Here is a 40,496-nt window from a genome sequence, read left to right on the forward strand (position 1 = left end):
AACTAGATGATGCCTTAGCGGACCTAATTCGTTCGACGCTCAAACGTCAGTGCTCGCCAAGGCATGTCCCGAGCGAGATTTACCCCATCAGTGAGATACCAAAAACAAAATCCGGCAAATTGGTTGAGTTAGCGGTCAAGCAAGTTTTACACGGACAAGAAGTGAAAAATAAAGGGGCAATAGCCAATCCGGCCGTACTCGAAGAAATCGTTCAGTATAGTCACCTTTAATACGGCGCCTTCCTAAAACAACAAAGCCCGGCAGATGCCGGGCTTTTAGTATCTGTTCCCCAAATAGGGTTTATTTTTTAGCGACTGCCATCAACACAGTTTGCTTGCCATTTGGGGTATCGATGGCGAATGGAGTTGTCACAACCACATCTTCAAAGCCAACACTGGTTAAGACTTGCTGAACATGACGCCTAGTCATACCACCCATTTCATCCTTTTCTGACAACCAATCCCAATGAACAAAATAGCTGCCTTCATCAATTAGGCTATAAACAATGTCTGCTACATCCGAGTAGTTTGGAAGAAAACTACACACCGATGAAGCCACAACAACGTCAAACTGGTCACGAAACGCAGGGTGCATTGCCACTAAACCACGAGTTAAAAAATCAACCACAGGCTCGACGTTTACCAGCTCTTTCTTGTCCAGTTGTTCAATCATCGCCTCTGAGCTATCTAGGGCAACAATCTCTTTTACCAACGGCGATAAACGCTCACTCAGTAATCCAGTACCACAGCCAAAATCTAAAACTCGGGCACCTTGAACATCAATGATATTTTGCAGTGACTCAAACGCTTTGGAAGCATAAACCCCCGTCGATTTTTCATTGTCCCAATCTGCCGCAACATCATCCCAACTAGTAGCCATCATGATCTCCCTATTACTTCATTCACTTGGCGTCCCCCAAGAGTATCAAAACTGCATGAAATTCATAGCGTTTCGAACAGTTAAAGGGACAATCTGCGATTATTATTATACTATCGAACAAAAGATCTCTGATTGCGACTTAACAATGAACTTATCTCAAATCGAAGCTTTCTGTAGCGTAGCGGACACGGGTTCCGTTTCTGAAGCCGCACGTCAACTTGAGTGTAATCGCACAAAATTAAGTATGGCAATCAAAGCGCTAGAAAAAGATCTTGGCATAGAGTTGTTCATGCGAAGTGGCAATCAGTTGACACTTTCTGAAGCGGGAAAAGCCATCTACAAAGATAGCCAAAACTTATTGGTTACTGCCTCACGCATTCGCCAGACTTGTGCCCAAGTCTCCGGAGATTTCAATGCGGAAGTCTGGATTGCGCGTGACGACTCACTCCCTGATGAAATGTGGCATGAGCTCTCCCACAAGCTTAATAACCGCTTCCCAGCAACCTCTTTTAATATCGTTTTAGCATCCAGTGGCGACTTAACCAATTTAGTTGCAACGCAGCAAGTCGACTTCGCGTTTGGTGTTGATTATGAACGTATTGATGACCCTCATATTACTTTTCAGCCGCTAGGCAAAATTCGTATGATGTCAGTGTGTAAGGCAGCCCACCCGCTGAGTAAATTACGCCGAGTCTCAGACGATGAACTGCGAAATGCGATGCAAGCGGTGATGGTCTATCTAAACGAAAAAGACAACCCTGAGCTTCAACCCTTCTCGCTCCGCCACATTGGTTTTTCGAGCTTCGACTACATGTTGAATACCATATTGGAAGAAGAAGCATGGGGGGTATTACCAGAGCCTCTTATTCGCCATTTACTCCGAAAACAAAAGCTCGCGGTCATTAAACATACTTACGGTTTGACCCAAGAAGATTACTGTATGTTCACTGCAGCAGGTATGGCAGAACATCCTGGAATGTCTTGGCTTGCTGATAAATTGAACGAGTTTTTATTCGATTTTTAAGCTTAGCGGCACCCTTTCTCATAAAAATCGAACAGTGGATATCACTGAGCGTCAAATATAATGACAGCAAGAATGGTCATTAAGTCATTGTTTTAAATAGCCATTAAATTAATCCAACATTATACCGTTAGTTTTTGTACAGAAGTTGTTTGTAAAATCAGCCTATTTTGAGAAAACTAGTAGTGTGTTTTCCAAAGAGATTATTTTATGTGTGCTAGGACAAGCTTAAACGAAAAACGAATACTAACTTTCTCAGCCCTTTTAGCTTCTGGCTTTGCAGGTGGCGGATTGGTACTCGGTTTGCTTGTTGGCTCACTAGTCATCGTGTTTGATGGCGTATATTCTCTTGTCAGCCTACTGTTAACTTTATTGTCACTGGCTGTATCTCGCTACATCGAACGTCCATCTAAACGTGAGTTTCCTTTTGGTAAAGCCGTATTAGAGCCAGTCGTTATCGCTATCAAAGGTAGTGTGATTTTGCTAGTGGTTGGTTATTCACTCTACTCAGCCGTTACAGCAATGTTTTCTGGCGGTCGCGAAGTGGATGCATCTATTGCAACCCTATTTGGTATCGTAAACGTGATTGGTTGTGGTTACGCTTGGTGGCATATTGCTAAAAAATCGAAGCAGTTCTCTTCAGGTTTAATCGAAGCTGAAGCGACACAATGGCAAATGGACACCTTACTAAGTGTTGCCGTAACACTAGGCTTCATCGCTGCTTGGTTTGTTTCCATCTCTCCGTTTGCAGAATATGCAGTTTACGCTGACCCGATGATGATGATTCTGATGTCTTTCTACTTTATCAAAGTACCATTTGAAATGCTGAAAGACGCGGTACGTGAATTACTGATGATGAAACCAAGTGATGAAATCATCACAGCGGTAGATAAAGAAGTCTTGGCACTGGATAAACAAGTAACACAGCATATAGAAGTCGCTGGCGTGACAAAAGTAGGCCGCGAATTACGTGTTAACCTCGATGTACACTCGAAAGGTCAACAAGTCCAAGTCGCAGAGTTAGAGAAAACGCGTCGAGTACTGAAAGACAAACTCTCTAAGCTATCACTCGACCTTAACCTCACAATGCATATTGCCAGTTAATATTTGAAGAGCCACATCATGTGGCTCTTTTGCTATCTTCACTTAAGTAACAAAGTTAATGAGTGAAAATGCTCATCACTTTCAGTAATTTGATAGCCAATGCTTTGATAAAAAGCTATAGCTCGCGAGTTACAGATAAAGCTAGATAAGGTTAACTTCTCCAGTTCTTTGTGGCGCGCTTGTTTTTCTAGCTGTGTCATTAATGTCTTACCCAACCCTTGGTTCTGATACTGCTCTTCCAGAATCAAAAAATGGACATGCAGAGCGTTGTCATACTCTTTGAAGCAAACCATCCCGACTCTGTCATCATCTCGATAGACCCAGTGAAACCAAGCTAAGTCGTAGTTGTTCATTATTCTTTCACGCTGGAAGATGTCGTCCCATCCAAAAACCGCTTCAACATAAGGATAAATACCTTGCTTCAAACAAGAAAACATCGCTTCAAATTCTTGTTGTTTTACTTGTTCTAACTTTAATGTCACACGCTGCTCCTTTGCTTCCACCAAGTAAGATTAAGAAAGCTTAATGTTTCATAAATACTGGCTGAATAACAGAGCAAGTAGACTGAAACCCTATAATAAATAAAGATTTTATCGGTTTACCCCCTAAACCGTTATGGCTCGCATTAGTCACGCGAGCCTTCTTTTTTTTGCCCTAAGGTTGCACTTATCAGATAAGATATGGAAGTTCTAAAAAGGAGCCATTGTGAAAATACTGATCATTGAAGACGACACAACCACAAGAGAATTTATCGCCAAAGGGCTACAAGAGCACGGCTATGTCGTAGACCAAGCAGAGGATGGTAAAAAAGGGCTTATGATGGCACTCAGCAGCGAGTACCAATTAGTCATTCTTGATCGTATGCTTCCCTACCTTGACGGAATGAAAGTACTCTCTGCTATCAAGGCAACAGAAGAACAGCTTCCTGTTTTAATCTTAAGTGCCATGGATAGCGTCGAAGACAGAGTGAATGGCCTGCAAGCTGGCAGTGATGACTACCTAATCAAACCTTTTGCATTAGCGGAACTGATCGCGCGAGTAGATATTATTATTAATCGGACTCAGCGTAACGCGACACCACAAACGTCACTCAGTTACGACTGCCTCCACATTGACTTACGCGCACATAAAGTGGTCTGCAACAACATAGAATTGCAGCTTCAACCTAAAGAGTTTCAACTAATTCAACACTTCATTGAGCACAGCGAGCAAGTTGTCTCCAGAATGCGTCTTTTTGAAAGTATTTGGAGTTATCACTTCGACCCTAAGACCAATGTCATTGATGTTCACGTCGCCAATTTGCGGCGAAAGCTTGAAGATGCAGGTTGCAACGACCTTCTCCATACCGTAAGAGGCGCTGGTTATGTCCTTCGTCGATGACTACACCCTAACTCGCTCTTCCGTATTCAAAACACTGGTTGGATTATTTGTTGTTATCGCAATTATCAACATTATGATCATAAGACAGCTTTATATCGATTCAGATACCTTCCATCGCCAGCAACTCACTAAGCAGCTCAATGAAGAAATTCTCGAATTGAGTTACTTAGCCAAACAGAGCCGCGATGAGGTTGAAAAGCTATTACTAGCCAAGCAAGGAACAAACACACCCTTTTACTATCGGCTAGTTGAACATGTCGAACCTGTCTACACCCAATACTACCCAATCAGCAGCTTACCCAGTGATAAAACAAATATAATGATTGGTGACAACGTTAGGCTAGAGATTGGCGTAAACCCTATCAGCGTCGAAGCTTATCGAAAGTCTCTTATTCCAATGGTTCTGTCTGGCATTGTTCTCCCCATCGCGGTAATGCTAATCGCAGCACTGTTTTTTACGATAGTGATACTTCGTCGTCTTGAAAGCGTTAACCGAGCGATGAACCGTGTTCTTTGTGGCGAGCGAGATGTAAAACTGGCGGTTTCACGTCATGATGATGAGTTTGACATTCTTGCGATTCATCTCAATTACATGATTGAACAGATGGCTAAAAAGGAACAAACACTTAAGTCACTTACCGTTGGCATGGCTCATGATATGCGGACACCAATGGCAAGACTAAAACTTAGGCTCGAAGATGTGTTGTCCCATAATGACCTTACGCCCAATCAACAAGAGCAGTTCTCTGCCTGCCACGATGAACTGGAATTAATACTCTCGTTATTTAATAGCATGTTGGAGATCGCCAAAATAAACAGCGGCCAAGTCAACGTTGAACGCCAACGTGTCGATATTGGGACTATTGGCCGAGATGCACTGGAGTTTATTTCTCCAATCGCTGAACAAAAGAACCTCCACCTATCTATTCGAGAAGATCAAACCTGTCATGTGCTCGGTGACCGCTCTCTATTATTTCGTGCGGTTTTCAATCTAGTAGAGAATGCGGTTAAGTACACGCCTGATAATGGGCGTATCGAGATAGTTATTGATCACTTTGGCATCGTCGTCGCCGACAGTGGCATCGGGATTTCAGACCACGATAAGTTAAATGTTTGCAGACCAATGTACAGAGCCGATCAGAGTAGAAGCGAACATGGTAACGGCCTCGGGCTCTCTCTCGTTGATGCCGTGGTTAATCAACATAATGCTCGACTGATTCTACGAGACAACAACCCAGGTTTAAGAGCGAGAATCTATTTCAGTTAACGGCGCAACCTCCCCCTTATCTGTAAATAATTTAAGGTAATTAATACTCAAAGTGGAAATTTTCTCGCCTAGGGTTAAGACTTGAATTAACTGGGGGGTGAATATGCAAAAATTCAACAACATTCTTTATTTAAGCCAAGGGATTACCGACACCAGAGACTCTCTAGGTCAGGCCATTCGCCTATCATGGAGCAACAAGGCATTAGTTCGAGGCCTCATTGTTTGTCCTGCATTGCCATCTAACATGCAGGCGTACGAAGAGACCTATAAGCACTCATTACTTGAAACTCTCAACACCAGTGTTCAAGACAGTCTATCAGAGCACGATATCTCAGGCCTCGATATCCAGTTTCCAATAGAACTAGCCACTAGTGATAAACCCGATTTAACCGCAATCAGCTATCTGCAACAGCATAAGATTGATTTGTTGATTAAAGACGCTGAGCCAAGCAAGTCGGAGTCTATTGGTCTTAGAGCGATTGATATGAACTTGCTCAGAAAGTGCCCTTGCCCAGTATGGCTAAATCGTCCCTGTGAAAGACCACGAAACCACCGCCGAGTCGCGGTTGCCGTTAACCCGAACTCAAGCAGTGATGAAGAGAAAGATCTTTCCGTTCGTCTTCTCAAGTTTGCCCGATCTATTGCTGACAGCTGTGATAGTAAGCTTCACATTGTCTCTTGCTGGGAGTATCCCCTTGAACGCTATTTAGACGACCACATTTGGATAAAAGTCTCAGACGAAGAGATGCAAACTCAGGTTGATCATAGCTATGAACTACACCAAGCCCAACTGGATACTCTCATTGCTACCGCCGAATTGGATGGCGAAACGGTTATTCACCATCTGCACGGTACTGCTGATGAAGAGATCCCACACTGTGTTAACAGTAACGAAGTTGATGTGTTAGTGATGGGGACAGTTGCTAGAACGGGGATTCCCGGTGTGGTTATTGGTAATACAGCTGAAAACATCTTACAAAATGTAAACTGCTCTCTTGTTGCCCTAAAACCAAAGGGATTTAAAGCAGAGTAATTAACAATGTCATAGCCGATATACTAAAGGCCAAGCGCAATGCTTGGCCTTTTTTCGAGTAAAGAACTGTTTGCGGTTAATCTCTATTACGAAGCGGTCACCGCCGCAGAGTTAACAGGCTCAGAACTAGGAAGCTGCTTCATTGCATGAGCAATTTCTTCCGCTTCTGTTCCGACAATAACTTGCAGGTTATTTTCACCCATTCGAACGACACCCAAAGCGCCAAGACTCTTCAAGGTTGCGTCGCTAACGACAGAGGTATCTTTTAAAGTCAGACGTAAACGCGTGATACAAGAATCAATCGTCGTCAAGTTTGCATGGCCACCCAATGCTGTAAGATATTTTGCCGCCTTCTCATGAGTCCCAATCAGTTCCACTTGTTCTGCCTCTGCATCTTCACGACCCGGAGTCTTCAAATCAAATTTTAGAATGGCGAAACGGAATACAAAATAATAGACCGCACTAAAGCAAAGCCCTTGGACTATCAGCATATAAGGTTTGTTTGCCAACGGAAGATTGAATGACAACACAAAGTCAATCAAACCACCACTGAAGGTAAAGCCCGCTATCCACTGCATACTTGCGGCAATATATAGAGACAATGCAGCCAACAATGCATGAATCACATAGAGCACAGGAGCAACAAACATAAACGCGAATTCTATCGGTTCAGTCACACCCGTTAAGATGGCCGTTAACGCAGACGCACCTAAGATACCGCCCACTTTCTTTTTGTTTTCTGGTTTCGCGCAGTGGTACATTGCCAAACACGCCGCTGGCAAACCGTAACCCATTACAGGGAAGAATCCACCCTGATAAATACCCGTCACACCAAGCTCGCCCGTTCCTGACCAGAATTTAGAAATGTCGTTGATGCCCACTAAGTCGAATATGAACACTTGGTTAAGTGCATGATGAAGACCAATCGGAATTAACAATCGATTAAAGAAGCCGTATATGCCCGCTCCTGTTGCGCCCAACTCAGAAATTGCCACGCCAAAGTCCACCAGCGAACCATAGACGACAGGCCAAACATAAACCATGACCAAACTAATGGAGATCGCCGCAAGAGAGGTAATAATAGGAACAAAACGGCGACCACCAAAGAAGCCTAACGCTGCCGGAAGTTTAATGGTGTGGAAACGATTATAGAGCGTTGCCGCGACAATCCCCATAACAATACCAGTAAACGCACTCACCGCGGCCTTAGAGGCAACCACTTCTGAGCTCGACATTTGATCGACAGGAACACCGGTAATTTGAGAGATTACAGCCACGTTGCCCACGATCATTTCAATGATCAATAGACCAAGTAAGCCTGAAAGAGCCGCGGCCCCGTTGTTATCTTTCGCTAAACCATACGCCACGCCCACCGCAAATAACCAAGCTTGGTTATCCATGATGCCTTTGCCGCCATACACCAATATGGTTGCTAATGCGCTGTTTGCGCCCCATCCCGCCGGGTCAATTGCGTAACCCAAACCGAGCATCAAACCACCCGCAGGCAGCACGGCAATTGGCACCATGAGTGCTTTACCGATTTTTTGTAAGTAGCCTAAAATATTCACCTTTTGTCCTCTTAGGTTCGTTGTTATAGCCTAAGAGTAATCAAGGTCGGATTAAGCACTCGTTGAGACAAGATTAAGCTTTATTAATGTTGTTTGAGCCAAGCAAATTCAACTTACGTAAGTCTCGCTCTGCTAAACAACACCAGGTTAAAAACAGCTCATCACCCCAGTGCTCATAGTACACTGTTATGTCGTGATTAAATGTCTGCTTCAGCTCGAAACAAAACTCAAAAACCAACTCTCCTTTTTCGGCATTAACCTTAACAAGCTCGACGCTTTCAAATCCCAAAATCCGGTTTACAGTAGGAAAAATTGCCTTGTAGATCGACTCTTTTGCAGAAAAAACAACAGTAACCAATTGTTGATAATTAAATACTGTTTGAGCGATGTTCTGCTCTGGTTTAGACAATAAATGATCGCCAATTTGTTGAGCGAGATCAGCAGAAACGACCCGCTCAATATCGATACCAACACCAAGCAAATCAACAGACTCGCGCCCAACAACAGCCACGGCATGACCCACACAATGAGAAATCGATCCAACAATACCTTCAGGCCATAAAGGTTGATTATGCTCCCCTACCTTTAGCTCCAAAGCAGGTAAATGATTTAACGCCAAAAGCCCTCGTTTTGAGCACGCCCTACCAGCGAGAAATTCACATCTACGTTTCAATACCGCACGATGCAAAAACTCGGGAAATGGAATCCCTTCACTGAGCCTCTGCTCGACAAACTGGGGACAATATTCGACGTTCAAATGATGAAATTTGAGAGTATCTGGCAACTTTTGTATGAGCATAGATAATGTTTAACCACAATAGTCCTAACGTTACTCACTGCTGACTAAATCAATAGAAAGCAAATAAGGCATTGGCATATAAGGATATTTAATACTGTTCTGAATAAAAAACACGATGTCGCAATGCTTTTATTGACAAGTTTCAAAATGTTTCACACTATAGCCACGCTATTGATGATAATGATTATCATTTAAAAGATAAAGTCATAAAGATAACCTGAAATTTTGTTTTATATGGATAAGCCCATGCCACATTTAAGTAAAGTCATCAACGCAACATCAGTAAAAGCTTTGCCTGACCTACGCGCTGCTCAAGAAATATCGCAAGTAGAAGAATCCGTTTACCGATTCATTAATGAGCAACGTAATGAGATCAAACAAATTCTCTCAGGAGAAGATTCTCGTTTACTTGTGATTATCGGCCCGTGTTCGATTCATGACCTTGAAGCGGCAATGGAATACGCCTCTCGATTGGCGAAAGTTCAAAACCAATATCAGAACAGTCTAAAAATCGTGATGAGAACTTACTTCGAGAAACCAAGAACTCGTAACGGCTGGAAAGGATATATTGTCGACCCGGACCTGAATGGCGAGTTCGATTTTGAACAAGGATTATCACGTAGTCGCGCGCTACTTAAATCCGTACTCCAACTTGGCATCCCGACCGCTACCGAGTTTTTAGACACGAATATTGCGCCCTACATTGCCGACTTAGTCTGTTGGGGAGCGATTGGCGCGAGAACCACAGAATCTCAACCTCATCGCCAACTCGCTTCCGCGTTGGATTGCCCGGTCGGTTTTAAAAATGGTACCGACGGGAACACCGCTATTGCGATCGACGCGATACATGCCGCGCGCGACTCTCACCTCTTCATCGTTCCTGGAACTCATGGTTCACCAACCGCCGTACAAACACGCGGAAACCAACACTGCCATATCATTCTTCGCGGTGGTCTTGCACCTAACTACTCTAGCCCACACGTAAGAAGCTCCGCCTACCACTTAGAACATGCGAAGCTAAGCCCTCGTTTGGTGGTGGATTGTAGCCATGGCAACAGCGGTAAGATTGCCAAAAATCAACTCAATGTCGTCAAGAGCATTTCTGATCAGCTTATTGCTGGTGAAGAGAATATCGCAGGGGTGATGTGTGAAAGCTTTCTTGAAGGTGGCAGTCAAAAGTTAGGGCGACAACCTTTAACTTATGGACGCTCTATCACAGACGAATGTTTAAACTGGCAGGATACAATCCAGTTCTTAGATACGCTTGCAGAGGCCGTTGAGTATTGCCATCAAGCTCGCTATCCAAAAACAGAAATCGCATAATAAAACAGGCTCTTCGGAGCCTGTTTTATTTAACTAATTATCTAACGTTGCGCCGCCATCAACGCGCAAGTCATGCATGGTAATCTGTCGCGCGGAATCCGACATCAAGAAAAGAACCGCATCTGCAATGTCGTTCGGCTCAGCCATTCTTCCTAGTGGAATACCTAACCTATATTGCTCTAAGTTACCTTGAACCACCTCTTTCTCACCGTAACTCTCGTTCCAAAGCTGAGTCTGCATATCCGTTCTCGTCGAGCCTGGACTGATCAAATTACATCGAATACCAAATTCAGCCAATTCCATTGCCGTACATTTAACCAGCATATGCAGTGCCGATTTAGATGCCGCATAAGCACCAATATTCAATCTTGGTGTATTCGCAGAGTTGGAACCAATCACAACGATGCTACCAGAGCGACGCTCAATCATGCCTTTCGCTACACCTTGAATAACCGCCAAGGCGCCAAATGTATTCACATCGAACATGTTTTTGATCTCATCTAATGGCATCTGACTGACACGACCGAGATTCAAAACACCGGCACAACTGACCAAATGATCAAAGCAATAGGCATTACATAAATGTGCTATCGACTTTTCAACACTCGAATGGTCTAAAAGATCCACTTGATAGAAACTGAGTTGTTGATCATAGCGTTCAAGCAATGGGTGAAGTTTAAGGCTTAACTGCTCAGCACATCGATCTGTCGCTACAACTCGGTACCCTTGTTCCAACAAACGCTCAAGTACTGCGTATCCAATCCCTTGATTGGCTCCGGTCATTAACACGGTTTGTTCTGTTTGATTCAATCTTTGGTTCCCCATTCATTCCAAGAAAACATCCCGTCATCCATACCAAATATAATCAAATTTATCGTTTGATATCGATAATCATTCTCATTTATACTCTATTCGCTTTCGAAACAATTGGCAAATATACGTAACAAGGTTTGTATGAGGTATTTATGAAACGTGAAGTTGTCGGATTCTCCAAAATGGCGGACGAAATCCTAAAGAAGCAGCTCGCAGAAGCCCCGTTCTTTTTCGCTTCTCCTAACACTTCTATGCTAGGCGTCGGTATCGAACAAGCGTTTAACCAAGCGATTCCATTTTCTGAATTGGCCAGCCATGCAACTCAAATGCTGGAAAAAGCCAAAACAGAAGACAATGATAATCCGGTATTATTTGCTGCGGTTCCTTTTGATGAAAACACACCAACCAAATTTTTCATTCCAGAAAAGCTCTATGTTTCTAGTAGTACAAGAGAGCGCAAGAAAGAGTCTCAGAGCCAAAATAAGGCGACGGTTATCTCTCCTCCCACAGGAAATGATTACAAACAAGGCGTATCAACCCTATTGAATCTTTTTGATACCACTGAGCTTTCTAAAGTCGTGTTATCGCGTTCAGTAAGAATCGCAACCGACGAAAGCATTGATCAAAATGCCCTGTTAAAAAATCTTCTCTCAATCAACTCTAGTGGCTACACCTTCTGCGCTAATATTGGCGACAATGCCAAACTGATGGGAGCGAGCCCGGAGTTGCTATTAGCGAAAAAAGGCGCACATGTGATTTCCAATCCGCTTGCGGGTTCACGTCCAAAATCACAAGACGCTACGGATAACCAACAATCTTGTACTTCATTACTCGATACGCAAAAAGATCTGAATGAGCACAGTTTTGTTGTCGAAGAAGTAGAGAAAGTCCTAAGCCGATACTGCCACAACCTGTTTACCCCTATGGTTCCTTCCGTCATTGAGACAGAAACCATGCTCCACCTCTCCACGGTTTTGGAAGGACAAGCTGACGACCCAAACACCAACTCACTACAGATAGCCGCCGATCTCCACCCAACACCTGCTGTATGCGGCTTCCCTAGACAATCGGCTTATCAAGCTATCCGAGAAATCGAAACCTTTGAACGAGGCTACTTCACCGGAATGATCGGTTGGTGTGATGCGCGTGGCAACGGGGAATGGGTTGTAACGATTCGCTGCGCCGAAGTAAACCAGCATGAAATGTGTATCTATGCTGGCGCTGGTATTGTTAACGAATCCTCACCTCAGAGTGAATTAGACGAAACTGGGGCGAAAATGGGTACAATTCTGAAAGCCGCTGGGATTAAAATTGACGATTTACTTACGGCATAAGGTAACAAGTAATGACTTCCAAACAACACGATTTCACTCCTTGGCCCAAAGATTTTGAACAAAAATACAAAGCCAAAGGCTACTGGCAAGATCGAACTTTGATCGATTGTTTAATGGAAACCACCGATCACACTCCGAACGCCATCGCATTGGTGTGCCAAGAGCGTCAATACAGTTATCGCCAGTTCCAAGACAAAATCCTTAGACTAAGCAGCGGGTTTCATTCTTTAGGTTTAACTGCCGGAGACAATGTAGTGCTACAAATGGTGAATGAGGCGGAGTTTTACTTCTGCTTCTTTGCACTAACAATGAATGGCATAAAACCTATTCTTGCACTGCCTGCTCACCGCCATCTCGAACTGAGTTATTTCTGTAACCACTCACAAGCAAAGGCCTACATAACATCTGGCCAAACTTCAGGGGTGGATACACAAACGACGGCGATTCAGTTGATGGAGCAATGTCCGTCATTAACTATTGCAGTTACCACTGGCGAGTCTGACCACGAGCAGATCCATACGCTGGATTCCCTTTATCTAGATCCTTGCTACCAACCTTTAAGTCAGGCAAGCGACGTTGCATTTTATCAGCTTTCAGGCGGTACAACGGGAACACCTAAGCTCATCCCAAGAACTCACAATGACTACGTCTACAGCGTGCTTGGCAGTATTGATATCTGTCAGTTTAACCCCAGCACCAACTACTTATGTGTTCTACCCGTCGCGCACAACTTTCCACTGAGCTCACCTGGTGCACTTGGTATCTTTTTCTCAGGTGGCTGTGTAATCCTAAGTCAAGACACATCACCTAGTGCGGCTTTCAAGCTTGTTGAACGACACAAGGTGACCGTTTCAGCATTAGTTCCCCCACTCGCTCTGTTATGGATGCAATACGCAGATACAGCGCCAGAAGATATTTCTAGCTTGGAACTGGTTCAAGTCGGCGGCGCTAAATTTAGTGAAAGTGCAGCAAGAGAACTACCAGCAATACTTGGTTGCCAGCTACAGCAGGTATTCGGCATGGCAGAAGGGTTGGTGAATTACACTAGACTAGATGATCCTCTGGATGTCATCGTCAAAACTCAAGGGCGCCCTATTTCAGCAGATGATGAAGTACTGGTCGTTGACGAAGATGGGAATAGCGTCGAGGTTGGTCAAGAGGGTCAACTTTTAACACGTGGGCCCTATACGATTCGAGGCTACTATCGTGCGGAAGAACATAATCGACGTTCTTTCAATCACGAAGGTTTCTATTCCACAGGGGATCTGGTTCGAGTTAGGCCAGACGGTAACATCATCGTTACTGGTAGAGATAAGGACCAAATCAATAGAGGCGGCGAAAAAATTGCTGCCGAAGAGGTCGAAAACATCCTGTTGCAACACCAAGATATTCACGACGCCGCGCTGATTGCTATTCCTGACGCATTTCTTGGCGAAAGAAGCTGCGCTATTGTCGTTCTTGACCAAGAAAAGAATGTAAAACCTATCGCGTTAAAACGCTTTTTACACGGTAAAGGGCTCGCGGAGTACAAAATACCGGATCAAATGTACTTTGTTGATGTTCTTCCTAAAACTCCGGTTGGCAAGATAAATAAAAAGCAACTGAAGGAGCAATTTTCAGCTTGCTAAACGTTTAATACCATAAATCAAGAAAGCCGATTTCAATAGAAGTCGGTTTTTTACCAACACTCTTATTAAAAGCTTATCCGTCATGACTAGTGGAACACTTTAAAACAGCCAACAAGGTCGTTGTTTGAATTCATGATGCGTCCACTCTCTGAGCTTTCACAATACGAAAACATCACTCCCATATCGTCAAGATTTCCTTTTACTAATACATGTCGCATCAGTACGTCATCATTGAGTTGATGAATGCTTGAAACCCAAGACAGGTCATCTTTTAATAAATTAAATTTTACTTTCATAGTACCTCTACTTCTTGTTTTTGTTATTTCGGTTTTGTTGAAACCAAAAGCGTTTACGGCCAACGGAACGTGACATAATTTTTCCTTAATAAGTTTTCAAAGGGTGCAAAAATCCATTTGGTAATCGAATAAATACCAATGGGGTTAAATATGTTTTATTTATAATGGAACGAAGAAAACCAGGAACGTAACGACAAATACAGAGGAGGTATTAGGAATGTGTTGGATATTTTCGAGAGTGTTATAAATAGATTAAGTTTGTTTTTAAAAGCGATGACTAACGCAAGCAGCACAGATGCTGCCTGCGTTAATAAAATCTTATTCTGCTACAACGTTAGCAGCTTGAAGACCTTTTTGGCCTTGCTCTACTTCAAAAGACACTTTTTGGCCTTCTGCTAGAGTTTTGAAACCTTCAGAAGCGATAGCACGGAAGTGAACGAATACGTCAGCGCCGCCGTTATCTTGAGTAAGGAAACCAAAACCTTTAGTTTCGTTAAACCACTTTACTGAACCTGTTACTTTGTTAGACATAATGTGTCCCTTATATAAAAATTAAAAATGATTCGCTAAATGCGATGCGCTAGAAGCTTGAATTATTTAATGTATCTATGAAGCTAAGGGAAACACTGAGGATAACAATGAAGGAATTCTGAGGGCTTTACTTTTACAACTGGATGTTTCATTTAATAACTCTGACTAACAGAGCGCCGCTATTGTTAGCTTTTATCGCCGAGAAGTAAAGCAATATTTTCATATTATCAGTGTTAACCTAATTAGATGAGTGGTGTTCACGCCAATCTATAGCCTCACAACACCACTACTTTTTTAAGCCACCACTTGAGTCTGGCTATTATCAATCGTTTCCCACCATTCTCGTAATGTGACTTTCTTAATCACTTCGGTAAAGGAGACAGATACCCCGCCTTTTCGCCAAGATTCAAACAAACTCATTGCGCGAATCGAATCTAAACCTAGCAACATTAGGTTTTCATCTACATCCACCTCTTCTAAATCCAGATCTAGAATATCTGCCACATCCTGCTGCATTGTGGCTAAGTCGAGAGCGACTGCGTTCGATTGACCAGCATTTATCTCATTAATTACGCTTTTAACCGCTTTAACACTTCCAGTACGGCCAGTAATGAATTTAAGCGCTTGTTGGTGCTCTTCCAATGAGAAGTCAGCCACAGCATCACCAACAACAAATGGTTTGATATCAAGCATAAATGCATCTAGAGCCGTGGAAAGAATACCGATGTGAGCATAAACACCAACGATAATCAGTTGGTCACGTCCTGTCTCTCTCATCCATTCCAATAACGGTGTTTTCTTGAATGCGCTGTAACGCCACTTAGTGTAAGTGATGTCGCTCTCTTGCGGCGCAACGTCGGTAATGATACCTGTATCTTGGGTTAACCCTGTGCCCCAAAAATCTGTAAGCAATGCGCGCTCTTCTGGATCTTGGTTGGCAGGCTGAGCGGTGTAGACAACAGGGATCCCCGCCTCTTTCGCGGCAGATTTAATTGATTGAATATTTCTAAGTAGCTCTGGGATCGGCGCTTCTTTTTTATCAAAGAAATTAATGAAGTAATCCTGCATATCGTGAACAAGCAATACAGCTTTGCTGGCATCAACAGTCCAATCCACTTTGTTTTCTGGGAATGCATCACTGTGAGGGATGGCGTAAGCGGCTATCTTGGGAATTGCCATTATTTCTGTCCTTTCCGAGGTATTTCCAACGATTAGATATTCGCAACATAAACTTTGTCGAAATATCAGGAAACGTCACCACCAACAAATGGTAACAATTATCATTTGCAAATAATAAACAGCTACCACCACAAAATCAATTGATAATGGGATTCATTATCAATAAAGTATTTCCCAATAATGACGTTTATTGGAGACCCTTATGCCTCGGCTACCCATCGTAACTCTTACACTTGAGATACTACTCACCACCCTACTCACTGGATGTAACGAAACCGTCCAAGAGACCAAGCCGCTCACCATTTCCGAAGGGTGGCCAAAATCCATTTCAGACAGCTATGGAACCATTACTCTTGATAGTCCACCAAAACGGATCGTATCCACCAGCGTTTCAATTACTGGCACGCTTCTTACCATAGACGCTCCTCTCATCGCATCAGGAGGCACACGCCCCAATACCAAAGTCGCGAATGAAGATGGCTTCTTTAAACAGTGGAGTGAGGTCGCGAATGAACGAAAGGTGACACCCTTGTACCAAGGTGTGGCGAATGCTGAATCCGTAGCAAAGCAAAAGCCAGATTTGATCCTTGTTTCCGCCACCGGAGGTGATTCAGCAGTCAAATTGTACAAACAGTTTTCAACTATCGCGCCTACTATTGTGGTGAACTATGATGACAAGAGCTGGCAAGATCTAGCCCGACTCTTAGCAGACATCACCGATAAAAAAGCAGAAGCAGAACGCGCTATTTCGAAATTCGAGACCAAATTGGCCGATGTCAAAAAGCGGATAGTACTGCCACACCAGCCAATATCTGCACTGGTGTATTATGGTGATGATCGTGGAGGAAATTTTTGGACCAAGGAGTCTGCGCAAGGACAAGTGCTTTCTTCATTGGGCTTTAGTCTGAGCGAGTTACCGAAAGGGTTAAAAGATAATCATCAAATGGGCAAGCGAAAGGATATTGTTCCCGTCAATGGTGAGAAGTTCGCTGATGCAATTACAGGGCAATCTGTTCTACTCTTCGCTGCAAACGACTCCACTGTTAGCCAGATGACAAGCAATAAGTTTATTTCGCATCTGACTCCCATTACTCAAAGCCGTGTCTACGCTATGGGGGACGACTCTTTTCGACTCGACTACTACAGCTCAATGAACTTGCTTTCGACTATAGAATCAACCTTTCATCAATAAGAAGCGCCATTAAAAAATACCGCCTTACTAAAGGCGGTATTTTCAATCAACTGGTCGCGGCTGCCGGAGTCGGCGTTTGCTCCTCTTCTTCAGGGTTTGGAGCTAAGGCAGGATCAAATAACGTCACTTGTCGCAATGAGCGAAATGCCATCACCATCAACATACCAATGCCCGTCGCACCAAGCCCGAAGCTAAACACCGACATTGTTGGTGCCATCACTTTACCCAAGGCCCCAAGCCCTACAGCACCAATGGAGTCGCCCGTAACATCCTGCGCGGTCCATAGGCTACTAACTCGTCCTAATAGATGATCAGGCGTGTGGCCTTGTACAATCGAGTATTGAACCAGAGAAGCCACTGAACCTAAGTAGCCATAAACAACTAAGATAGCAAGAAACAGCCAGAAGTTGCCCGCCAGTCCCATCAGCATAATGCTCACAAATGCGCCCATGGTCGAATAAATCATTACCATACCTGGCTTCTTCGATTCTTTGACCCATCCAGATGTTAAAGCACCTATAATCGCCCCTAAAGGAATCGCCGAATACATTAGACCTGCATTAGTCGCGTCACCAGTAAAAGTCTCTAATGCCAACGCAGGGAACATCACTCGTACCGCTGTTGCTAAGGTCTCTAACGTACCAAATACAACGACACAACCAACCACCTTGTTAGAGAATAAGAACTTTACGCCCTCGTATAATGACAGAAGTGGGTTCTCAGGCGTTTTGTGAGTCGGCTTCATAGAAGGCAAACGGAATAAAGGAATCAAGGTGCAAAGTGTTCCCACCGATGCCGCAAGGTAGTTCCAACTTACGTCGCCAAATGAAATGATCAATCCGCCAATCGCAGGTGATAGCACCATACCCATACGCACCGTTAACATACTCAACGCTGCGGCCGAAGGAAGATTCTCTCGCCCAACAATGACTGGCAGTGAAGCCATTAAGGCTGTCATTCCCATAGCACCGAAGAAACCATCCCACACGGACAGAATATACAGCGCCGCAAGTGAGGCTTCTGCCAACATGCTGTTAAGCGCTAAAGCACCAAAACCAATACCACAGGTCGCTCGGGCAAATAAGATCAGTTTGCGTCGGTCGTATTTATCCGCTAGCACGCCACCAAGTAACAGCCCGACAAACATCCCGATTCCATCCAACGCCATAATCAAACCAACTTGCAATGTCGACCCGGTCATTTGGTGAATTTGTATCGGTACCGCAACTGTCATCATCCCAAGCGCTAGTACAGACATCATCCTAGCAATGAATACCATTCTGAAATGGGGGTTTTCTTTCAGCAAACTAAAATCTAAGAGTAATTTAGGTGTTTTCATGAGCTTAATACGCAAAAATTGAGGAAATAAAAAGAGTTAGCCGTAAGTACGAATGCTTAAAGCTTGAACATTCTAGTCTGCAAACTATAATAATAGCAATGATAATTATTTTCATTTAAATTGTGGCTAACTTGAATCTACCCTCCTCAGCTATCAAGACTAAGCTGAAACCGGCTAATACATCGTCTTGCTCTCCCAACACAAAAAGCGCCCATACGATCAAGCTAATAACTCTTTTCGTTCTTTTGCTTGTCGTTTGCTTTGCTAGCCTTTTTATTGGCGCTAAAAGTATCTCGATGACAACAGTTATGCAGGCGGTTATCGGTAATGTTCAGTCAACAGAGGCTCAAATCGTTCTTGAAAGCCGTTTACCGAGAGCCCTTGTCGGTCTGATTGTGGGCGCAGCATTGGCTGTTGCAGGCTGCCTAATTCAATCGATAACACGTAATCCCCTCGCCGACCCGGGAATTCTCGGCGTGAATTCCGGAGCAAGCTTTTGTGTATTGGCAGGTATTATTTGGGTTGGAAATCAAAGCATTGCAGAGCATCTATGGTTTGCATTTTTTGGTGCCATGATCACAAGCATTTTTGTTTACTTTATCGGAACATACAAAGAAGCGAGAGTGAATCCCCTTAAGATTACCCTCGCCGGTGTCGCAATCGGCGCCTTGCTAGCAGGTATTTCCTCTACTATTACCCTGATGAGCCCAATGGCCTTCGACCAAATGAGGTTTTGGGACGCAGGTTCTTTAGACGTTAGAAATATAGAGCTTATTTCTTTTGTCACTCCTCCAATAGTTTTAGGTCTGCTCGCCGCGTTGATTATCTCACCATCGCTCGACAACCTGGCACTCGGTGAAGACGTCGCACAAGGCTTGGGCACAAATGTCCGTATCATCCAACTGACCGCTCTTGTTTCTATCGCTTTACTTTGTGGCAGTGCCACCGCTATCGCAGGGCCGATTGGATTTATTGGGTTAATGATTCCACACATCGCAAGACGGCTATCAGGGCCAAACCAACTGTGGCTAAGCTTATATTCAATTTGCCTTGGCCCTTTATTGTTAATCAGCGCCGATATCATAGGGCGAATCATCGCAACCAATGAAATACGAGTCTCTATTGTGACCGCGTTTGTTGGAGCTCCTGTGCTTATCTACTTGGCACGAAAAGTTACTTCATTTGGCAAACTCTAATGCAACCTTCGAAAACGATACTGTTCGGCAGCCAATCAGGCTCTCACAACATACTCATCCCAGTCAAAAGCTTACATTGGTGCCTAGCGCTTAGCCTAATGACTTTGATTGTCGCGGCTATCGCTCTCTCAACGGGGCAACTTAAAACGTCTTTCACAGAATTAACCCAAGTTTTCTTTGGCGATGGTGATAGCTTTTTATCAACGGTCGTTTTGGAATGGCGCCTACCCCGCCTTATTTCAAGCCTTTTGTTTGGTGCCGCTTTAGGGATCAGCGGTGCACTATTTCAATCGCTTATTCGTAATCCTTTAGGTAGCCCAGATATTATCGGTTTCAATACAGGCGCTTACACCGGTGCGCTAATCGTCATCATTTTACTTGGCGGTAACTACTTCCAAATCGCTTTAGGAGCCATAGCAGGGGGGATTGCCTGCGCGGCGATCGTCTATCTTTTAGCATTTAAGCAAGGCGTTGAGGGATTCAGGCTGATCATTATTGGCATTGGTATCAGTGCAATGTTAAGTGCTTTTAATACTTGGCTTATGGTCTCTAGCAGCTTAGAAACAGCCATGAGCGCAGCCTTGTGGGGAGCAGGCTCTCTGAACGGCCTAAGCTGGGATATGGTGCTTCCTTCTTTTCTGTTTATTGGCGTTGCAATATTGGCCGCGCTAGTACTCGCTCGGAAAATGAATATTCTCGAAATGGGTGATGACAGCGCCAATATGTTAGGGGTAGACAGTGAAAGAACGCGTCAACTGGCGATGCTATTTGGCGTTATTTTAACCGCAGCGGTCACTGCCACCGCAGGGCCTATCTCATTTGTTTCTTTAGTTGCCCCTCAACTTGCTAAAAAACTGACTAAGCAAGGCGGAGTCGGTGTCATACCTTCTGCACTTATGGGCGCGATGCTCTTAACCTTATCGGACTTCGCTGCGTCGAATCTTTTTGCTCCTAACCAATTACCGGTCGGAATGGTTACCATCAGTATTGGCGGTTTCTACCTGATCTACCTTTTAATTCAACAATCAGGAAACTGATGCTTTGACTGACGTATTACAATCAACACCGCCAAATAGAAATCGTCTGACGGCCAACGATATCACGCTAGGTTATCAAGAATCACTGATCGCACGAGATTTATCTCTGGAAATCCCAGACAAGAAGTTTTCAGTGATTCTTGGACCTAACGGCTGCGGAAAGTCGACTTTGCTAAGAGGTTTAAGCAAGCTTCTGAACCCGAGCAAGGGAAGTATCCATTTCGATGGCAAAGACCTTCAACACTATCCGCGAAAAACCCTAGCGAAAATGTTGGGGCTGTTACCACAATCAGCTATCGCCCCTAGCGGTATAACCGTTCACGATTTGGTTGCACGCGGCCGGTTTCCTCATCAATCTTTTTTGCGCCGTTGGACGACAGAAGATGAAAAAGCAGTCAATGAAGCGATTAAGGCAACACACATAGACGAGCTACTTGACCAAACGGTTGAGTCTTTATCAGGAGGGCAACGCCAGCGTGTTTGGGTTGCCATGGTGCTCGCTCAGAATACACCTTATGTCCTGCTTGATGAACCAACCACCTACTTAGATATCGCGCATCAAATCGAGTTACTTGAGCTTTTCAAAGCGTTAAACAGAAATGAAAAGCGTACCATTGTTGCTGTGTTGCATGACCTAAACCATGCCTGTCGCTATGCCGATCATCTGATTGTGATGAAATCAGGTGAGATAGTCGCTCAAGGCGAACCTAAACAGATCATCACAGAATCCTTGATTCAAGAGGTTTACGGACTCAATAGCATGATTATTGACGACCCTTTAACCCACACCCCACTCGTTCTGCCTAAGCCTTATTAGCCCCCTATTCTTGTCAATCAAAATTAAAAAAGCCGGCTGTTACGCCGGCTTGATCTTTATGACTTTAAAGTCTCTGTTTGGTTAAGTCGCTTATTCAGCTGCTGACCAATTTCCGCAACATTATCCGGAGCGATAATGTCTTCATGAGAACAGTCAAAATAGAGTTTTTCTACCCCACCAATAAACGATTGCCAATGTTGATCAATATCGTACCCGTCTGGAACCGTTTTCTGAGCTACGAACAGATCAGCTTGACCGCTATATCTTGGAGAATTCGCTCCCGATAGTAGGCGAATCGCTCCTTCGTAGTTAGAAACAATGGTTTGAAACATTTCCAACCTCTGCTGATCCAGAGCATCATCCGTCACATCGTTTGAGGCAAGGAACTGTGCTTTTTCTCGCTCTAGTTCGTTCTCTTCTTCCTCACTCATTGGTCCTTCCCAATCCTGGCCTTCAGGCGGATAAGTATCCAATAAACCAAGGTAACCAACTGCGTCGCCATTTTGTTCTAATTTCGCCGCAAGATGTTGAGCAACATTACCACCAAAAGAGTAGCCCAACAGATGATAAGGACCTTCTGGCTGTATCTCTTTGAGTAGCTTAAAGTAGATTTCACACGCCTCTTTCATATCTTGAGCTGTGGTTATCGCGCCCGACAGATCAGGAGATTGCAAGCCAACAATTGGGTAACGGCCATCTAAAAACTTAGGTAGCCCCGTGTATTGCCAAGCAAACCCTGAACCAGAGTTAATGCAAAACAGTGCCGGACCATCACCAGCTCGAATAGGTAACATGGTCCCAAACCCAGCTTGAGTCGGGTCTTTAAGCGCATCTTCATCCAATAGCAGTAGCGTTAACTTCTCAACCGTCGGGTTAACCATGATTTGTCCCACAGTGACAGGCATATTAAGCACACGTCGTATATCTGCCGCGAGCTTCATTGCCATCAAGGAATGACCACCTAAGGCAAAGAAGTCATCCTCTGCAGACAGCGTCTCTAGTTCCAAGACCTCGGCGAAAATAGCCGCTAACTGCGCTTCAAGCCCAGGGCTAGCTTTTCTACCTTCACCTGCTGCAATGTCACTTGGTAATGGCAAGGCCTTGCGATCTAATTTGCCATTGGCACTCAAAGGGAAGTCATCAAGAATAATGACCGCAATCGGTACCATATGGGCTGGGAGATGCTCCGCGAGCATAGCTTTAAGTTCTGCCCCATCCATTTGCGCCCCATCATTTAGAATGACATAACCGACGAGTTGACGATCATCCGCACCAGCCATTTTCTTCTCTGACCCTAACGCTTTTGCGCACACTAACGCTTGCTTCACATCTGGCAATGCCTGCAACGCGGTTTCTATCTCACCAAGTTCAATCCTTTGGCCACGAATTTTGAGTTGATCGTCACTGCGACCTAAATACTCTATCTTTCCTGAAGGCAACCATCGAACAACGTCTCCTGTACGATACATTCGCTCACCCGTTCCAAATGGGCTCGCAATGAAACGATCAGCCGTTAATGAGCTTCTATTCAAATAACCAATTGCAAGCTGATCACCAGCAAGATAGAGCTCACCCGGAACACCAATCGGCGTTTCTCTTAGGAAGCTATCTAACACGTAAACTTGTGTATTCCACACTGGTAAACCAATCGGAACGCTAGTCCCAAGGCTCTCTTCCAATGGTTCACCAAACGCAGGGCAATAAGTCACATCCACCGCCGCTTCTGTTGGTCCATACAAGTTGTGCAAAGGTGCGTCTATCCATTTCGCGTACTCATTTGAAAGCTCTTTGGATAGAGCTTCACCTGAACAGAACACACGCTTAAGGCTAGTCGCTACTTTGCTTCCTGCTTCAGTATTTGAGTCAATCGACGCCATAAAGGCGGCCAACATTGAAGGCACAAAGTGCATAGTTGTGACATGGTAATCGTCTATCACCTGCATCAGCCATTCAGGATCTTTGTGGGATTCAGCCGGTGCCATCGCCAGTGTGGATCCTTGAATCAATGGCCAGAAGAATTCCCATACAGAAACATCGAAGCTACATGGTGTTTTTTGTAAAACCACGTCATGCTCTGCAAGTTGATATTCAAATTGCATCCACTGTAGGCGGTTTACAATAGCCTTGTGAGAAACAAGTACACCCTTTGGATTGCCCGTCGAGCCCGAGGTGTAGATGATATAAGCACCATGCTCAGCCGTTAACGACTCTTGATTTGAAACTTCACTAAACGGGCTCGGCTTAGGTAGCTGATCCAATATCAAAAGTTCGCCTAAGTGACTAAAGCGCTCTTGATATTCAGAGGTAGTAATAATCAACTTCGGCTTGGCATCATTGATCATGTAAGCCAATCGCTCATCTGGGTAGCTGACATCAAGTGGTAAATAAGCACCGCCACATTCGATGATACTGTTGAATGCCAAGCTTAGTTTCACACTTCGTGGGAGCGCAACGGCAACAATATCTCCTACCCCGACATGATGTTGAGTCAACAAGTTAGCGAAACCGTTGACTTGATGACGCATCTCTTGATAGCTGAATGCTTTTTCGCCATCGACCAAAGCAAGGTTATTTGGTGTTTTCAGCGCTTGCTCAGCCATTAAGTGACGTAGCGTCGTATTACAAACCAAAGCTGACGTATGGTTAATACAGCGTTGTAGCTCAATCTCTTCATTCAAACGTAAATCCAACTGAGTCAGCGGTAAGTCAGGGAAGTCGATGACGGTTTGCAATACTTTTTCAAACCTTCTCATCACTTTCTCTGCAACACCCGATGTATCGCGATATTCAAACAAGATATGAATCTGCTCACCAGGGAGAACCAAGATGGTTAACGGATAATGGGTATAGCCACGGTTATGGATGTCAATTAGCTGAGCGCCTTGATAATCCTGCTGATACCAATCTGAATGATCAGGGTAGTTCTCGACCACTAGCAAGGTATCAAACAGAGTTTCGCCCCCCGCTAATTGCTGAATTTCGCCTAGACCAAGCTCATCATGCTCTAGCAGTTGAATCTGCGTTTCTTGATGCACTTTTAACTGCTCAAGAAGGCTCAGCTTCGCGTTCAGTTTCATGCGAACTGGAATTGTATTACTGAACAAACCAATGTGTTCATCAATGCCTTTTACATGACCAAATCGTCCAGAGATTGGCGTGCCAAACACCACGTCTTCTCGCCCCGTCATACTGCCCAAGATTGAAGACCAGATACCTTGCATGAGGCTATTCATTGTCAGGCCTGAGCGACGAAGTAATTGACTTAAGCGCTGTGTCGTCTCTTTATCAATCGTCAGCTCAAGCTCTTTAACCTCATCATTAAGCGGTACATCTTCAAACGCAATATTAGGATTAACGTCTTGGAGTACTTCGCGCCACAACTGTTGTGCGGGAGTTTTATCGCGCTGTTTAAGCTGACTGACAACGTCCGAATATTTTGCAGAAACCGATGAAAGCTCTGAATTAACGCTAGAGTAAGCCGTTAAGAAATCACGCAGTAGGATTGGTGTGGACCAGCCATCAACAACCAAGTGGTGTGCAGAAATCAATAGCGTGCTGATATCTTGACCGTGATAAATTAACGTCGCATTGAGCAATGACTCTTCAGGGTTGTTGAGATCGAATTGTCGAACCAATTCCTCCTTTTGGACTTGTGCAAGATTACTTTGTTGCTGCTCAATACTTTGATTACGTAGATCAAAGCATTTCATCGGCCAGTCAGATAATTGAGCTGGAATAAGCTGTATCGTGTGACCAAGTACCAAGCTATCAAATTTTGCCAACAATTGAGGATGACGAGCAATGACAGCATTCAATGCCTGTTGTACACATTGCTGCTTAACCTCACCTTGGAAAGTAAGTCGTGTCATGGAGTTATAGTTGCTGTTTTCATCACCTAATTGAGATTGGAACAACAAACCTTCCTGCAATGGTAGAGCTGGCAATACATCAGAAACTGTACCGTAGTGCGCCGCTAATAGAGCCGCATCGCTTAGTGTAATACTCTCTTGCGTGTATTCTGCCGGCACTTTGAGAGCCATTTCCGCATCACAACTACTCGATAGCCAACTTAAAGCCTGCTCCAGTTTTTGCTCAATACCTTGGCAAATAGAGGCGATCTCTTGGTGATCAAATTGAGCATTATCCCACGCCCAATTAAGAGCGAGTTGCGGTTTTTGCTTTGACTCATCAACAAAGATATTTAGCTCTAAATCATGCAGCAACGTTTGGTCGCCATCTAAAGCCACTGCAAATGTATCAGCGAATTTCCCTTCACGTGTGATTGGAGCCCAAGTGCCCTCCGCTTTTTCAAAGCGACCAAGGTAGTTGAACAACAACGAAGCTTTGCTGCGCTTTGCCAATAAGCTAAATTCATCGCGATATGGATTATCTAGATACTTGAGAGACATGTAGCCCAAGCCGTTATCCTTAATACTCCTTTTCGCTTGCTTAACTTCTTTCAGCAAATCCGAAATCCCGTTGCTCGCAACATCAATTACCAATGGGTATTCCGTCGTAAACCAACCTAGTGTTTGCGTTAAGTTAAGTGTCGAGTCAAATTCTTCCCGGCCATGAGATTCCAAATTCAGCTTAATCGAATCTTTTTGGTAGATGTCACCAAGCACAGAAGCTACAGAGGCAATCAACAACTCATCGATATCAATCGCCGCAGTACTTTGGCTCTGGCTGAGTAGCTTTTCAGTGATATCCGCCGTTAACAACACCCGCTCATGAACAATCGCGCCTTGTTTATTAACGACTTTTAATGGTTCAACCGTTCGCGTTTCGCGCTCACGCCACATCTCAACTTGATGGTTAATTTCAGTCACATGCTGATGTAGTGCTTTTGACCAAGTGTTGAGACCCGTCACTTCTGCAGCAATCTCGATGCTATCTCCAGTAACTTGAGCACGGGTTAAGGCTCTCAATTGCGGTAACAGGATACGCCATGAAACGCCATCAATGATTAAGTGGTGAGCAAGAATCATCAACCCCTTGTTACCCACTTCATCATTGACCAGCACAAGTTGTATTAATTGACCCGTCGACAATGATAATTTTTGGCTCGAACGTTCAAACAAATCATCAAGGTTCGCATCTGCTAAATCATTGACCGCTACAGAATCAACCCATGAAGGTGGATCCAGCTTGTCGATAGATGCAATGAGATATTTAGCACCCTCTTTAACTAATCGACATGCCGAATTTTTGGTGACTAGTTGCTTGAGTGCTGCCTGTAGATGCAATAGGGTCGTTTCAGGTTCAACTTCGACAAAGACTCCCTGAACATAACTCGTATCTACAGAGAAAGTCTCTTCAAACCATTGCCACATTGGTAGTGGTTCAATTTCACCGTCTTGACTGACCGTAACCTGAGACTGCAGTGGTTTCATCAATGCCGCCATCGCATCAATTTTGCGCGCTGCAAATATTTCTCTCGGGCGTAGTTCATAACCAGCTTTTCTCAGCAGCGTGCCCAATCCCATGGCAGAAATGCTATCGCCGCCCAAATTAAAGAAATCATCATTGGAGCCTACTTGTTCTGCTCCAAGCAGTTCACTAATAGCACCGCATAGTACTTCTTCTTGTTCATTGGCTGGCGCAACCCACTCTACACCAGAGCTCAAGACTGGCTTAGGCAACGCTTTTCTATCTATTTTGCCATTAAGATTGAGTGAAAAAGCATCTAAAACAATTAAAGCGGCTGGCACCATGTACTCTGGTAACAAACTCGAAATCAGTGCCAACAGCGCCGCTTCATCAAACTTGGTTTTCGCATCATTGGTTAAGGTGCAGTATGCCAGCAGTCGGTGAGAATCCGCATGGCGCTCCGCGATCACTACCGTCGTGTCGACTCCCTCAATGGCGTTGATTGCGCTTTCGACATCTCCTAACTCAATACGGAAGCCGCGAATTTTTACCTGATCGTCACTTCGGCCAATGAAATCCAGTTGGCCATTGTCCCTCCACTTAACCAAATCGCCGCTACGATACATGATTTGACCATGTTCAAATGGATTAGCCACAAACCGTTCTGCGGTCATCCCAGCTTGATTCAAGTAGCCTTTCGCCAAGCCAGCGCCCGCTAGATAAAGCTCACCCGCAACACCCACGGCAGTTCTATTTAACTCTTGATCAAGAACATACGCCTTGGCATTTAAGATGGGCGTGCCAATCACTGGTGTATCATCAGAGATCAACGGCGCACTTACGGCATCAACGGTGAACTCTGTTGGCCCATAGAAGTTTTCAACATGTAGATCTGGGAACGCCTTTACTCTCGACCACAACTGCTCTGGCACAGCCTCACTGCCGATCAACACTAAGGAGGGAACGTGTTCTGCCTCCATTAGGCTGTTATCTAACATTTGGCTAAACAGTGATGGGGGGAGATCTAGCGCATTGATCTTATCCTGCACGACTCTTTCACACAGCTCGTACGCATCTTTACGCTGCTCATCATCGTAGAGATAGAGTGTGTGACCGCAAAGCATCCAAATGACTTGTTCCCATGAAGCATCGAAAGAGAATGAAGTTGTATGCGCAGCACGAATTTGCACTTCTTTAGCTGAAACTTGCTGCTTCAACGAAACTGCGCTGATCGCTTTGGCAAATATCGACCCTTGATGAGAATGGAGCAGATTGAGTAGTGCGCCATGGGTATTCATAACGCCTTTCGGTTTACCCGTCGAACCGGATGTAAACACAATATAGGCCACATCCGATTGATAAATCTCTGCAGTTGGACGCTTATCAGGTTGGCAGCGGTTTAGCTCATTAAGCGTGATAAAGCGAGTTACGCGTTGCCAAGATAACGATTCGCCATCAGTTACAATCACCCCCCAAGGCTGCGCCTGTTCTATGATGGTTTCAATACGCTCTTGCGGATAACCAAGATCAATCGGTAGATAAGTTGCCCCACTACGCAGTATCGCCAACATAGTAATGATCGTATCTGGAGAGCGTGGTAATGCGACACCAACAATATCTCCCTTACCCGCACCCAATGCTTGGATCTTATGAGCGCGATCTTTGACCGCTTTACCAAGCTCAGCAAAGCTCCAACTCTGCCCTCCAAAGTGAAGTGCCATCGCGTTAGGTTTCTGCTCTAATTGACGCTCAAAGAGATCGATAACTGTATTTTCACCCGCAATAGAAGGCTGCGAACGACCGTGCGACCAATCAGATATTAAATCTTGTTCACTTGGCGGTATCGTCATCAATTCTTGCAGCGCGATATTGGGGTTACAAGCAACTTGCTCCACCATAAATGCAAATCGCTGCAAGTGAAGATCGAGCGCATGTTGAGAGTACTTTGTCGCACTTGCCGTAAGCGTTAAGCTCAACTGGTTGTTGTTTAACTGAGGTGAAAACTCAATATCATCAATCGGGCCAGCGGAAAGAATATGCGTTGTTGCTCGCGCTCCAGCCAGTTCAAGATCATCTTCAAACGGCTTGAAATTGAGCATTGGCCCATAGAGAGGCTGGCCTACTTTACCAATGTCACGCTGTATTTGCTCCGCATCGTACATTTGATGACGACGAGCTTGGCGAATCGCCTTATTCATTGCTTTTGCAATATCAACAATGGTCATGCTTGAGTCAATGTCGACTGCGACGGGCAGTACATTCACGACTGCGCCGGATGAGCTTATCGCAGAGCTGCCCATTCGTCGCATAAACGGAAAGCCAACACACACGCATTTTTGATTGGATTGCTGATGGAGGTATGCGAAAACCAGTGCCATTGCCAACTCTGACGGCAAGATTTTGTTCCCTTCCCGATTTAGCCAACCTCCACCAGCAAGCTCGATGGTGAGCTTTTCAATGCCTTGAGCTTCTAAATTACGACCGCCGGTTGTTAGTGAGATTGGCTCTGGTAACAGCTTTGCCTGCCCCAACCAGTAATCCTTCGCCTTGGAATGCTGCTCACTTTGTAGATAAGCTTGATGCTCCAATGCCACCTCTTTGAATGAGCTTAACGACTCTGGTAGCGGCGTGCCTTTAGTAAGGTGGTTATAGGTGCTGACAATATAGTGAGTGATGCTATTGAAGCTAAATCCATCAACATCAATATGGTGATATCTTTGATACCAAAGCCATTTTGGCGCTTCTGACTCACCAACATAGATGAGTGCGTGTCGATAACGAGGACTTTCACTTTCAAGATCAATGACGCTGGCGAGATCTTGTTCCATCCAATTAAGCGCAGACTGCTCAGCGTCAGCTGCTTCAGAAAAGTCCAACACTTCAAGTGCATCTGTCTCAAATCGTTGTTCAGAGAACAGCTGCTGTACTTCTCCATCCATTTCAACATAGCGGCAATGTAAAGAATCCGCCGCCTCAATACCAAGTTTGACCGCATTGGCAAATTTATCGAGATCGATATCTCCCTCGATTTCTACATAATGCGCGACATTAAATTCCTCGGGGTTTGGCATAACTTGCTGCGCAAACCATATCCCCTGTTGCGTACCAATTAGAGGACATCTCTCTTCTCTCGCATCTTGGGCATGCATTCGTCCATTCCTTAAAACTAATAATCAAATTTTTCTAGTTATAGTGATGTGTCGCTAATTAGACTCTTATGTCTTGCCAGTTCGACTCAACGTATTGGATACATTCAGCTTTATCAGCAGGACCAAAGGTATTTCTCCAACCTGATGGCGTCTGTTTAAACTCCGGCCACAAGCTGTACTGCCCATTGTGATTGATTAGCACAATGAACTGATTTTTTGGCTCGTCGAATGGGTTCACATATTGTTCGGACATATCTAACTCCGTAAGGGTTTAGTTGGATTTACACTGAAAAACGTAAGCAAGGCCATCGATGATCCCGCCACGCCAACACAAGCGTTCATGGCCACCATCGAAGACTCGATATTTAATTTGATGTTGCTGGGTAGAGAGTTGTTGGAACAGGTCTTGGCTAAGATCGACCATGATGTCCTCCCCACTCCCAACTTCCATATAGATTTTTAACTGACTGGTTGAACCCAGACCACTATGCACGCGCTGGCTCATGTCACTTAACAGAGATGTTGTTTCTGGCGCGATATATTCACTAGGCGGCTTGATGATCGAAAAATCTGGCCACCAAAACGAACCAGATTGAGAAACAGCAAGACCAAATCGCTCTGGCCAGTTAAGTACGGCATACATTGCAGACAAACCGCCTAGGCTTTGCCCCACAACCGCCGTTTGCTGCGGATCTTGTGTGATAGAAAAATAGTTAGAAACCAGAGGGATCAATTCATCTGATAGTGCTTGCCAAAACTTCGGGTTACACCCCAGCTCATCATTGCGCTGCTGGCCGTTGACTTCATCAATCAAAACGTACAGCGCTTCAGGTAACCTCTGGCCATTCGTCGCGTTAGAAAGCGCGTCATAGATAGGCATAGACTGAGACCAAAAGCGGCCATCAAGCACAAAGACAACCGGCAGCGAGCATTGACTCACAGATGAAGCGGTACAAAATAGCCAAATATCTCGTGTCGTATTGAGCAAATCACTCGACCACTTCAACGTTAAGTCAGGCTGAGAGATACTCTCCCCGGTTTGTTGATCGAAAGTTTGCCACTCATCTTGAGGCTGAGCATCTTGCATACACAGTGGGGATTTCGTTTCGCCCCAATCGCAACCACTGAGGTTATTCTGATTAAGCTCATCTCGGCAGCTAAGAGGGAAAACCTGCCTTAACCATTGACGGTGTTGCGCCTTTTTCTCTTCGTGACTTCCAGAATACTCTGGCTGAACAAGCTCGGCTGTCACTGGCATAAATGAGTACCCAGCGCGCCATGTTCGCTTGATGTTTGTCCGATAAAACCAAACATCTGTCTGTTCGATATTTGTGAGCTTAGCCCTATCAAAGCGGTGATGATCTGTCACACCATTAATATCGATGTAAACCTCTTTGATGCTTTCTCCCGCGAGCGGCCAAGCCGAGCGCCACAGAAATATCACCTCAGCATAATCACCTTGGCTGTGAACAATTAGTGGCGTTCCCTCAGATTCGACCGTTTGCCACCATTTATCGTCACCTATTGAACAATTTTCTCGCTCTAACCAACTTAAGCAATTGGAAGACAATGGCTTTTCTTCCGTTTGAATGTTTTCAACAATCATCACGTTCCCAACTATTAGACCGCTGTTCTATTCAAGAGAAATAGTGATCCAGTGGCACAAATTAACCTTAATTATTGTTGTAAACAATAATAATTATCATTACTATTATCGACAGCAACAGACTTTTACATAATTGTTGCGTTAACTTCAAACACTTTTTCGTCATTTTTAATTAAGGATTTCTTAGGTCATGAAGCCCATGGATTTAAAAAGCGGTATTTCTATCAGTCATGCCAACAAGACCAAACTCGCCACGTTGATCGGTGTAATTTGTTTAGGTACGAGTGTTAGCAGCTACGCTCAGGAAGAAGAGGAAAATGATAACGTCCACAGCCTAGAAACAGTGGTTGTAATAGGTGAAAGACTGGGTGGCACACTGGCTGAAAACACGAGCTCAGTAACCGTGTTCACCGACGAAGCGGACAACGGTGAAGATCGCACTTACTACGACTTACTTGATCGCGTACCTAACGTTCTTAACGCACCTTCAGGTGTCGCTCACATTCGTGGTGTCGATGGACGAGGTTCTAGTGAAGGTTTCCTTTCCTTCATGACTGGTGCGACACCGCGAGTAAATACCACCGTTGATGGTGTATCTGAATCTTGGACCGGTGAGTCATTTGGTAAAGCTGGGCTTTGGGATACAGAGCAGGTCGAAGTATACAAAGGCCCTCAATCAACCAACCAAGGTCGTAACAGTATTGGTGGTGCGGTCGTCATTAAAACCAAAGATCCAAGCTTCTATACTGAAGGTAAGGTTCGCGGTGGCTATGAAAATGAAGATGGCAAATACCACTTAGCGGGCGTTGTCTCTGCACCGATTGTTGAAGATAAACTGGCTTTCCGTATCGCTGCGGAAGGAACGCGTGGTAATACACCAATTGATTACACATTGGAGAACGATAAATATCCGTGGGATCCGTCTGAAGTTGAATCCAACAATGTGCGTGCCAAACTACTCTTTAAGCCAATGGGTGACGACAAGCTAACGGCGAAACTGACCGTTGCAAGTCGTAAAGAGGAAGGTCAATACACAAACTTTGTTACCGAAAAAGGTAAATACGTGTATGACGACCCTAAGGGCACGCGTCGCCAAGAAACAGAAAGCTGGAATGCCAACCTTGACGTTGCTTACTTAATCAACGACGAGTTTGCTCTTGATTTCTTATTGGCTCGCCGTGATTACACAACCAAATTCAAAGCGTATCCTAGACCTGGCCAATGGTGGGGAGATGTTGATGAAACTAACTACACCGTTGAAGCGAAACTCTCTTACGATTCACTTGATGAAAAGTACAGCGTCGTTGCTGGTGTTAGCAGTTTCTTTAGAGATCAAGATACGGCGACTGATTCATTCCGCCGTGAAGACAAATTGAACACTAACGCGATTTACTTCGATTCTAAAGTCAACTTAACCGAACGTTGGGGTCTTTTACTTGGTGCACGCTATGAAAAAGATACCTTAGACCGAGAGTTTGACCACAACAAGTACCCTCTTGATTTTGAAGAAGATCATAACAACGGTATCTTCTTGCCTAAAGTTGGTGTGACTTACAAAGTCTCTTCAGATTCCACTTTGGGTCTAACTGCTCGTAAAGGCTATAACGCCGGTAGTATGGGATACAATGAGTACAAGCAAGAAGTGTTTGTCTTTGACCAGGAAGAGGTATGGACGTACGAGTTAAGCTCTCGCTCAAGCTTCATGGACAACCGATTAGGGCTAACAGCAAACGTCTTCTATAACGATTACGATAATTACCAGACCTCTGTGAAAGGTGATTCTGGTGATCGTTACGATAGCTACATCGCTAACATCCCTAAAGGCAAAACATACGGTGCCGAAGTTGAAGCAAACTTTGGCTTCGATAGTGGCTTAGAAATCTACGCTTTCACTGGTTTACTTAAAACTAAGATCACGAAAGGCCCTGACGGTACACTTGAAGATCTTGAAGGCAATGAGTTTAGCTACGCGCCTAAATTCTCTGCTGGCCTCGGGTTTAACCAGACACTTGAATCTGGCCTGTTCTTTGGTGCTCGCATGAATCATGTTTCTGATTACTACACAGACATGAAAAACAACAAAGATACTGCAGCTGGTGACTACACAATTCTTAACCTAAATGCAGGTTATGCTGTGAACGACCTTACAATACGTGCTTACGTTAAGAACGCTACTGACGTTGACTACGTATTACGTTACAAGCATGACTTACTTGAAATGGGAGGTCCACGTACCTTTGGTCTTGTTGCAGATTACCAATTCTAAAACACTATCAATCTAGATATGAAAAAGAGCCGCATTTGCGGCTCTTTTGATATTGGTTTTTAGCCAATCTTTTTAAATTACGCCAACCACCCTACTCGAAACGAAACACCGACGACAACAAAAAGAACAGAAAACAGTGTTACCGGGATAATATGCAACGCCATATCCTTTAAGTTTGAAGCCGATAGTTTAGGGATAACTCGGAACCTTGCGTCTAGGGCGAAGGCGAAAGTTAAAAGCAATAAAATCAACTTCGCGGCGATTCCGTGGGCTATTGGGATCGACATATCAAACCAAAGACTCACATCTGGTAGCATTCGATAAGCAAGCATAATGCCCGTAATGATTTGAATTATCAGAGCTGGCATACCGATTTTTTCGTAAACACTTTCAAAATCTAGTAACCGCTGTGCAGAACGTTCTCTAAGAACCCGTGGCAAAACCACTACCGCCAATACAATATGACCTCCCGTCCAAATTGTGGCAGCTAAAATATGTAACGTAAGCAATATCCCATACATTTCGATCATCCTTCATGGTTGCCACTCGGGAATGGTTATCATTACCGAGCTTGCTCACGACTTTACCATGACATAGTTACGCAGTACTGCTCCTCGTACCTCAATCTCTTGTTCTTTTATCATTTCAAAGCCCATTTTCTCGTAAAAAGGACGGGCCGTGATACTAACGTTCGAATATAAACGGGTGATGCTTCTTTCGTCGGCTACGCGAAAAATATGCGACATTAAACTGCGACCAATACCCTGACCTTGGTATCGATGGTGACAAAAGAAGTGATCTATCAACCCATCTGATTGAAGATCACTGTAAGCGACGATCTCACCTCTTTTTTCGGCAACAAACGGTGAAATTTCATTCATTTTCTTTTGCCAAACCGCTGGATCAAAGTTATCAGGAGCCCAAGCCTCAACTTGAGTTTGCGTGTAATCTTGAGTGTTCACATTTCGAATCGTATCAAAGAAGATCGTCCATAACTTGGGGGCATCCGATGGTTTGTAATCTCGTATTCTAATCACGTCTCTTTTCCTTGTTCGATTCAATTTCCCAATAAAAGACAAATTAATTAAGTGCAAAGCTGACTTAAATGGTTTATCTCGGTAGCCTTTGTTTTCTCACTTCGCTGATCACCATGGTTAAACCAAATGGCCTCAATTCCAGCTTTAATTGCCGGATCGATATCCTTGTCTAAAGAATCGCCAACCATAACAACAGAGTCATAGTCGACACCAAGTTCTCGCACAATTTTATGAAAGAACTCCGCAGTTCCTTTGCCAATTCCTAAATTCGATTTGCAAAAGTAACCTGAAATATAGGCATCAAGCCCCACTCGCTCAAACGCCTGTTTAATGTCATTTTCGCTTGAATCCGCGGCATTGGTCGCCACATAGACCGAATGATTTTGCGATAAAACGCGCAGCACATCCTTAGCTCCATCCACGGCTTGTACCTCATTCCAATGGCACATTTTCCCTGATTGATTTGGGAAGTCGACCATCAAGGTATCCCCCCAATCAAACAAATACACCTTACTCATTTTGCCTCCTTGCTTATTCAATCCTTCAACTGTCTATCTACAGCAGAGCTTTATAGTGTAACTCGATATAATGAGTTAAAGGGTCTTTCAACAAAGTACGACCACACATGTTTATACACCGCATGCTGATTAGGAAATGGCGCCAATGCTATCGCCTCTTCTAACGAGCACCATTTATATTCTGTGTGCTCATCGTTCAACTGCACAATTTGATTCGGCGGGCACATAACAACAAATACTGGAATCAACTGAATGACGTTGACGTTGGCCTCATAGAACTGCTCTAAAAACTGAGCATTGTACAGATGTGTTACCTTGATCTGAGTCTCTTCATCAAATTCTCTCACTATCGCCTCAACGCCCGTTTCCCCCTCTTCAATAGAACCAGCAACATGGCACCAGAAGCCACCTTTCACTCGCTTCATTAGCAAGAGTTTTATCTCTCCATCGATTTCTGAGAGCGCTACTCCCGACACAACAGACGTATTCACTGGAACCATGGCCAATCCTTAGTTTTATTATTTATGTATAAATGTTTTCGAAATTTTTTATTTCGCCATGCGGTCATATGAACGAACTTAATTTAACTTGGAGTATTCAATATGCACGTTCAAGCAACGGATCTTAAACAAACGAATTTTGGCTATTACATTGGTGTCTTTGGTGTTGCTTTGGTTTTAGCGTGGATTGGTATATATAAATTCACACCAACAGAAGCAAAACTCATCGAGCCTTTGGTTGCCAATCACTTCGCAATGAGTTGGCTCTACGATGTCTTGTCTGTCCAAGCTGTTTCCAACATCATAGGCGCAACTGAAATCATCGTTGCAATTGCCCTTATTGCTGGCTTCAAAAACCCAAAAATCGCCTACTATTCTGGCATTGCAGCTGCAGGTATATTCATTGCAACACTAAGTTTCTTACTAACGACACCCAACACTTGGAAAGTGTCAGATGGTATTTTGATTACAAACTTCTTCTTAGTGAAAGATATCTTGTTCTTAGCGATCGCAATTACCGTAATTGAGCGCAACAAACCAACAAAATAAGCTGGAAAAATAAGTGATTCAACAGGAGCGTAGCCTATCAAAAATGGTAGTAAGCTCCTGTTTATTTAACCGCGCTTCCTGCGTATCATACTTTGAACAAACGTCGACCTTACCACTTTGAGCACATTACTATGCCATTCGACAATGATATCGAACAAATGATGAACTATTTAGAACGTTTCTGTAAAGCACCTCATATTGATGCGCTAGATAATGTATCTGATGAACAAGTGAACTTACTGCTCGATTTTCTGACACTTGCCCACAAACTAAGCTGCGATATTTATGCGACAAGCAATCTAAGCTGTTCGCACTTTCTTGGGATTGGTGTTTTCGCAACTTCGCAAGATAGAGCGCCGCAAGGCAACCTGTTCGTTAAAGTAGAGGCCGATAACCTTTACTTATCATTTGAACTTGAAGAATGCGGTGAAGAGAGCTTATTAACACCGATTCGAGTTATCGATGCGTTAATCTATCTCGCAGAACGAACGGGCCATGCTCATCTACCTGAAGACTACATCAAGCAATAGTGGCAAGCACGTGCCTTTTCTTTTACTGAGTCAACTGCTGAGTAATTTCCATAATCACAGGGATAACCGATACTACAAGCAACCCAGACATAGTAAAATTAAACACTGCACGACTCTTAGCACTATTCAGAGCATTCTTGAGTAACGCACCAAATACCAACCAAACACCGACACATGGAAACGAAACAACAAAGAAGGTCAAAGCGATCATGACGTTTTGACTTAAGAAGTCTGTGCCAACAGTGGTGAAAGCAGCAATCGCACCTGTAGCGACCACCCAAGCTTTGGCGTTGACCCACTGAAACAGCGCGCCTTTCATGAATGAAAAAGGTTTGTTTTGCGCATTAGATTCAACCGCACCCGCTGACTTAGCAATAAGATAGGCAAGATAGAGTAAATAAAGCACCCCGACACATTTGATAATAAAGTGTAGGCTTGGAAATAGCTCAAACAGTTGCGAAAAACCTAATCCCACCAGCAACAACATAACGGTAAAACCAACACAGATCCCAGTCAAAAGTGGTAGGCTCTTCTTAACTCCAAAATTCAACCCTGATGTCATCACCATGATGTTATTTGGCCCGGGCGTCACTGACGATGACACGGCAAATAAAACAACAACAAATAGATAATCCATATTGTTATCCCTAACTCACGCTTTCCTTATCAAACTGAGATGGGGATTGGTTAAAGGTTAATCAACCACTCATTTTGGCGTATCGAATTTCCGATGGCGGATAACAGCCTATTCCGAAGATTCATAAAAGAATAAGACGCTAGAGTGTCAACTGACGAAAACCACCACATTCAACCCCATCTTCTTGGTAACCCGCTAGGCTTTCAAACACGTTAAAGTGTGAAACAACAATCACCTTAGAAAAGTGAGAGTAACGAGAAAGGACTCGCTCCACCCTGCCCTTTAGCTCAGCTCTGTTTTCATAAGGCACGTTATCGAGTTCAATTCCATTCTTTAATGCGCTTCGATACTCCGCCCATCTCCTATCTCGCTCTGTCAGATCAACATAACCACCAACCAAATCCGCTCGCCATTCTCGCAAATCATGCTCAACAAAGAGTTCTAGACCAAGCTTACGGTTAATGATCTCAGCAGTTTGAAGCGCTCGAGTATAAGGAGAAGAGATGATGATCTCAGCTTGTTTAGGTTCTATCTTTTCAGCCACTGCATGAATAATATCAATACCCGTGCGAGCCAAAGGTGCGTAGTCTTTTTCTAGTTGGGTCATCTGTCGTTCATCAGACAGGGAATAGTCCGGAATCCCATGTCGTACAAATACAATTTCCATTCAGTATGAAGCCTCCATTCAATTAATCTTATTCTCTAAACAACGCCTTCATAAGCTCTGTTTAGGCATCTGTGCCATATGTTTCTAATCTATAAGTATTCCACTGCCGCGCCGTTATATGTTGCTACTAGGCGAAGAGTTAAAAGAATACATACGCACTTCATCACGAGGAAACCAACCTAGCTTCTCGTAAAAGGATTGTGCATTTAGATTTTCGTTGGCGACAAACAAATGCGTCTTTGCGATACCAATATCTTCTAGAGCGGTGACGGCTTGTGAGATTAGCTTCGCGCCAATGCCTTTTCCTCGACAACGGGAGTCGACAGCGAGGTGCTGAACATAGCCCCGACGTCCGTCGGTCCCCACTAATATCGCGCCGACAACCACCTCCCCATCTAACGCGACAAAGCTCAAGCCTGGGTTACGAGTTAAGTAACGACCTATATTCTCTCTAGAGTCCGCTTCCCTCAATAACATCGCTTCAGTTTCAGACCACAGTGCTATCACTTGTGAATAGTCAGAGATGTCCATTTCCCTAATCATTGTGTACTTCCTTTTACACTTACCAATTGTTGCTAATTAAATACAGCTTCGATTTTGTTGCCATCCAAATCCCGAACGAAGGCAGCGTAATAGGTCTCACCATATTCAGGCCTTAGCCCTGGTTTACCTTCACAAGTTGCACCCAGTTCAATGGCTACAGAATAAAACAGGTCGACAGACTCTTTGGATGGGGCGTTAAAAGCAACGTGGGCGCCATTGCTAGCTGAAGCTTTTCCTTCACATGGGCTTCCTACCCAAAACTCATATTGCTCACCGTAAGCAGCGGCAACATTTTCTATATAATGGCTTTGTGTAATAGATAGAGTAGAGAGAACCGAGTCGTAAAATGCCACAGCCTTTACCACATCTTGTGTGCCAATAGAGATATGATTCAAAATCATCAACAAGTCCTTATAATCGCGAGATTCCAAACGTCTAAAATAGTGGTATCCCCCTAGATTGTGGAACTAATTTTGAGGCTACTTTCGGCCCGGTTCGTGTTTTTCGTAATGTGGAAGATCAGCGTCGAATTCTTCCCAGTTCGCTTTCGAAGTGACAAAGTTGTGAGAAATCGGTCTTTCTAAGATATCACTATCCAAAACGCCTAAACGAAGACGATATCTTGTTGGTGATTGAGCATTAGAGCTGTAAATCGGCGTTCCGCATTTACTACAAAAGTACTTACGTTTTCCTTCACTACTTTCATAAAAAGTCAGCGTTCCTTCCGCATCATCTAGCTTTAAATCGACTGCGTTTATAAAACCATTTGTCGCATACGCACTACCACTCGCTTTTCGACACAACGAACAGTGACAATGAATAATATCGGTTACCGCGCCATCCAATGAAAACTGGATAGAACCACACAAACAACTTCCTTTGTACATCTGCTTTCCTTAGCGTAATCGGATTAAATATCGAACGTAAGCCATTGTGCCGTAGTTACTTAAGTGAATTCAAATCGGATTTCGGGCAAAAAAAAGAGCCGCTAAATGCGGCTGTTGATACAACCATAAATTGACATTTATAACTCTCATAATTTCAACTAGTTACAAAAAATACAACCATATATTGATATCACCAAATACAACCATAAGTTGATATTTTTGTGATAAACCGAATTAATGCTGAGTTTTTATGTAAGAAAGTTTCTTACATAAAAACTGTCGCTGTACCAAGTTTGGTTAATACAAAGCGCTCATACATTGAACTGAACTTTAATGTGTGATTGATAACCCAACAGTAATATCTATAGACAATACTGGCTTTGTTGCGTAATTCAGACGAGAAACCAAACCTCCTAAAGTTGAGCGACTTTTATACAATATACTGAGTTTCAGGCATACCAAGCCCTGTAAGTTTGTTCAGTGCTTTGATCATGGCGTAAG

General features: G+C 44.1%; 37 protein-coding genes (1 of these 37 only partly in view). 16 read left to right on the forward strand and 21 right to left on the reverse strand.

The window, feature by feature from the left end; all coding sequences use genetic code 11:
• A protein-coding gene (locus GVO60_RS09350; protein ID WP_159653207.1) for an acetoacetate--CoA ligase crosses the window boundary here: on the forward strand, positions 1-230 show its end. The gene continues 1,762 nt to the left of window position 1, outside the view; only the last 230 of its 1,992 coding nucleotides appear in the window; its start codon lies beyond the left edge, outside the window; the stop codon is at positions 228-230.
• A 70-nt stretch (positions 231-300) separates the two neighbouring features.
• On the opposite strand, the gene GVO60_RS09355 is transcribed toward GVO60_RS09350, so the two are convergent.
• The gene (locus GVO60_RS09355) at positions 301-879 is read right to left on the reverse strand and encodes a class I SAM-dependent DNA methyltransferase (RefSeq protein ID WP_159653318.1); all 579 of its coding nucleotides are present in this window, start codon (positions 877-879) and stop codon (positions 301-303) included.
• 145 nt (positions 880-1,024) lie between these two features.
• On the opposite strand from GVO60_RS09355, the gene GVO60_RS09360 reads away from it, so the two are divergent.
• Complete coding sequence (locus tag GVO60_RS09360) at positions 1,025-1,903, forward strand: LysR family transcriptional regulator (protein ID WP_159653209.1); 879 nt, start codon at positions 1,025-1,027, stop codon at positions 1,901-1,903.
• Between the two features lie 207 nt (positions 1,904-2,110).
• On the forward strand, positions 2,111-3,004 hold the full coding sequence (locus GVO60_RS09365; RefSeq protein WP_159653211.1) for a cation diffusion facilitator family transporter: 894 nt from the start codon (positions 2,111-2,113) through the stop codon (positions 3,002-3,004).
• 38 nt (positions 3,005-3,042) lie between these two features.
• Here the strand turns inward: GVO60_RS09365 and GVO60_RS09370 are convergent, their stop codons facing one another.
• Positions 3,043-3,441: a GNAT family N-acetyltransferase gene (locus GVO60_RS09370; protein ID WP_371862441.1), complete on the reverse strand. Its 399-nt coding sequence runs from the start codon at positions 3,439-3,441 to the stop codon at positions 3,043-3,045.
• A 268-nt stretch (positions 3,442-3,709) separates the two neighbouring features.
• Between GVO60_RS09370 and GVO60_RS09375 the strand changes: the two genes are divergently transcribed.
• The 3 genes from GVO60_RS09375 (at position 3,710) to GVO60_RS09385 (ending at position 6,684) form a co-directional block, all read left to right on the forward strand.
• Positions 3,710-4,384, forward strand: coding sequence for a response regulator transcription factor (locus GVO60_RS09375; protein ID WP_159653215.1), 675 nt, complete (start codon positions 3,710-3,712; stop codon positions 4,382-4,384).
• On the forward strand, positions 4,368-5,651 hold the full coding sequence (locus tag GVO60_RS09380) for a sensor histidine kinase (protein ID WP_159653217.1): 1,284 nt from the start codon (positions 4,368-4,370) through the stop codon (positions 5,649-5,651). The genes GVO60_RS09375 and GVO60_RS09380 overlap by 17 nt, the downstream gene beginning before the upstream one ends.
• A gap of 103 nt (positions 5,652-5,754) precedes the next feature.
• On the forward strand, positions 5,755-6,684 hold the full coding sequence (locus tag GVO60_RS09385) for a universal stress protein (RefSeq protein ID WP_159653219.1): 930 nt from the start codon (positions 5,755-5,757) through the stop codon (positions 6,682-6,684).
• 86 nt (positions 6,685-6,770) lie between these two features.
• On the opposite strand, the gene nagE is transcribed toward GVO60_RS09385, so the two are convergent.
• Positions 6,771-8,252 carry an N-acetylglucosamine-specific PTS transporter subunit IIBC gene (nagE, locus tag GVO60_RS09390; RefSeq protein ID WP_159653221.1) on the reverse strand — a complete coding sequence of 494 codons (1,482 nt, stop codon included), beginning with the start codon at positions 8,250-8,252 and terminating at the stop codon, positions 6,771-6,773.
• 73 nt (positions 8,253-8,325) lie between these two features.
• Positions 8,326-9,051: a 4'-phosphopantetheinyl transferase family protein gene (locus GVO60_RS09395; RefSeq protein ID WP_159653223.1), complete on the reverse strand. Its 726-nt coding sequence runs from the start codon at positions 9,049-9,051 to the stop codon at positions 8,326-8,328.
• A 246-nt stretch (positions 9,052-9,297) separates the two neighbouring features.
• Between GVO60_RS09395 and GVO60_RS09400 the strand changes: the two genes are divergently transcribed.
• Positions 9,298-10,374 carry a 3-deoxy-7-phosphoheptulonate synthase gene (locus GVO60_RS09400; RefSeq protein WP_159653225.1) on the forward strand — a complete coding sequence of 359 codons (1,077 nt, stop codon included), beginning with the start codon at positions 9,298-9,300 and terminating at the stop codon, positions 10,372-10,374.
• Between the two features lie 33 nt (positions 10,375-10,407).
• On the opposite strand, the gene GVO60_RS09405 is transcribed toward GVO60_RS09400, so the two are convergent.
• Positions 10,408-11,199, reverse strand: a complete 792-nt coding sequence (locus GVO60_RS09405; RefSeq protein WP_167522334.1) for a 2,3-dihydro-2,3-dihydroxybenzoate dehydrogenase — start codon at positions 11,197-11,199, stop codon at positions 10,408-10,410.
• A gap of 140 nt (positions 11,200-11,339) precedes the next feature.
• Here GVO60_RS09405 and GVO60_RS09410 point away from each other — a divergent pair, with 140 nt between their 5' ends.
• Together GVO60_RS09410 and GVO60_RS09415 are read left to right on the forward strand one after the other, a co-directional pair.
• Positions 11,340-12,521: an isochorismate synthase gene (locus GVO60_RS09410; RefSeq protein WP_159653229.1), complete on the forward strand. Its 1,182-nt coding sequence runs from the start codon at positions 11,340-11,342 to the stop codon at positions 12,519-12,521.
• A gap of 11 nt (positions 12,522-12,532) precedes the next feature.
• Positions 12,533-14,149, forward strand: a complete 1,617-nt coding sequence (locus GVO60_RS09415; RefSeq protein WP_159653231.1) for a (2,3-dihydroxybenzoyl)adenylate synthase — start codon at positions 12,533-12,535, stop codon at positions 14,147-14,149.
• Between the two features lie 86 nt (positions 14,150-14,235).
• On the opposite strand, the gene GVO60_RS09420 is transcribed toward GVO60_RS09415, so the two are convergent.
• The 3 genes from GVO60_RS09420 to GVO60_RS09430 all read right to left on the reverse strand — a co-directional run bounded on the left by GVO60_RS09420 (position 14,236) and on the right by GVO60_RS09430 (position 16,155).
• Positions 14,236-14,445, reverse strand: a complete 210-nt coding sequence (locus GVO60_RS09420; protein WP_159653233.1) for a hypothetical protein — start codon at positions 14,443-14,445, stop codon at positions 14,236-14,238.
• Positions 14,446-14,763: 318 nt separating this feature from the next.
• The gene (cspE, locus tag GVO60_RS09425) at positions 14,764-14,976 is read right to left on the reverse strand and encodes a transcription antiterminator/RNA stability regulator CspE (protein WP_159653235.1); all 213 of its coding nucleotides are present in this window, start codon (positions 14,974-14,976) and stop codon (positions 14,764-14,766) included.
• Between the two features lie 294 nt (positions 14,977-15,270).
• Positions 15,271-16,155, reverse strand: a complete 885-nt coding sequence (locus GVO60_RS09430) for an isochorismatase (RefSeq protein ID WP_159653237.1) — start codon at positions 16,153-16,155, stop codon at positions 15,271-15,273.
• 202 nt (positions 16,156-16,357) lie between these two features.
• Between GVO60_RS09430 and fepB the strand changes: the two genes are divergently transcribed.
• Positions 16,358-17,347: a Fe2+-enterobactin ABC transporter substrate-binding protein gene (fepB, locus tag GVO60_RS09435; protein WP_159653239.1), complete on the forward strand. Its 990-nt coding sequence runs from the start codon at positions 16,358-16,360 to the stop codon at positions 17,345-17,347.
• Positions 17,348-17,393: 46 nt separating this feature from the next.
• On the opposite strand, the gene entS is transcribed toward fepB, so the two are convergent.
• The gene (entS, locus tag GVO60_RS09440) at positions 17,394-18,686 is read right to left on the reverse strand and encodes an enterobactin transporter EntS (RefSeq protein WP_159653241.1); all 1,293 of its coding nucleotides are present in this window, start codon (positions 18,684-18,686) and stop codon (positions 17,394-17,396) included.
• A 122-nt stretch (positions 18,687-18,808) separates the two neighbouring features.
• Here entS and GVO60_RS09445 point away from each other — a divergent pair, with 122 nt between their 5' ends.
• Genes GVO60_RS09445 through GVO60_RS09455 form a run of 3 tightly spaced genes read left to right on the forward strand, consistent with a single transcriptional unit; the run spans position 18,809 to position 21,736 of the window.
• Positions 18,809-19,882: a Fe(3+)-siderophore ABC transporter permease gene (locus GVO60_RS09445; protein ID WP_225874915.1), complete on the forward strand. Its 1,074-nt coding sequence runs from the start codon at positions 18,809-18,811 to the stop codon at positions 19,880-19,882.
• Positions 19,882-20,919 carry an iron-enterobactin ABC transporter permease gene (gene fepG, locus GVO60_RS09450; RefSeq protein ID WP_159653245.1) on the forward strand — a complete coding sequence of 346 codons (1,038 nt, stop codon included), beginning with the start codon at positions 19,882-19,884 and terminating at the stop codon, positions 20,917-20,919. Before GVO60_RS09445 ends, fepG begins: the two co-directional genes overlap by 1 nt.
• Before the next feature lie 4 nt (positions 20,920-20,923).
• On the forward strand, positions 20,924-21,736 hold the full coding sequence (locus GVO60_RS09455; RefSeq protein WP_159653247.1) for an ABC transporter ATP-binding protein: 813 nt from the start codon (positions 20,924-20,926) through the stop codon (positions 21,734-21,736).
• A 56-nt stretch (positions 21,737-21,792) separates the two neighbouring features.
• Here the strand turns inward: GVO60_RS09455 and GVO60_RS09460 are convergent, their stop codons facing one another.
• Genes GVO60_RS09460 through fes form a run of 3 tightly spaced genes read right to left on the reverse strand, consistent with a single transcriptional unit; the run spans position 21,793 to position 31,861 of the window.
• Complete coding sequence (locus tag GVO60_RS09460; protein ID WP_159653249.1) at positions 21,793-30,255, reverse strand: non-ribosomal peptide synthetase; 8,463 nt, start codon at positions 30,253-30,255, stop codon at positions 21,793-21,795.
• Positions 30,256-30,313: 58 nt separating this feature from the next.
• Positions 30,314-30,508: an MbtH family protein gene (locus GVO60_RS09465; RefSeq protein WP_159653251.1), complete on the reverse strand. Its 195-nt coding sequence runs from the start codon at positions 30,506-30,508 to the stop codon at positions 30,314-30,316.
• Positions 30,509-30,526: 18 nt separating this feature from the next.
• Positions 30,527-31,861 carry an enterochelin esterase gene (gene fes, locus GVO60_RS09470; RefSeq protein WP_159653253.1) on the reverse strand — a complete coding sequence of 445 codons (1,335 nt, stop codon included), beginning with the start codon at positions 31,859-31,861 and terminating at the stop codon, positions 30,527-30,529.
• Between the two features lie 190 nt (positions 31,862-32,051).
• On the opposite strand from fes, the gene GVO60_RS09475 reads away from it, so the two are divergent.
• Complete coding sequence (locus tag GVO60_RS09475; protein WP_159653255.1) at positions 32,052-34,127, forward strand: TonB-dependent receptor; 2,076 nt, start codon at positions 32,052-32,054, stop codon at positions 34,125-34,127.
• Positions 34,128-34,204: 77 nt separating this feature from the next.
• Here the strand turns inward: GVO60_RS09475 and GVO60_RS09480 are convergent, their stop codons facing one another.
• Genes GVO60_RS09480 through GVO60_RS09495 form a run of 4 tightly spaced genes read right to left on the reverse strand, consistent with a single transcriptional unit; the run spans position 34,205 to position 36,182 of the window.
• Complete coding sequence (locus GVO60_RS09480; protein WP_159653257.1) at positions 34,205-34,648, reverse strand: CopD family protein; 444 nt, start codon at positions 34,646-34,648, stop codon at positions 34,205-34,207.
• A 54-nt stretch (positions 34,649-34,702) separates the two neighbouring features.
• Complete coding sequence (locus GVO60_RS09485; RefSeq protein WP_159653259.1) at positions 34,703-35,164, reverse strand: GNAT family N-acetyltransferase; 462 nt, start codon at positions 35,162-35,164, stop codon at positions 34,703-34,705.
• Positions 35,165-35,211: 47 nt separating this feature from the next.
• Positions 35,212-35,682 carry an HAD family hydrolase gene (locus GVO60_RS09490; protein WP_159653261.1) on the reverse strand — a complete coding sequence of 157 codons (471 nt, stop codon included), beginning with the start codon at positions 35,680-35,682 and terminating at the stop codon, positions 35,212-35,214.
• Positions 35,683-35,732: 50 nt separating this feature from the next.
• Positions 35,733-36,182, reverse strand: a complete 450-nt coding sequence (locus tag GVO60_RS09495; protein ID WP_159653263.1) for an NUDIX hydrolase — start codon at positions 36,180-36,182, stop codon at positions 35,733-35,735.
• A gap of 102 nt (positions 36,183-36,284) precedes the next feature.
• Between GVO60_RS09495 and GVO60_RS09500 the strand changes: the two genes are divergently transcribed.
• Positions 36,285-36,731 (forward strand): YkgB family protein, encoded by a 447-nt coding sequence (locus GVO60_RS09500; protein WP_159653265.1) that lies wholly within the window; start codon positions 36,285-36,287, stop codon positions 36,729-36,731.
• Positions 36,732-36,862: 131 nt separating this feature from the next.
• The gene (locus tag GVO60_RS09505) at positions 36,863-37,261 is read left to right on the forward strand and encodes a hypothetical protein (protein ID WP_159653320.1); all 399 of its coding nucleotides are present in this window, start codon (positions 36,863-36,865) and stop codon (positions 37,259-37,261) included.
• Positions 37,262-37,283: 22 nt separating this feature from the next.
• On the opposite strand, the gene GVO60_RS09510 is transcribed toward GVO60_RS09505, so the two are convergent.
• The 5 genes from GVO60_RS09510 to GVO60_RS09530 form a co-directional block, all read right to left on the reverse strand.
• Positions 37,284-37,898, reverse strand: a complete 615-nt coding sequence (locus GVO60_RS09510; protein ID WP_159653267.1) for a LysE family translocator — start codon at positions 37,896-37,898, stop codon at positions 37,284-37,286.
• Positions 37,899-38,037: 139 nt separating this feature from the next.
• Positions 38,038-38,565 carry a histidine phosphatase family protein gene (locus GVO60_RS09515; RefSeq protein ID WP_159653269.1) on the reverse strand — a complete coding sequence of 176 codons (528 nt, stop codon included), beginning with the start codon at positions 38,563-38,565 and terminating at the stop codon, positions 38,038-38,040.
• A 114-nt stretch (positions 38,566-38,679) separates the two neighbouring features.
• Entirely contained in the window at positions 38,680-39,108 is a 429-nt protein-coding gene (locus tag GVO60_RS09520; protein WP_159653271.1) for a GNAT family N-acetyltransferase, read from the reverse strand.
• Between the two features lie 32 nt (positions 39,109-39,140).
• Positions 39,141-39,509 (reverse strand): VOC family protein, encoded by a 369-nt coding sequence (locus GVO60_RS09525; protein WP_159653273.1) that lies wholly within the window; start codon positions 39,507-39,509, stop codon positions 39,141-39,143.
• 78 nt (positions 39,510-39,587) lie between these two features.
• The gene (locus GVO60_RS09530) at positions 39,588-39,995 is read right to left on the reverse strand and encodes a GFA family protein (protein WP_159653275.1); all 408 of its coding nucleotides are present in this window, start codon (positions 39,993-39,995) and stop codon (positions 39,588-39,590) included.
• Positions 39,996-40,496: the final 501 nt, after the last annotated feature.

The organism is Vibrio atypicus (assembly GCF_009811315.1).
GTDB classification, from domain to species: domain Bacteria; phylum Pseudomonadota; class Gammaproteobacteria; order Enterobacterales; family Vibrionaceae; genus Vibrio; species Vibrio atypicus.

What these genes read in the sequence shown, in the direction of transcription:
- GVO60_RS09355 (WP_159653318.1), bottom strand. Translation starts at nt 879, where the DNA reads ATGGCTACTAGTTGGGATGATGTTGCGGCAGATTGGGACAATGAAAAA.
- GVO60_RS09360 (WP_159653209.1), top strand. Translation starts at nt 1,025, where the DNA reads ATGAACTTATCTCAAATCGAAGCTTTCTGTAGCGTAGCGGACACGGGT.
- GVO60_RS09365 (WP_159653211.1), top strand. Translation starts at nt 2,111, where the DNA reads ATGTGTGCTAGGACAAGCTTAAACGAAAAACGAATACTAACTTTCTCA.
- GVO60_RS09370 (WP_371862441.1), bottom strand. Translation starts at nt 3,441, where the DNA reads ATGTTTTCTTGTTTGAAGCAAGGTATTTATCCTTATGTTGAAGCGGTT.
- GVO60_RS09380 (WP_159653217.1), top strand. Translation starts at nt 4,368, where the DNA reads ATGTCCTTCGTCGATGACTACACCCTAACTCGCTCTTCCGTATTCAAA.
- GVO60_RS09385 (WP_159653219.1), top strand. Translation starts at nt 5,755, where the DNA reads ATGCAAAAATTCAACAACATTCTTTATTTAAGCCAAGGGATTACCGAC.
- GVO60_RS09395 (WP_159653223.1), bottom strand. Translation starts at nt 9,051, where the DNA reads ATGCTCATACAAAAGTTGCCAGATACTCTCAAATTTCATCATTTGAAC.
- GVO60_RS09400 (WP_159653225.1), top strand. Translation starts at nt 9,298, where the DNA reads ATGCCACATTTAAGTAAAGTCATCAACGCAACATCAGTAAAAGCTTTG.
- GVO60_RS09405 (WP_167522334.1), bottom strand. Translation starts at nt 11,199, where the DNA reads ATGGGGAACCAAAGATTGAATCAAACAGAACAAACCGTGTTAATGACC.
- GVO60_RS09410 (WP_159653229.1), top strand. Translation starts at nt 11,340, where the DNA reads ATGAAACGTGAAGTTGTCGGATTCTCCAAAATGGCGGACGAAATCCTA.
- GVO60_RS09415 (WP_159653231.1), top strand. Translation starts at nt 12,533, where the DNA reads ATGACTTCCAAACAACACGATTTCACTCCTTGGCCCAAAGATTTTGAA.
- GVO60_RS09420 (WP_159653233.1), bottom strand. Translation starts at nt 14,445, where the DNA reads ATGAAAGTAAAATTTAATTTATTAAAAGATGACCTGTCTTGGGTTTCA.
- cspE (WP_159653235.1), bottom strand. Translation starts at nt 14,976, where the DNA reads ATGTCTAACAAAGTAACAGGTTCAGTAAAGTGGTTTAACGAAACTAAA.
- GVO60_RS09430 (WP_159653237.1), bottom strand. Translation starts at nt 16,155, where the DNA reads ATGGCAATTCCCAAGATAGCCGCTTACGCCATCCCTCACAGTGATGCA.
- fepB (WP_159653239.1), top strand. Translation starts at nt 16,358, where the DNA reads ATGCCTCGGCTACCCATCGTAACTCTTACACTTGAGATACTACTCACC.
- entS (WP_159653241.1), bottom strand. Translation starts at nt 18,686, where the DNA reads ATGAAAACACCTAAATTACTCTTAGATTTTAGTTTGCTGAAAGAAAAC.
- fepG (WP_159653245.1), top strand. Translation starts at nt 19,882, where the DNA reads ATGCAACCTTCGAAAACGATACTGTTCGGCAGCCAATCAGGCTCTCAC.
- GVO60_RS09460 (WP_159653249.1), bottom strand. Translation starts at nt 30,255, where the DNA reads ATGCATGCCCAAGATGCGAGAGAAGAGAGATGTCCTCTAATTGGTACG.
- GVO60_RS09465 (WP_159653251.1), bottom strand. Translation starts at nt 30,508, where the DNA reads ATGTCCGAACAATATGTGAACCCATTCGACGAGCCAAAAAATCAGTTC.
- fes (WP_159653253.1), bottom strand. Translation starts at nt 31,861, where the DNA reads ATGATTGTTGAAAACATTCAAACGGAAGAAAAGCCATTGTCTTCCAAT.
- GVO60_RS09475 (WP_159653255.1), top strand. Translation starts at nt 32,052, where the DNA reads ATGAAGCCCATGGATTTAAAAAGCGGTATTTCTATCAGTCATGCCAAC.
- GVO60_RS09480 (WP_159653257.1), bottom strand. Translation starts at nt 34,648, where the DNA reads ATGTATGGGATATTGCTTACGTTACATATTTTAGCTGCCACAATTTGG.
- GVO60_RS09490 (WP_159653261.1), bottom strand. Translation starts at nt 35,682, where the DNA reads ATGAGTAAGGTGTATTTGTTTGATTGGGGGGATACCTTGATGGTCGAC.
- GVO60_RS09495 (WP_159653263.1), bottom strand. Translation starts at nt 36,182, where the DNA reads ATGGTTCCAGTGAATACGTCTGTTGTGTCGGGAGTAGCGCTCTCAGAA.
- GVO60_RS09500 (WP_159653265.1), top strand. Translation starts at nt 36,285, where the DNA reads ATGCACGTTCAAGCAACGGATCTTAAACAAACGAATTTTGGCTATTAC.
- GVO60_RS09505 (WP_159653320.1), top strand. Translation starts at nt 36,863, where the DNA reads ATGCCATTCGACAATGATATCGAACAAATGATGAACTATTTAGAACGT.
- GVO60_RS09510 (WP_159653267.1), bottom strand. Translation starts at nt 37,898, where the DNA reads ATGGATTATCTATTTGTTGTTGTTTTATTTGCCGTGTCATCGTCAGTG.
- GVO60_RS09515 (WP_159653269.1), bottom strand. Translation starts at nt 38,565, where the DNA reads ATGGAAATTGTATTTGTACGACATGGGATTCCGGACTATTCCCTGTCT.
- GVO60_RS09520 (WP_159653271.1), bottom strand. Translation starts at nt 39,108, where the DNA reads ATGATTAGGGAAATGGACATCTCTGACTATTCACAAGTGATAGCACTG.
- GVO60_RS09525 (WP_159653273.1), bottom strand. Translation starts at nt 39,509, where the DNA reads ATGATTTTGAATCATATCTCTATTGGCACACAAGATGTGGTAAAGGCT.
- GVO60_RS09530 (WP_159653275.1), bottom strand. Translation starts at nt 39,995, where the DNA reads ATGTACAAAGGAAGTTGTTTGTGTGGTTCTATCCAGTTTTCATTGGAT.